The sequence below is a fragment of the Anaerofustis stercorihominis genome, assembly GCF_005844425.1.
Lineage (GTDB): Bacteria > Bacillota > Clostridia > Eubacteriales > Anaerofustaceae > Anaerofustis > Anaerofustis butyriciformans.
Genome location: NZ_SPHL01000006.1, coordinates 21,340 through 76,649 on the forward strand (window position 1 = coordinate 21,340; position 55,310 = coordinate 76,649).

The window sequence follows — 55,310 nt, forward strand, 5'->3', positions numbered from 1 at the left end:
TAAAATAGGTGCTTTATTTGATTTCAATTAAATCCCTCCTAAATTTATTATAATGAATTATAGTTAGTTTATTTTTATAATATCATAAATTTTTTATAAAAATACATTTTTCTACATCATATATAATAATTTTATTTTATGTTTATTAAAATTTAAAAAAAATTATTAAATTTCCAAACAAGTTTTTATATTTTTTGTCAAATTTAAGGTATAAAATATTAAAATTAAAGGTAAAAAAATACATTTGATTAGGCTAAAACCCTTTATTTAAAAGGGTTTTGGTTGTTTGAAAGGTTTTAGATAAATAAATATTATAAAATTATTAATTTGTAATTAAAATTATATAATTCTATTGACAAATTATATAATCAGGTATATAATTTAGCCAAAATAAAGGAAAGGTGCAGGTAAAATGGGAAAAAGTGTATATAGTTTAGTATTAATGGATGAAGTCGTAGAAAAAGTTGATGAAGCGGCTTATAAAATGGGTACAAGCAGGTCTAATTTAATAAATCAAATTTTGGCTGATTATGTATCATATACAACACCTCAAAAACAGGTTGAAGGAATATTTACATCCCTTGAAAATATGTTTAAGGAAATGAATACTTTTCAAGTTTTAGCTAATCCATCTCCTTATTTTATGAATATAACCAGCTCTCTTAGATATAAATACAGACCAACCATAAAATACGGAGTAGAGTTATATGACAATTCAAAGTATTCATTTGGAGAGCTTAAAGTTACTTTAAGAACGACAAATCAGACTTTAATAAGAGATATGAACAGATTTTTGAATTTTTATTCAAAGCTTGAAGAAAAATATATTAGAGGAATACTGGAGGATAATTTATGTTACAAGATAGAAGAAAAGAAATATACAAGACAATTTGTTTTACCAAAGGAACAAGGTATTGACAAAGTTGACCTTGGAGTTTTAATCGGAGAATATATAAAGGTATTTGACAGCGTGTTAAAAGTATTTTTAAATGATCTTCCATATATTGATGACGCATGCTCCGATGCTGAAAAAGAGTATGTTACTTTAATGCAAAAGGTTCATGCAATTATATAATGATTATTTAACATAAAGGAGGGTTTTAAAATGAATGCAAATGACTATACTGAAAAATCACTTCTTGCACTTCAAAATGCACAGAATTTAGCTATAGATAACAATAACTCGGTTATGGAAGCCGAACATTTATTATACGCATTACTTGATGACAGAGGAGGGCTTATTCCTGAACTTCTTGAAAAAATGCAGGTTAATGTATCTGGATTAAAATCGGAAGTAGAAAATAAAATAAAATCTTTTCCTAAAGTTTCATCAAGCAGCGTAGATAACTTATACGCAAGCAACAACTTAAATAGAGTTATTCGTCTTGCAGAAAATATAGCAAAGAATATGAAAGACGAATATGTTTCCGTTGAACATTTATTCCTTGCAATGTTTAATGAAGGCGGAAGCTTTATAAAAGATGAATTTAGAAAATATAATGTTACAAAAGATAACTTCACAAAGAACTTGTCTTTGGTGAGAGGAGGGAGAACAGTGAACAATCAAAATCCTGAAAACACATATAATGTACTTGAAAAATATGGTTCCGACTTGGTGGAACTTGCAAAACAAAATAAACTTGACCCTGTAATCGGCAGGGACGATGAAATAAGAAATGTAATAAGAATACTATCAAGAAAGACAAAGAATAACCCTGTTTTAATAGGTGAACCTGGTGTTGGTAAAACAGCAATCGCAGAAGGTCTTGCTCTTAGAATTGTAAGAGGAGATGTTCCAAACAACCTAAAAGACAGAAGTATTTTCTCTCTTGATATGGGTGCTCTTGTTGCAGGTGCAAAATTCAGAGGTGAATTTGAAGAAAGAATCAAAGCCGTACTTGATGAAATCAAGAAAAGCGAAGGTAAAATTATTCTATTCATTGATGAACTTCATACGATAGTAGGCGCAGGTAAGACTGACGGTGCAATGGATGCCGGCAACCTATTAAAACCACTTCTTGCAAGAGGGGAATTACACTGTATAGGTGCAACTACTTTAAATGAATATAGAGAATACATCGAAAAAGATGCTGCACTAGAAAGAAGATTTCAACCTGTTATGGTAGGAGAACCAAGTGTTGAAGATACAGTTGCAATCCTTAGAGGTCTTAAGGAAAGATATGAAATATATCACGGCGTAAAAATCACAGACCAAGCTCTTGTTTCTGCAGCAATTTTATCAAACAGATATATTACAGACAGATTCTTACCTGATAAAGCAATTGACTTAATCGATGAAGCCTGCGCTTTAATCAAGACTGAAATGGATTCAATGCCAACAGAGCTTGATGAAGTAAACAGAAAGATTATGCAATATCAAATTGAAGCAACAGCTCTTAAAAAAGAAAAAGACGAACTTGCAAAGAAACGTCTTGAAGAAATCAACAAGGAAATCGCTGAACTTTCTGATAAGTTTAATGCCATGAAAGCAAAATGGATGAAAGAAAAAGACACAATCGGAAAAGCTCAAAGATTAAGAGAAGAAATAGACAGGGTAAACAGCGAAATAGAACAAGCTCAAAGAGTAAACAATCTTAATAAAGCAGCCGAACTTAAATATGGTAAATTGCCAGAACTTCAAAAGGAATTAAAAGCCGAAGAAGAAAAATCAAAAGAAAAACATTCTACTCTTTTAAGAGATAAAGTTACGGAAGAAGAAATTGCAAAGATTGTTTCAAAATGGACTCATATCCCCGTATCCAAACTTGTTGAAAGCGAAAAAGAAAAACTTCTTCACTTAGAAGATACACTTCACAAGAGAGTGATCGGTCAAGACGAAGCGGTAAGACTTGTAAGCGATGCGATAATCAGGTCAAGAGCAGGTATTCAAGACCCATCAAAACCAATAGGTTCATTCTTATTCCTTGGTCCAACAGGGGTAGGTAAAACAGAGCTTGCAAAAACTCTTGCTTATACCTTGTTTGACAATGAACAAAACATTATACGTATCGATATGAGTGAATACATGGAAAAATTCAGTGTGTCTAGACTTATAGGTGCACCTCCGGGATATGTAGGATATGATGAAGGGGGACAACTTACGGAAGCAGTAAGAAGAAGTCCTTACAGTGTAGTACTTTTCGATGAAATTGAAAAAGCTCATCCCGATGTATTTAACATCTTACTTCAAATCCTTGATGACGGAAGAGTTACGGATTCTCAGGGAAGAACTATCGACTTTAAAAATACAATCATTATCTTAACATCTAACCTTGGAAGTGAATACTTGCTTGAAAGTACAGAAAAATACGGCGATATTACAGAAGAAACAAAAGATAATATAGATAAACTTCTTAAATCACATTTTAGACCTGAATTTTTAAACAGACTAGATGAAATAGTTATTTATAAACCACTTAAGAAAGAAGAAATATCTAAGATTGTTGATCTTATGCTTGAAAAACTTAAAAACAGACTTGAAGATAAATTCTTGCATTTGGTTATAAGCGATAAAGCAAAGGCATTTATAATCGACAATGGTTATGACCCAATATTTGGTGCAAGACCTCTTAAGAGATTTATTCAAAGTCATGTTGAAACACTAATAGCTAAAGCAATTTTAGCAAATAACTTTGAAAGCGGAACAACATTAAAGGTAGATGTGGAAGATGATAAATTGGTTGTAAGATATTAATAAAAGGACCTTAATTGGTCCTTTTATTTTTTTTGTTTATAAAGTAAAATATGATTAGAAGCATACGATAAGTTTTATTTTAAGTTATAAAGAGGTAGGGGAAATGAAAATATTAAAAAAACTTATTATATTTATTATTCCTATTTTACTTATTGCCGGATATTTTACATTTAAAAATATAAATTCAGATTGGACTAAAAAGTTTAGTAATGAGTTTGATATTTTCTTTGGTAAAGGTAATTGGGAAAGCGTATCAGAAGAAACAAAGGAAAGTATAATATATGATGAATATATTATCGTTCATTCTGCTCCGTACTTGTCGGAAAATGTTCCCGGTAAATTCCAAGAATGGAATATAACCTATATGAATGCTGATAATAAAAGAGAAATGGCAATAATCTCAGACCATACCTATAGAATAAATAACGATAAATATTCTTTTCTCAGTAAAAAACGATATTCAAAAAAACAAGCTCTTACATTAGAATTTATGAATATTTCCTTTTCTATTTGCGGGGATAAAGTTATGAAAGAGAGCATATCGCCTTATTTAAGCGAAAAAGAAATGGAGGCTTTAACCGTAGAGATATCTTATCACGGAGGAAATCCAAAGCCCGAATTTTATGATGATTTGATAAAGCAGGCTTGGTTTAACGTAAAAGATATAAGTGCTAAAGATTATCTAAATTATGATAAACATGAGTTTTATATTTATATACGTTCTTACGATTATAAATTGGATAAATTGACTGACGAAGAAAAACGACACATTTTTGACAGCATGGAAAAAATAGAGAAAGATTTACTTGAAAAATATGGGAAAAATGCTTCATTTGAAATATATATAGACGAAAATCACAAAGTAGAATATAAAGATGGGGTAAAAACTGTAAATTAACATGAATTCTCACCCTCTGTACTTTATAAAAAGCATAAAAAATATCATAATGAGATTAAAGTATGGGATAGAAAAGGAGAATTAACATGAATCAATCTCAGATTGGTAAATTTATAAAAAGTTTAAGAGAAGAAAAGAATTTAACTCAAGAGCAGCTTGCCGAGAAATTAAATGTCAGCAATAAATCTGTTTCAAGATGGGAAAACGGAAAAACAATGCCGGATTTATCTTTACTTGTTATGATTTGTGAAGAATTCGATATAACAATAAGTGAGCTTTTAAACGGAAGAAGAATGAGCATAGAAGAACTAAAAGAATTAAAGGATACTGTGGAAAGGCTTATTAATTATTCTATGGAAGAACAGTCATTTAAAGCAAAAAAAGTAAACAGATTTTTAATTTTAGGAATTTTGTTTACTATTCTTGCAATTTTAAATAATTATATTCCTTATTTAGATTTTATTTTTAGGGAAAACATAGCCCAATTTGTAAGCGGACTGTTTTATGGGCTTGGAACTTCTTTTGAACTTGTGGGTTTGTATAACAGTTCAAATAGAATATCTTTAAAAGAAAGAAAAAAAGCATTAAAAAAAGATAAGTAAAACTTATCTTTTTTTGTATTCTTTTCTTGCTTTGTTAAAGATTATTATAGAGCTTATTACGTCTAAAATAAAAATTAAATGCATTATGATATGTATTGTCGCTTCTTTGTTTGATAAAATATTTTCTTTTTTCATTTTTAGAACAGCTTTTATTCCGTATGAAGAGGATACCATAATGAGTATATAATTCATACATGCGAGAATAAGACAAATAATCGGAGAGGCCAAAAGCAAAGCCGGAACGACCATTGCCATTATAAATATCATTCCCACAATAAACATAGTGACAAAAAAAGGAATATGTATAAGTTTTATTGTCATATTCCAAAATGCAAGAGTGTAAAAGTCGTTTTCCTCCTTAAGCATATAAGCATTTATTATGTTTGCCGCATATACGATAACCGTGAATATGAGATATTGAAAAAGAATGAAAAGTCTGGTGTCTTCATCCGGTAAAGCAAACATTAAAAGAAGCATATAAGGCCAACAAATTAACAATAACGGTAAAATAATTCTTTTTTTCATTTTATTAATTCCCTCTAGTTTCTTTTATATATTATAAAGGATTTTTATTCAAGAGTATATAAAAAACACAAAGATAAATTTTATCTTTGTGTTTAACCTATACCAAAGAATTTATCAAAAAATTCTTTTAGATTTTCAATAACCTTTTGTTTTTTCTCTTTTCGTTTGTTTCCCTCTTTAGAAAATCTTGATACAGGAGGCATTATTTTGTCAATGTCCGTTCCTGTTGTTTTTATATATCCGTCTCTAAACGCATTTTGAATAAACTTTTTAGTGTCTTCTTCTTTTAAGTTTTCTTCTTTAATTATTTTATCAAGTTCTTTTTCTTTTTCTTTCTTTATAAAATTTCTCCACTCTTCGTCTATATTGTCTGTTTCATTGACTCTTTCAATAAAGTTTTCAATTAGAACTTTTTTACTTCTTAATTCATAACTTGCATCAACTGCGTTTTGTATATTGATTAGTACTTCTTTGTCTTTGCAGTGACTTTCATGATATTTTTTCACAAGCATTAATATATAATCAATATTTATATCTACTTGCTTTATAAGTTCTATTTCAAATATAACATCATTGGTTATATCTTCTTTTTCCATATCTTTTTTATTTATCCATTCATCTCTAATATCTTGATATCTTCCGGTGTAGTTTTGTATGTCTCTTATGGATATTATGTCATTTTCTTCAAATTCATCAAAGGAGTTTAAAAGATTTCTCATTCTAAGTATAGAGCCAAAAAGCATTATAAATTCTTTTTGTCTTTCTTCCCCTGTTATTCTTTCTTCACTTAACGGGAATTTCTCTTTTAATTTATTTATTAGGTCGATATAACCGGGTTTGTTTTCTCCCTTTTCGTTTGTATAGCCATAAAAATAGTCTTTGAATTTTCTTATTAATACAATTCCTCCTGCGTCTTTATCGCCAAATAATGCAAGAGCATCATCTACTTCTTTTTGAAGATTTCTAAAACAAACTATATTCCCAAATGTTTTAATTGAATTTAAAATTCTGTTGGTTCTGCTGAATGCTTGAATCAAGCCATGCATTTTTAAATTTTTATCTACCCATAATGTATTAAGAGTAGTTGCGTCAAACCCTGTTAAAAACATATTTACTACAATAAGCAAATCAATTTCCTTATTTTTCATTCTAAGGGATACATCTTTATAATAATTTTGGAATTTATCGCTTGTTGTATCATAGGAAGTGTTAAACATTTTGTTATAGTCTCTTATTGCATCTTCCAAAAATTCTCTGCTGTTTGTATCTAAAGCGGAAGTATCTTCGCTGTTTTCTTCTCCTAAAATTCCATCTGCTTCTTCTTCATTTTGGCTATAACTGTAAATAAGAGCGATTTTTAATTGCTTATTTCTATTTTCATTCATTTGTTTTTTAAACTCGCTGTAATAAGCCTTTGCCATTTCAACGCTTGCTACTGCAAAAATGGAATTAAAACCGCTTAATCTTTGTTTTTGTTTTATTTCTTCAATCTTCTTATCTTTATTTGTGGCAACTTGTTCAATATTTTTTAGGGAATTAAAAACATAGGTTTTGTTTCCCCTATATGTCTTTTGGTCAAAGTGGTCTAAGATATATTTTGTAATAAGTGAGATTCTTTCTTTTGCCATATATACATTTTCTCTGTCTATGTCGTATACCTGCTTATCTTTGATATTATCTTCATAGTCCATTGTCTTGTTGTATTCTACTCTAAAAGGCAGAACATTTCTGTCGTTTATGGCATCTACTATTGTGTATGTATGAAGTAAATCCCCGAATGTTTGAGCTGTCGTTAAATTGCTGCCACTATTTATTCCTTTCGCATTTACGGCAAAAATAGGAGTTCCCGTAAAACCGAATAAATAATATTTCTTAAAGTTTTTTACTATTGCTTTGTGCATTTCGCCGAATTGACTTCTATGGCACTCATCAAAAATTAATACAATTTGTTTATCATATATATCATGTTTCTCGTTTTTCTTTACGAAAGTTGAAAGCTTTTGTATTGTCGTTATTATAATTCTTGCATTATCGTCTTCAAGCTGTTTTGTCAATACGGCAGTTGAAGTGTTGCTGTTTGCACATCCTTTTTCAAACCTGTCGTATTCTTTCATTGTCTGATAATCCAAATCTTTACGGTCTACGACAAATATAACTTTATCTATAAAATCTAAATTAGAGGCTATTCTCGCAGTTTTAAAGGAAGTAAGGGTTTTTCCGCTTCCTGTTGTATGCCAAATATATCCACCTGATGCAATACTTCCGTATTTTTTATAGTTGTTTGCAATTTGTATTCTGTTTATTATTCTTTCCGTTGCCGTGATTTGATAAGGTCTCATTACCATAAGCATATTTTCTGATGTAAATATGCAGTATTTTGCAATTATGTTAAGAATTGTATGTTTTGCAAAGAATGTTTTTGCAAAGTCTATTAAATCGGGAATTATTTTATTGTTTGCATCTGCCCAAAAGCTGGTAAATTCAAAACTATTGCTGGTTTTATTTTTGTTTGAATTTTTTGTTGTGGCTTCTTTTATGGCATTATATCTGGTGGAGTTGGAATAATATTTTGTATTTACTCCGTTTGAAATAACAAATATTTGAACATATTCAAAAAGACCGTCTCCCGCAAAGAAAGAATCTCTTTGATAGCGGTTAATTTGATTAAAGGCTTCTTTTATGTTTATTCCCCTTCTTTTTAGTTCAATATGAATAAGAGGAAGTCCGTTTACGAGAATTGTAACATCGTATCTGTTATCGTAGTTTGCCCCTTCTTCTTTTGTCACTTCGTATTGATTTAAAACCTGCAAATGATTGTTATGAATATTGTTTTTATCTAAAAGAGAGATGTTTTTTGATGTGTTGTCGTCTCTTTTTAATACTTGGATATAGTCTTCTTGTATCTTCCTTGTCTTTTCAACTATATGTTCATTTTTATTTGCTATGGAATCTTTATAAAATCTTTCCCATTCCATATTGCTGAATTCATAGTTGTTTAATTTTTCAAGCTGTTTTCTTAAATTAAGTTTAAGTTCATCTTGTGTATGTATATCTACATATTCATAACCTTGAGATATTAGCAGATTTATAAATTCTTTTTCAAGTTCTGCTTCGCTTTGATATGCTTTTGCAGTTTGTATTCCCGGTTTATATTCTGTTATTACGGTGTTTTCGGTTGTTGATGCAACTATGTTAAAGTAGCTCATGTTTTCACCTCTTTTTTATTTTGAAAGTTCCTTAAAATCAAGCAGTTTATCTCTATAATATTCATATTGTTTCTGTCTTTTTTCTATTTCAGCAGGAAGACCATTTGTTATATCATTACAAAGGGTATCAAAACGGTCAATTATGTCTACTATTCTTTGTTGTTTTTCTTTTTCAGGTATAGGTATATTTAATGTTACAAGACCTTTTTGTGTTAAATGTGGTACGGTTGAACCAGTTTTAACTCTTTCAATAAAATCTTTAAAATATTTTGAAGTAAAAAAATAATATATATATTTAGGTATTATATTTTTTTCTAGAATTTTAATTCTAAATACACCACTATTTAATGTTGTTAACTTCTTAGGTTCTTTGCTTAAAAATGCTACTTTTCCAAGAGTACCATCCTTTGTAATTAGTATGTCATTTTTATGAACTTGGATATTAGAATCCATGTCATATCTATTTTTAGTAACATACATACAAGTATCAAAATTTATTGTACCATCTGATTGAAAGTCTGTTCCTGTAATTAAATAATAATCTCCTTCTAGTAAATATTCTGCTTTTGTCAATCTTTGCCAACCAACTCTAGCTTTTACAAGGGCTATATCAGTAATATGCTTTATTTCACAATTTTGTAAGTTATTGAAAATTTGTTGCTTATAATACTCATACTGTTTTTTTCTTGCTGTAAGCTCTGCTGTAAGCTCTGCTGTAAGCTCTGCTGTAAGCTCTGTAAAGGTATCCAAAATACGCACGATCTCTTCTTGTACGGGAAGAGGGGGGATTGGGATTTTGAAGTTTTGTATACTAGATGTATATACATGAGGAACGCCACTTCCTTTTTTTGTATTAAAAATTTTATTTTGCATATTTTTTAATACATAAAAAATAAATTTTGTTAAAATAATATTTTTATTTTTTGAAACTACTGTGAATGCATCAGAGACAAAAATAGGAGTTTCCCAAAAAGCTACATATCCTGCATTAACACCACTTCCTGCTATAGTAATATTTTCACCTGTTCTATTATGTTTATTACAATAATATGCGGGTTTTAAACCTCCTGCAATGACAGGGATATTACCTAAGATAAGATTCTTTTTTGTTATCGAATTACCTCTTTTCATTTCAGCAATGTTCTTTAACTCCACATACTCAACCCCATCGGGACAGAGTTCATTTATCAGTTGTTCTAATTTGCTCATATGTTTTCACCGTTTTCTTTAAGCATTTTGTTTATTTGTTTATCAAAATCAGATTCTATTTTTTGTGTCTTGTTGAATTGGTCGTATTCCAAATAGGCTTTTTCCTTTGCATCCTTACTTGATATTTTGCCTTTATCTTTTAATATTTCATATCTTCTGAATTCCAAAAATGCATTTATGCTTTTTGCAAATTCTTCCATTGTAAATGTGTTTTCTCTCTCGATTAGGTCTTCAATATAATCAAAATATCCGCTTACTGCTCTTTCGAGACTTTTAATTTGTTTCTCATCCAAATAATTTTTTGCAACTGTTACGTCTGATTTTAATATTCTTCCAGCAGGAGCATTTTTCCATGTTGTAAGCCCCATATGTTCTTTGTTATGATCTGATTTTGTATATACTATTTCTGCTGCTGTTTGACCTGTTATTGCAAAATGAAATTTATTTTGCACCATAGCATAAAATCTTTTTGTAATATCTGAATTTTTGTCATAATCAATACTGCATTCTGCAAAAATATCTGTTATTTGCTGCCATATTCTTCTTTCGCTCGCTCTTATAGAACGAACTCTTTCCAGCAATTCTTTAAAATAATCTTTGCCAAATAAGGTTTTGCCTTGTTTTAGTCTTTCATCATCCATTGCAAAACCTTTAATCATATATTCTTTTAATATTTTTGTCGCCCAAATTCTAAAATTTGTTGCACGAAGAGAATTTACACGGTAGCCTACTGAAATGATTGCATCAAGATTATAAAAGTTTGTTATATGAGTTTGTGTTTTATCTTCAATGGCACCATGCTTAGTGGTTGTTGCAAATTCTGCAACAACCATGGATTGTTTTAATTCTCCTTCTTCAAAAATATTTTTTAAATGTCGGCTTATTGTTGATTTATCTACGTCAAACAGTTCAGCCATTGCTTTTTGTGTAAGCCAAATTGTTTCATCTTTTATAAAAGCATTTACTTTTATATTTTCTTCTTCTATTTTATACATTAAAAATTCAAATTGATTTTTCATGTTATCCCTCAATCTCCTTGATTATTTTGTCGATTTCGGCTCTTAAAATTTCTTCTTTTTCTACTATCTCTTTTATTTCTTTGTTTAATACATCAATATCTATTACTTCCCTTGTATCTTGTGGTTCAACATATGTATTTACAGATAAGTTGTAATCTTCTTCTTTTATCTTTTCATATTCCACAAGAGAAGAAAAATGTTCTTCTTCTTTTCTTTCTTTAAATACTGATAGTATTTTATCCATGTTTTCTTTTGTGAGTTTATTGTTGTTTGTTACCTTTATGCATTCTTTGCTCGCATCAATAAACAAAGTCTTGTTATCGGTTTTGTTCTTTTTCATTACCATAATGCACGTTGCTATTGATGTTCCAAAGAATAGGTTTTCCGGAAGCTGGATAATAGTATCTATAAAGTTATTATCAATAAGATATTTTCTTATTTTTTTCTCTGCTCCCCCTCTGTACATTATCCCCGGGAAGCATACTATGGCAGCTGTTCCGTTTGTGGCAAGCCAGCTTAATGAATGCATAATAAAAGCAAGGTCTGCTTTTCCTTTAGGTGCCAAAACTCCGGCAGGGGAAAATCTTGGGTCGTTTATTAAGGTTGCGTTGCTGTCTCCTTCCCATTTTATTGAATAAGGAGGATTTGATACAATAAGCTCAAAAGGTTCATCATCCCAGTGCTTTGGTTTTGTTAAAGTATCTTCACAGGCTATATCGAATTTGTCATAGTCTATATCGTGAAGAAACATATTTATACGGCATAAGTTATAGGTTGTTATATTTATTTCCTGACCGTAAAAACCGTTTCTTACATTTTCTTTTCCAAGTACTTTAACGGATTTTAAAAGAAGCGAACCTGAACCGCAGGCAGGGTCGTATACTTTGTTTACTTCTTTTTTCCCTACTGTTCCAAGAAGCGTAAGAAGAGTCGAAACATCTGCCGGTGTGAAGAACTCGCCTCCCGATTTTCCTGCATTTGATGCATACATTGTCATAAGATATTCATAAGCATCACCAAAGGTATCTATATCGTGATTTTGAACATTATCAAGTTTCATGTTGTTTATGCCGTCTAAAAGTTTAACGAGTCTTTCGTTTCTCTTTTTAACCGTTGAACCAAGCTTGTTGCTGTTTACGTCAAAATCATCAAACAGTCCCGCAAAAGAATTTTCTGAATCGGTTCCTTTTGCCGAATTTTCAATATTTCTAAACACTTTTTCTAATGTTTCGTTTAAATTTTCATCGCTTTTTGCCTTATTTTGCACATTGCAGAAAAGTTCGCTTGGAAGAATAAAAAAGCCTTTTGAATTTACTATATCTTCTCTTATTGTTTCTGCTTGTTCATCTTCTAATTTGGCATAGTCAAATTCAAGGTCACCGGCGTCTCTTTCTCCTTTGTTTATATATTCTGATATATTTTCTGATATATATCTATAAAACATTGTGCCAAGGACATAATTTTTAAAGTCCCAGCCGTCAACTGCTCCTCTTAATTCATCGGCTATAGCCCATATAGCTCTATGAAGCTCATCTCTTTCCATTTCTTTCTTATTGTCTGCCATAATTTTTATCCTTTGTTATATATTTAATTTTATTTTACATAATTTTTAAACCCATTTCAATTTTATTGGATATTTTGTAGAAATAAGAATTTTGTTAGGGAAATTTTTCCTTATAAAACTTATAATAAATAAATCAAATCTTTTAATGTATATTATAATAAATAAAAAAACAGGAGATAAAAATGAACGAATGGGAAAAAGCACAAAGAGGAATGCTTTACGATGCAAATTATAATAAAGAAATTTTAAAGCTTAGAGAAAAATGTGCAGATTTGTGTTTTGAATTTAATAATCTAAAACCATCGGATAAAGAAAATCAAAATAAACTTTTAAAGGATATTTTAGGTCATATAAAAGGGATAGTAACAGTAACACAGCCTTTTTACTGTGATTACGGTTTTAATATATCTATTGGAGAAAATTTCTATTCAAATCATAACTTAACTGTTCTTGATGCGGCAAAAGTTACAATAGGAGATAATGTGTTTATTGGACCAAACTGTGTCATAACAACGGCTTCTCATCCCAAAAATAAGGAAGAAAGAAGAAGAGGGCTTGAATTTGCAAAGCCTATAAAAATCGGAAATGATGTTTGGATAGGTTCTAACGTCGTTATTCTACCGGGAATTACTATAGAAGACGGGGCGATAATTGGAGCGGGAAGCGTTGTAACAAAAGATGTTTTAAAAGACAGCGTGGTTTATGGAATTAAAGGAGAGATTAAAAGATAAGGGTTTATTTAGGGGGATTTATTATAAGTTATTAAATTCTTAAGAAAAAGTTAATTGTAATATAAAATAAAAAAATTATAATAAAAATAAAATATTACAATAAATTAAGGGAAATAGATGAAAACAAAATATAAGTATAATCCTCCTTTTTCTTATAGCTTACATGATATGTATGTTAATAATATTAAAATTATTGATAGTAACATAAAACTTGAATTTGAAAATGGATATGTAAAACTTGTTGAACCGTACAACGTAATACCGGGCAGTATTATTATTGAAAATGTAGATTTTGATTTTTCAAGTGTGGTTATTCAAAACAGTCTTGGTGAATATGGAATGTTCAAAAGTGAAAAATTAGAAATTGGAGAGTTTATCAAAAAATATGATGATTTTAGTTTTGAAATTGTAGATGAACTTTACGGGTATAATAAATTATTCTATTCAGGTTATTTAAGGCGTAAACATAAAGATGAAATTTATGCCATGGATTTATATGTTTATTTTATCGGTGATATTATTTATGAAACAGAAGAATAAAATAACCCCTTTGAATATATTATTCAAAGGAGTTTTTTGTGTTTTTATAAGCATGATGATTATAGATAACTTTATTAGTCTTATATTATTGCAACATGATTTGATTTTTTAGAATATGAAAATATAACTTTTTAATTATTTAAATATCTTCATCAATCCTCTTTACACAAAACCAAGAACCTTTCGTATCAATGAGTCCTGATTTTTTTAATTTGCCAATTTCTGCCGACATAGCACTTCTTTCTACCCCCAAATAATCTGCGAGAGCCTGCCTGTCAAAAGGTATTGTAAATTCACAGCTGTTGTTTTGTTTTGCTTGATCTAAAAGATACAGCATTAGCTTGTTCTTTGTTGTCTTTTCTGACATATATCTTATTTTTTTATTTAATGATAGTGTTTTTTGTGCCATCTCTTTTAATAAATTTTTGATTACTAAATTATGATAATGACAGGAAGCGGAACACATTGTCATTACTTTATTTGAATTAAGTAACATTATCTTACTGTCTTTATCGGCTACCACGCTTACGGGAAAAGAATTAAGTCCCGCAAAAGAAAATACTTCCGCAAACATCTCTGACTCTTTTAATATTGTTAAAACGCTTCTATTTCCATAATAGTCATCTCTTATAATTTTAACTTTTCCCATAAGTACGATTCCAAAATTTTGAGCCAGGTCTCCTTCAAAAAATATATTTTCATTCTTTTTTACATTTATAATTTTCCCATTAAGACATTTTATCATTGATTTTAATTGATTTTCTTGAACACCTTTAAATAAAGGACATTTTAATAATATATCAAAATATTTTTCCATAAACTTCTCCTTTTGTTGGAAATACAACATTTTCTTAGGCTTGATTATAGTATTATACATTTACAAAATCAAATAAAAAATAAATATTCTAAGTGAATAAGTAAAAATATTTAAGAAAAGCTAATATGGAGGAAAGTTATGAATACAAAAATAAAAAATATAAACCAAGCACAAGTAGTTTTATTAAAAGATGAAATATCTTATCAAAAAGGTCAGGTTGTAAGTAAAACCCTTGCTCAAAATAGTGCATTAAGCATTACATTATTTTCATTCGATAAAGGGGAAGAAATAAGTACACATAAATCTGGCGGTGATGCTTTTGTTACTTGTCTTGACGGAGTAGGTAAGATCACTATTGATGATAAAGAATATATTCTAAAAGAAGGTGAATCTATTGTAATGCCTGCTAATCACCCTCATGCGGTATATGGTGAAGAAGCATTTAAAATGCTGCTTGTTGTTGTATTTTAAGAAAGGAGTTTTTAATATGAAAGCATTTGTTGATGAAGAACTTTGTATTGGATGTGGACTATGTTGCACATACTGTGATGAAGTTTTTCGTTTAAATGAGGATGGGAAGTCAGAAGCTTATAAAGATGTAAATGAAAATAATTTAATTAAGGTACAAGAGGCGATTGATAATTGTCCTGTATCTGCAATTAGTATGGAGGAATAAAAAAATATGGAAAATAAAATGTTTTGTTATCAATGTCAGGAAACTGCAGGATGCAAAGGCTGTACTGCCGTAGGTGTTTGCGGTAAAAAACCAAATGTTGCAAATATGCAGGATTTATTAATATATGTAACTAAAGGATTATCTTTTGTTACAACACGTCTTAGACAAGAAGGTAAAAAAGTATCTGACGATATAAATTATCTTGTATCTATAAATTTATTTACAACAATTACAAACGCAAATTTTGATATAGAAAGTATTAAAGACAGAATTACTTTAACATTAAAGACAAAAGAAGATTTAATAAATAAATTAGATAATAAAGAAAATCTACCAAAAGCTGCACTATGGAATGGAGAAGGAGACTGGGAAGAACTTGCAAAGACTGTAGGTGTGTTATCTACAAAAGACGAAGATATCCGTTCGTTAAGAGAGCTTATAACTTATGGATTAAAAGGGCTTTGTGCATATTCTAAACATGCAAATGCACTATTAAAGACAGATGAAGAGGTAGATAGATTTATTCAAGAAGCGTTATCCCTAACTTTAGATGATAGCTTAAGTGTTGATGATTTAGTAAAATTAACTTTAAAAACCGGAGAATACGGAGTAAAAGGTATGGCTCTTTTAGATGAAGCAAATACCACTGCTTACGGAAATCCTGAAATTACAAAGGTAAATATAGGAGTAGGAAAAAATCCGGGGATTTTAGTTTCAGGTCACGATTTAAGAGATATGGAAATGTTACTACAGCAGACTCAAGGAAGCGGTGTTGATGTATATACTCATTCTGAAATGTTGCCGGCAAACTATTATCCAAAATTAAAGAAATATCCTAACTTTGTAGGAAACTATGGTAATGCATGGTGGAAACAAAAAGAAGAATTTGAGTCATTCAACGGACCTATTTTAATGACAACAAACTGTATTGTTCCTCCAAAGGATAGTTATAAAGATAGAGTTTATACTACAGGTGCAGCAGGTTACCCAGGGTGTAAACATATTAAAGGAGAAATAGGACAGACAAAAGATTTTTCACAGATTATTGAACATGCAAAAAAATGCAGTGCTCCGACACAAATAGAAACAGGAGAAATTGTAGGCGGTTTTGCTCATAATCAAGTATTTAAGTTAGCCGATAAGATAGTTGAGGCTGTAAAAAGCGGAGCTATTAAAAAATTTGTCGTAATGGCAGGGTGTGACGGTAGAATGAAAAGCCGTGAATATTATACGGAATTTGCAAAAGCTCTTCCAAAAGATACGGTTATTCTTACTGCCGGATGTGCAAAATATAGATATAATAAATTGAATTTAGGCGATATAAACGGTATACCCAGAGTGTTAGATGCAGGTCAGTGTAACGATTCATATTCTCTTGCAGTAATTGCAATGAAACTTAAGGAAATCTTTGGCTTAGATGATATTAATGACCTTCCTATTGTTTATAATATTGCATGGTATGAACAAAAAGCTGTTATAGTTTTACTTGCTTTATTATCTTTAGGCGTTAAAAATATTCATCTTGGACCTACACTTCCTGCATTCCTTAGCCCTAATGTTACTAAAGTTTTAGTCGATGAATTTAAAATAGCAGGAATTGGAAGCGTAGAAGATGATATTAAATTATTTTTTAATTAAATAAAACAGCCTAATAAGGCTGTTTTTTATTTTGATAAATGTTTGTTAATACAATGATTATTTTCTCTTTTTTAAATTCTCAATTATCAAAACTTAACAATATATTAACAATTTATGATATTGATAAAAACGAATTATTATTTTGTTATAATACCTTAAATATTATTAGTGATTGTACTTAAAAAAGGAGAAAGTACTTATGGATTTTATAATTGAAATTATATGTGAATTATTTTTATGTGTAATATCAGTTATTTTTGAAGATAAAAAAGTAAGTAAATGGGTTAGGTATCCTTTTATTGGTATAATTTTCATATTATATACTTTTATTATTGGAGTACTTATTTGGGCAGGGATAATTGGTTTACAAAAGGATATAATAAAGCCTGTTGTATTCTTTGGATTATCTGCAATTTTACTGCTTAGCGGAATAATGAGCATAAGACGAATTTGTGAGAAAAAAGATGATTTTTAATCCATAAAGATATTAATAAAAAACCTCTTAGTATTTAATACTAAGAGGTTAATTTTCTTTATTATGGCACCCCCTGCGAGAATCGAACTCACAACTAACCCTTAGGAGGGGTTTGTTATATCCATTTAACTAAGGGGGCGCTTTAGGTAAAAAACCATTATATATAATAGCATATTATAAGTTACTTATCAAATAAAACAATCCTTATTTTTAAAGGCTTTTTAAAATACAAATAAATTAAATGTAAACAGTTTTATAAAAAACACTATGATTTTATTTTATTTTATAATATAATATATTTATCTATAACAAAGAAAAGAGGTTTTTATCATGAAAGGAATTAATGCATCGCCTGGAGTTGCGATTGGTAATGTATTCTTATATGTAAAGGAAGATTTAGTTGTAACACCGGGTAAAATCGAAGCATCAGCAGTTGATGCAGAACTTAAAAAATTAGATGACGCTATTGAAAAATCAAGAGCCGAATTACAAGCTTTAAAAGAAAAAACAGTTAAAGAAATCGGGGAAGAAGAAGCTGAAGTATTTACTGCTCATATGATGTTCTTAGATGACCCTGGATACATTGGTGAAGCCCAAAATAAAATTAAAAATGAATTGATCGTTGCTGAACAAGCATTAAACGAAGTTACAGAAGGTTTCGTTGCAATATTCGGGGCTATGGACGATGAATATATGAAAGCAAGAGCAACAGACTGTCAAGACGTTGCAGACAGAATTTTAAGACACTTATTAGGTCTTGAAAGTGCTGATTTATCACAAGTTGGTGAAAACGGAATTATCGTAGCCGTTGACTTAACACCATCAGATACAGCTCAAATGAATAAAGATAAAGTTATCGGTTTTGCTATTGATGAAGGAAGTAGAACTTCTCACTCAGCTATTATGGCAAGATCACTTGAAGTTCCTGCTGTTGTAGGTCTTGGTAATATTACAAGTGAAGTTAAAGGTGGAGAAAAAATTATCGTTGACGGTACAGACGGTAACATCATCATTAACCCAACAGATGAAGAAATTAAAGAATATGAAGCTAAACAAGAAGCTTACAAACAAGAACAAGCTGAACTTGCTAAACTTAAAGATATGCCAAGTGAAACAAGTGATGGACACAAAGTTGAACTTTGTGCAAACATCGGTAGCCCTAATGACCTTGAAGGTGCAAACAAATACGGTGCTGACGGTGTAGGTCTATTCAGATCAGAATTCTTATACATGGATTCAAAAGAAATGCCATCAGAAGACGTTCAATTTGAAGCTTATAAACAAGTTTTAGAAGGAATGAACGGCAAACCGGTAATCATCAGAACACTTGATATCGGTGGTGACAAACAACTTCCATATCTTCCAATGGAAGAAGAAATGAACCCATTCTTAGGTGTTAGAGCTGTAAGACTTTGCTTCCAAAACGTTGATATGTTCAAAACTCAACTTAGAGCTTTACTTAGAGCAAGTGTATACGGAAACGCTCATATCATGTTCCCTATGATTTCTAACGTACAAGAAGTTAGAAAAGCTAAAGGTATCTTAGAAGAATGTAAAGCTGAACTTAAAGAAAAAGGAATCGAATATGATGAAAACATCAAAGTTGGTATCATGATCGAAATCCCTTCTGCTGCTGTTACAGCTGATATTATCGCTAAAGAAGTTGACTTCTTCTCAATTGGTACAAATGACTTATGTCAATACTCATTAGCTGTTGACCGTCAAAACCAAAACTTATCAGAACTTAACCAACCACTTTCACCAGCAATCATCAGACTTGTTAAAAACGTTATTGATGCTTCTCATAAAGAAGGTATCTTCACAGGTATGTGTGGTGAAATGGCAGGGGATCCAACAGCTGCATTATTACTATTAGGTCTTGGACTTGATGAATTCTCTATGTCAGCTCCTTCTATCTTAAGAGCTAAAAAAGTTGTAAGAAGCTTTACATATGAACAAGCTAAAGAAATTGCTAACGAAGTTTTAGAAAATGCTGAAACTCAAGACGAAGTAAAAGCTATCTTAGCTAAATACTTAGACTAATTAAAAAAATTAAAATGATAGTGTAACCTCATAATATGGGGTTACACTTTTTTTGTATCAATTCATTTTTTATCATTTAGTAACTATTTTTATTTTTTTATATAAATAGTCAGTGTTAATAACATAGATATAAATATATTTAATTAAACTTAAAATGTATTGTATATTAATATATTTTGTGAGTTTTTATGTTTATATTTTTACTAATCATTATATATAATTTGTATTTTTTATTCATTGTAGGCTGTTAGATTTATGTAGTATAGATTATTAAATAGTTAATAGAAAATTTATATTTATTCTTTTATTTATGATAAAGTGTATCTTTAATTAATATTTATGCAACATATAGAATTAAAATATATTGAACAAAAAAAATAAACATGTTAGAATTATTCCATATCTATAATTAAAATAGGTCGTAAAAAATAAAGACAATATTCTAGGAGGAAATTCCATGATACAATTAAAAGTACCTCATAAATTTTTTGTGCTATTTATGTCATTGGCATTGGTAATAGGGTTATTTATTTGTCCTATGCCGGTAATGGCTTTAAGTGAAGGAAATGTAATTGATATGTCAGATACAAATCCTGCTGCATCAGGAGATGGTTGGACATATGCAGATGGAGTTTATACAATATCCAATGGCGCAAATGTAACAGTTGTTGGTGATAATGGAGGAAGTGGTCGTAGGATTTTAATCGAAGCCGGTGCTACTGCAACAGTTACATTGTCTGGAACCAGTATTACTCAAACAAATTCAAATGCTGCACCTATAGGATTAGATAATAATACTAATCTTACATTGATACTTGCAGAAGGTACAGAAAATACTTTATCAGGAGCGAGTACACAAGCTTCAGGTATTCAAATGGGGCTTGCTGGTCAAGCAACGGTTACATCGACTTTAACAATTGAAGGTACAGGTACATTATATGCTACAGGTGGTAATCGTTGGCCTGGAATTGGAGGTCGTGCCGGAGGAAAAAGAACTATCAATATAATGAGTGGAACAATTATTGCTCAAGGTGCTAATCAAGGTGCTGGAATTGGAAATGGTAGAAGTACACCTGCAAATTCAAACTTCGTTAATATATATGGTGGAGATATTACTGCTATAGGAGGTAATAATGCTGCCGGAATTGGTGGAGGAGATAACGTTGGAAAAGATGACAATGCAGGCGTAATTACTGTATATGGCGGTTTGATTAAAGCCCAAGGTGGAAATAATGGAGCCGGCATTGGAAGTGGGTATTATAATTATTCTGGTGGAACTCTAAAACTTGATGGAAATGGTATTATATTTGCTTCTAGCGTAAGTGATGGTGGATCATATAATAAAACATCTGGGGTTTTATTTCAAGGAAATTCCGGAACTGTTTATGGCAATGTTATTTTAGAAAATGACTTTGAAGTTGAGAGTGGAAAACAGCTTACTGTTCCTGCAAATACTTCGTTGACAATTGCTAAGGGAATTACAATGACCGGTAATGGTAATATTCAAAATAACGGAAGCATAAAGGTTAATCTTGGCGGTACTTATAACGGAGAAAAACCTGCCGGACAGGCTCTTTTATATCAAATTGTATCAAATATAGATACGGATATATGTAGTTTAAGTCCTCAAGTACCTGATTATATACAACAAGATAATAATCTTGCTTTTTCTCTTAATATTAATGATGGATTCTCAAAAACAGATAATTTTGCAGTAAAAGCAAATGGAGAAGCTCTTATTGAGCAAGATAATCAATATACTGTTTCTGTAACGAAACCTATAGAAATTACTGTTGAAGGTGTGGAAGATATTACATATCCTGTTATTAATGGGGTAACTAATGGAGAAACTTATTACACTACACAAAGTGTTAGTGTTTTTGATGCAAATCTAAAATCTGTTACATTAAATAATGCCTCTGTTCAAGAAAGTTTTGTCTTAGATGGAAATACAGATACAACATATAATATTGTTGCTACAGATAAAGCCGGTAACATCACAACATGTACGGTTACTATGAAGTCAATTGCAAGCATTGCTGATCCAATTAAAGATATTACAGTTGATAATGTAACTTCTGATGATAAAACAACTATTGAAGAAATAAAAACAATTATAGAAAATATAAATACTGACAATGCTACTGAAGAAGAAAAAGCAGAATTAAATGATATATTAAATAAATGTGAAACTTTGATTGAGAAAATTGAAACTGTTACAGATTATAATATTATATCAGGAAATAACAGTCAGTGGACTAAAGGTGATAGTAGTTCAATCAGTATTACAGTTAATGGTGATGTTGAAAAATTTGTAGGAATTGAAATTGATGGAAAAGCTGTTGATGAAAAAAATTATACAGTAAAATCTGGAAGTACTATCATTACATTAAAACCGGAATATCTAAATACACTATCAGTTGGAAAGCATACTTTAACTGTAATTTATACAGATGGTGAAGTAACTGGTGAATTTGAAATATTAGATAAAAATAAAATAATTACACCAGAAACGGGAGATGATAACAATATTGGATTATGGACTATACTATCTATTATTGCCGGTTGTGGATTAGTTGGAGCTGTGAGTTTCAAAAGTAAAAAGAAATATATAAAATAAATAAAAAAAAGCACCTTTTAAATATGATAAAAGGTGCTTTTTATTTAACAAGTTTACATCCCTTTTAAATTAAAGGAATGATATATTAATATTTCTTTAAAAGTAAATTTGATTGATATATATATTTTAGTATAAATGATATTATGATAATTTATTATATGTATTTAACCATATAAAAAAATTTATATCTGTTATTTTTATGTGTTAAAATATAATCAAATAAAGTATGAATAAGAGGATAAAACATTGAACGATACAATGGCGAAAAATATAAAAACCAGACTTTCAAACAAAAAAGGAAGCGAACAAATAAAATTTGTATTAGAAGGGGTTCTTATTGGGTTAGTTGCAGGGATAAGCGCTATAATTTATAGATTTCTTTTAACAAAAGCCGAAGCTTTTTTGTTTGGTACCATAAAAACAATAAATGGTAATTTTTTGTATATGTTCTTTTGGGGAGTATTTATAATACTACTTTCTTTAATTATTGGTAAGTTAATTAAGTTTGAACCAATGGCGAACGGCAGCGGTATTCCTCAAGTAAGTGGAGAAATGAAAGGATATTTATCCCAAAATCCAATTAAGGTATTAATTGCAAAAATAATAGGAGGAACTCTTTGTATTGTATCGGGATTTTCTCTTGGAAGAGAAGGTCCTTCCATACAGCTTGGAGCCATGTCTGCAAAACTTCTTGCAAGAATTCAAAAAAAAGGGAAAACTAAAGAAAAAGTTTATCTTTCATGTGGTGCAGGCGCAGGTCTTGCTGCTGCATTTAATGCTCCTTTGGCAGGGGCTATGTTTACAATGGAAGAAATACATAAAAATTTTGACGGAAGAATTATTGTAAGTGTAATGACAGCATCTATTACGGCAGATTTTCTTGCAAAAAGTATCTTCGGGCTTTCTCCTGTATTTCACTACACAAATCTTCAAACAATCCCATTAAAATATTTTGGTCTTATAATTATTCTAGGGGTTATACTTGGAGTATGCGGTAGTATATATAATAAGGTTATGGTCTATTCTCAGCATATATATGCTAAGCTAAATAAAATAAAAACCGAATATAAAATACTAATTCCTACTGTGTTTGCATTTATTCTTGCATTTACTCTTCCAGATGTACTTGCAGGGGGAAATCAAATGGTAAAAATACTTGAAAATAATCAGTATATTTTATCAACACTTATTACTTTGCTTATTGTAAAATTTATTTTTTCTGCCATTTGTTTTGGCTCTGGAGCTCCCGGAGGGATTTTCTTTCCTTTGCTTGTTTTAGGTTCTTTTATAGGTGCTATTTTTGCTGTAGTTTGCACAAATCTAATTGGTATTTCTGCGGATTTTACGCAAAAGTTTATAATTCTTGCAATGGCGGGATTTTTCTGTGCAACCGTAAGAGCACCTTTTACTGGTATAATATTAATAGCGGAAATGACAGGCTCTCTTTCTCATATGATATCAATAAGCCTTGTCTGCATAATATCTTATGTGGTTGCTTATATATTTAAAAGTGAGCCTATATATGAAAGCTTACTTGATAATATATTAAAAAAACAAAAAATAGAACTTAAAGAGCCAAGCAATGAAACAATGTTAGTAACATATAATATAGCTTTTGAAAGCGAAGTTGATGGGAGAAGACTTGATGAAATTGAGTGGCCTAAAAATTGTCTTCTTGTTGCAATAGAAAGAGGAAATAAAGAGTTTATTCCAAGAGGGTATAATACTATTAAGGCAGGGGATTTTATAACAGTGCTTATAAATGAAAACGAAATGAATTATATGAATGAAATGTTAACGCAGATGTGTTGTGAAAAAGAGAAAAAGTATATTGATTAATGTTAAGAGGTAATATATGGAAACTCACTGTCTTTTATCCAGAATGAATATAGGAACATTAAAAAAATTAAGAGGAAAATTGCTTTTTGTTAATGTTTATGTAAGTGACAATGAATATAAATGGACGAATGGAGAAATAGAAGAAAAAAGCCAAAAATTATTTGATATATTTGATTATTTAAAGAAATGTATAAATGAAGAAAATGTATTTTTTGAATATTACGTTTCATCTTATTATTTAAATATATCATATCCTTTTGAAAGAACAAGCTGTGAAAAGTGGTTAAAAGATTTTGCAAATGGATTTGATTGCCTTAATTTGAAAAATGTGCATGATAAGATGTATTTAAAATACGACGTGGACCAGGTGGCATTTTTATTTATTACTAAGAGACCATCTCTATGTTATGCCATAAGTGCAAAAGAGTCTTTTTATGATTTTTGTGAGTTTGCAGTATTATATGGTGAAAATTATAATTCTGTAATTCATGAAATTCTACATTTGTTTGGAGCTGCTGATTTATATTTTCCTAAAGAAATTTCAGATGTTGCAAAAGAAATGTTTCCCAAAAGTATAATGTTTAATTCAACTTATAATAAAATAGATGATTTTACAAAGTATGTAGTGGGTATTCATGAAAAACCTTCTTCTTTGGCAAAAACCTTTATAGATAGAACAAAGGATATAAACTGTGAATATATTGAAAATTCTATAAAAGGGCAGTGGCAAGACGGGTTTAGAAGAGTTACATATGCAGGAGGCATGGTATACGAAGGTAATTTTAAAAATGGTATGCGTGAAGGAGAGGGGAAAGTATTTTATACAAATGGAGCAGTATATGAAGGAGAATTTAAGAATAATAATATAGAAGGTTTTGGTAAAATGCATTTTGCGAACGGTGCATTGTATGAGGGGGAATTTAAAAATAATAAAAGAAGCGGAATTGGCAAACTTATATATCCAAATAAGGTAATATATGAAGGAGAGTTTAAGGATAATGAATATAATGGTCAGGGTAAACTCACTTATCCAAGCGGTAAAACATACGAAGGGGAATTTAAAAACGGTAAAATAGTAAAAAATAAAAGATAAGGTTTTGCCTTATCTTTTTTGTAATAATAAAAAATTCTTGATTTATAAATGTAATGTTTAATATTTATAATATTTTAACATAGTTTCGTAAGAAATTTTTAATAATTAAATATTTGCCTTTAGGGTATTATTATAATAAAATACTTTTAGTATAGAAAACAGAAGAGAGGTAACGGAATGTCACAAGTAATTATCCTTGATCACCCTATTATTAAAGATTATGTATCAACTTTAAGAGATGAAAAAACAAACATAAAAGATTTTAGGGAAACAGTAAAAAAGTTATCTTTATTTATCGGTTATGAAGCAGTAAGAAATGTTGAAACAAAGAAAGAAAAAATAAAAACTCCCCTTTGTGAAACAACGGGTGAAAAGATTATAAATGATAATATAACGGTTATACCAATACTTAGAGCAGGACTTGGAATGATGGATGGAATGCTTGAACTTCTTCCAAATGCTAAAGTAGGTCATATAGGACTTGAAAGAAACGAGAGAACTCTAAAAGCAGAAGAATATTATTTTAAAATGCCAAATAATTACGAAACTATGGACGCTTATGTTGTTGACCCAATGCTTGCAACCGGCGGTTCTGCAGTTGATGCCATTGATAAATTAAAAGAAAGAGGAATTAAACATATTAAATTTTTATGTATAATATCTTCTCCTGAAGGAATAGAAAAACTTCAAAAAGAACATCCTGATGTTGATATATATACTGCTGTAATAGATGAATGTTTAAATGAACATGGTTATATTCTTCCTGGACTTGGAGATGCGGGAGATAGAATTTTTGGTACGATATAAAAAAACGCACTTTTGTGCGTTTTTTAATTTTCACCGTATTTAAGTTCTTTTCCCTCTTTAGAATATTTTTTTCTTTTTCCTGTTATTTCATCTATATTTATTTTTATTACATTTGTTCTTTCTAAACTTCTGTTTATTGCATCATCAAACATTTCCATATTGCTTTTTGCATATCTAAGGCATATTAATTTTAATGCATGTATCTTTTCTTCTTTTTCCTTTACTTCCTCTGCTTTTCCATATAAAACTGCACTTTCAAATTCCATTGTAAACTCTTCAGGTTTTGGTCTGCACCTTGATACAGCGCATATGCAGATTTGATTGTTGTTTTTAAGTAAGTCTATCTTTTTTCCTTCCATTGCACAGTGAAAGTATAAATGATTTTCTTCAAGTACAATGCTTATTGGTATACAGTATGGATTGTTGTTTTCATCGGTTAATGATAAAACTACATATGGTGACTTTTTCAAAACGTCAAGGGCAAAATTTTTATCCATTTCTCTGTCTTTTCTTCTCATATTAAACCTCTTTTATTTTAAAAATTGAAGATTATCTTCTATATTCATTCCCATTCTTTTGTCTACAACGATTTTCTCATCTTTTTCCATAGCTTTTCTTACAAAATCCGAAGCAGCTTTGCATGATTCTTTTAGTGTAAGTCCTTTTAGGAATTTTGTGATTAAAACCGCTGAGAATACATCTCCAGTTCCCGGGAAGCGTACGTTTATATAATCATAAGGAATAGAAAAATATTCGTCTTCAAAGTGTGAGTATCCTTCTATATAATAATTATTGTCATCTTTATGTTGTACACTTGTGATAACAACAGATTTTGAACCTATTTTTCTAAATTCGTCTATATACTCTTTTATTTCTTCTTTGGTTAAAGCTGTATTTTTCATTTCATCATATAATATAAAAGATGCTTCCGTTAAATTTGGTGTTACTATATCTGCCATAGAGCACATTTTTCTCATGTTTTTTACGACATTTTCGCTAAGTCCCAAATATAACTTGCCGTCATCACCCATAATAGGGTCAACCATTACTATTGGAGATTTTTCTTTGTTGTCTTTTATTATTTTTTCTATTAATTCAACCTGAGGATCTGAGTTAATAAATCCTGTGCAAATACAATCGAATTTAAAATTTAATTTATTCCATATATCAATTGTCTTTTCCATGTAGTCTGTCATATCCATTATTTCAAACAAACCATAATCAAGAGTGTTTGATACTATTGCTGTTGGTAAGTTATGCACTCTAAATCCAAGGGAAGAAACTATCGGCATCATTGCGGATAATGCAACTTTGCCAACTCCCGGCAGGTCGTTTATAAGTAAGATATCTTTGTCTTTGTCCATTTTCTTTCTCCTGATAAATAATATATTGCTAACATTATAATACTCAAAAGGAGAAATTTAAAGGATAAATTATATTGATTATTTTATTTTAATAAAAAAAGAGCATATGCTCTTTTATTTGTTTACTTTATTTAATGCTTTTTGTTTGCTTGGAGTTATATATACATTTAATTTTTTTAACTTGTTGTGAAATTCTCTTAAGTTATCAAAAATATAATTTATTGTTACTTTCTTTCCGTTCTTTTTATATATTACAAACTTGTTGTTATAAGGTCTGTAAATGGCTGCAATTTCATCTTTTTTTACTGTTTTTGTAGGGAGCACACCGCTTGAAAATGTTATTGTATCTTCACTTATGGATACTTTTGAAAGGAAGGCTTTTAAAATATTTATTGTTCCAATTACAAATACTAATGCAATAAAAAATATTTCAAGCCCTTCAACTGTTCTTCCTGCTTTTTTTGCTATGCTGAAAGTATTAAATATAGATAAAATTCCAAGAACGTATATTATAAGTCCAAAAGTTACATAAACTTTTTTGTTTTTCTTTTCCATTTTAAAAGTATTCATTTTCTCACCTCTGTCAGGTAATTATCATATCATAAATTTTTAAATTCTTAAAGAGAATTATTAGATTTATGATTGTTGTAATATTAAATATTTTAATAGATTTTTGGGTATCATAATACTTTCCTATGCGAAATAAATATCCCTAAAAAAACTTACGAACGAAATAAAACGAAAGTAAATAGCATAAAAAACAAGCTAAATAAACGCTTTCAATTTACTTTTTATTTTGTTTTGGTTATAATTTATTTAAAGATAACATAAAGAAGGTTAAAAAAGTTATGTATAAGAATAAAAGGCAATATGCGATTTTGGAATATATATACGAAAAAAAAGAAGCTACGGTTAATGAACTTTCAAAAAAGTTTAATGTTTCCAAGGTGACTATAAGAAAAGATTTGATAGAACTTGAGTCAAAAGGAAAAATAAAGAAAAATCATGGCGGAGCAATACCGGCGGAAAATATAATGCTAAATGAAATGCCTTACTACAAAAAGAATATGACGGCAATAAACGAAAAGAGAAAAATCGGGCAACTTGCGTCAAAATTAATTCAAGACAAACAAATTGTGATTATAGACAATGGTTCAACAACAAATGAAATTGCATCTTTCTTAAATGATAAAGAAATAGTTGTTGTTACCAATGATATAAGAATTGCCAATAAATTATGCGGATATCCGAGTATGAATATTGTAATATGCGGAGGTTATATAAAAACGCCGGGATATGCTGTTTTTGGAGCTATGGCAGAAGATTTGTTTAAACATACTTTGGCAGATATATGTTTCTTATCCGTTGATAGTTTAGATATAAATACAGGACTTTCGTATAACTTTTTGGATTCAATCGCAATAAAAAAACAAATGATTAGAAATTCAAATAAAGTAATTGTTCTTTGTGACAGTTCTAAAATTGGAAAGCAGTCTTTTGCAAAACTTTGTGATGTAGATAAAATAGACGTTTTAATTACCGACAGTATGGATATAAAACTTAAAAGACGCTTTGAAGAAAAAGGTGTAAGAGTTTTAATAGCAAAATAAAAGGAAAGGAGGGGAAAGAAACATGAGCGTAAAAATAGTTGTTGCCTGTGGAAGCGGTATTGCTACTTCAACTGTTGTTGAACAAAAACTTAAAGATATTGTAAGCGATAATAATCTAGATGTTAATTTTACAAAAACATCAATAAGTTCTTTAGAAGGAATTATAGATGATTTTGACCTTGCAGTAGTAACCAGTAAATTTAATATAGAAAATTCAAAAACTGAAGTGCTTTCTGCAACATCGCTTCTTACAGGAATAGGCGAAGATGAATTTGTGGAAAAATTTGTTAATAAAGTAAAAAATTTATAGTAACGTTTTTATTAATTAAAGGAGGAAAAAAATGGATACATTATTGGTAGTAGTAAAATATGTAACTGATTCTCTTGGAACAATGGTTGTTATGCCTTTATTCCTTATACTTTTAGGGCTTGCCTTTAGAATGAAATTATCTAAGGCTTTACGTTCAGGTTTACTTGTTGGTATCGGATTTCAAGGTATTAATCTTATAATAACTCTTCTTTCAAATGCCGTATCTCCCGCTGCAACGGCTTTGGCAGAAAAGGTAGGACTTAATTTTAATATTATTGACGTAGGTTTCCCAACAATTGGTACAGCAGCATGGGCAACTCCGATAGCTGCTCTTGTTATTCCAATTGCAATTTTAATTAATGTCATTATGCTTAGTTTAAAATTTACAAAAACTCTAAATATCGATATATGGAATATGTTCCACTTTATTCTTGCAGGAGGAATCGCATATTTAGTTTCAGGCAGTGTTGTTGTTGGTCTTATAGTTTCTGCGATATTCTCTATAATAACTCTTTTGCTTGCAGATTGGGATTCCAAAACATGGCAGGAGTATTTTGGACTTGAAGGAACCAGTTGTACTACTCTTGCAATAATGACAAGTGCAATTTGTTCTTTTATTGTGAATAAAGTTATAGACTTAATACCAAAAGTAAGAGATTTTGATATTAATCCCGCAAAAATAAATAAATTAAAGGGAATAAGCGATCCTATGTTTTTAGGTTTTGTAATTGGTATCGTAATAAGTTTAATAGGAGGACTTCCTGTTGCTCAAATTCTTAATACAGGTGTTGGAATTGCAGCTGCAATGGTTCTTCTTCCAAGAATGGTATCTCTTCTTATGGAAGGACTAGCTCCAATATCTTCTGCAGCATCAGCATTTACAAAGAAAAGATTTAAAGGAAGATCTCTATTAATTGGTATGGATTGTGCTCTTGGTATAGGAGATCCTACAGTTATTGCAGCATCAACAATTATGATTCCTTTTGCAATTTTACTTGCAGTTCTTCTTCCTGGAAACGGATTTTTACCTATAGTTTCTTTAACAGGTCTTACATATTTTTGTGTTCCCGCTGCGGCTTATTCTAAAGGAAATTTATTCAGAACAATAATTACAATGCTAATATTCTATACTTTGCATATATATGTTATAAATGCAATAAGTCCGCTAATTACCGAACTTGTACACTGGGCAGGTGTTGCACTTCCTGAAGGAGCTTCTCTTGTTGCAGGCGGAAATCCAGAACATGCATTATTATTAATCATTAAACCTATTCTTTCTCTATTTGGGCTTGCTAATTAAGGAGGTATATTATGGTAGAGGTACTTCTTGTTTCTAATAAGAATAAAGATGATGTTGATAAAATAATTGATATTATCTATAATTTAGGAAATGAGTTTTTTATTGAAAGCAACGTAACAGTGGTTGAAAGTGAAAATGCTGATAATATCAATTTTGATTATGATTTTGCAGTAACCTTAAATGATAAAATTCATTTAAGTAAAAAGACAATTGATGCTACTTCAATTATTCGTGATATATCAGCGGAAAAAACGAAAAAGGATATACAAAACCAACTTTTAAAAGCAAAAGCAACTCATAAAAGGTTAAGAGAAAGCGGGAATGAAATATGAAATATGATATTATCATAGAAAATGGTACGATAATTGATCCTTTGAGAAATATAGAGAAAAAGGAAGATATTTATATAATAAAGGATAAGATCGTAAATAAGCCAAGTAAAGATGAAAGTGTTTCATATAAGCAGAAGATAGATGCAAGTGGATGTTATGTAATGCCGGGACTTGTAGAAAATCATACTCATATTTTTTACGGCGGAGGAGATGTAAACTTAAATCCCGATGTAATAATGCTTCCAAGCGGTGTAACTTCAGCGATAGATCAAGGTTCTTCCGGATGGTCTACGTTTGAATCTTTTTATAGAAATGTCATATTAACTTCCATGATGAACATAAAGTGTTATCTTAATGTTTCAAATACAGGGCTTATAACCGAGGATTATTTTGAAAATATAGATCCAAAGTATTTTAATGAAGAGATGATAAAATATTATACCGATAAATATAAAGATACTATAATCGGTCTTAAAATAAGAATGGATAATGGTTCTGTAAGGGGGCTTGGTCTTAAGCCTTTGGAAAAAGCAGTTGAAATTGCAGATAAATTGAAATTACCTTTGTCTGTGCATGTTAAAAATTTACCTAACATAACTGAAATTGCAAATATCTTAAGAAAAGATGATATATGGATTCACATATATCAGCAAAAAGGGCAGACTCTTTTTAATGAAAAAGGTGAAATTCATAAAGAAATTCTTGAGGCAAAAGAAAGAGGCGTTTTATTCGATGTTGCAAGCGGAAGAGGAAGTTTTTCATTTGATATGATTAACAAAAGCTTAAAACAAGGATTTAAACCGGACTTATTAGGTACCGATCTTGTGACGTATAACGTATATGAACGTCCTATATTCTCTCTTCCTTATACAATGTCAATGTATTTAAATCTTGGTTTTTCTCTTATGGAGCTTGCTAAAATGTGTATACAAAGACCTGCTGAAATGATGCATTTAGAGGATATATCTACGTTAAAAGAAAATACTGTAGCAGATATATGCATTATAAAAATAAAAGAAAAAGATTTTATATTCAGTGATAAATACGGCGGTAAGCTTAACGCAGACAGATTAATCATTCCATTGCTTACTTTAAAAGACGGTAAAGTTTTATATAGAAATATTGAATTTTAAAACGGCAGTATCTGCCGTTTTTTTAAATTAATCAATCATTAATAAAATTTTAAGCATGGATTAAAATTTCTTGTGCTAAAATATAAAAAGACAAGGAGAAAAGATATGCCTAAAATATTAATAGTTGAAGATGATAATAAATTAAGGAATGAACTTGGTTTATATTTAAGTAATAACGGCTATGACGTTGATGAGATAACTGATTATAAAAACAGTGTAGATGTAATAATTAACAGTGACTCTGATTTGGTTTTACTGGATATAAATTTACCTATGATTGACGGAGAGTATATCTGTAAGGAAGTAAGGAAAACATCGGATATTCCAATAATAATGCTTACGAGCAGAACATCGGAAATGGACGAGCTTATATGTATAAATTATGGGGCAGATGATTATATTACAAAACCCTATAATCCAAGAATACTAATTGCTAGAATAGAAGCACTGTTAAAAAGAGCAAATAAAAATGTAAGTGATACTATTTCTTATATGGGAGTTAGGGTAAATCTATCAAAAAGCACATTTACTTATAATGACAAAGAGTTTGATTTAAGTAAAAATGAACTTAAAATTCTACATTTTTTGATAAAAAATAAGTCTAAAATTGTATCCAGGGATTCTCTTATGGATTACCTTTGGGATAATAATGCTTTTGTAGATGATAATACATTAACAGTGAATATAAATAGACTCAGAAGAAAACTTGAAAGCGCAGGGCTTGGACATTTTATAGAAACTAAAAGGGGGCAGGGTTATATAATATCATGAAGTTAAAAGATTATTTAAAAGATAGATCATTTAGCATAGGTTTATTTGTGTTTTTATTTTTCTTAACGGCTTTCTTTCTTTTTATATTTAAAGTAAGTGTAATACTAAAAATTAATATATTAATATTTTTGATAATTATACCTTCTATTTCTTTTATGATAGATTATCAAAAAAAGAAAAGATTTTATAATAGTTTATATAGAAACTTAAAGAAGCTTGATAAGAAGTATCTTATAAACGAACTTATTGGCAGTGCGGATTTTCTTGAAGGAGAGATATTAAATGATGTTTTGTATACCGTAGATAAATCCATGTCAGAAAATGTTAATGAGTTTAAAAGAAAAAACGAAGATTTAGAAGATTATATAGAGCTTTGGTGTCATGAAATAAAAACTCCAATCGCAACATCTTCTATGATAATCGAAAATAACAGAAATGATGTAACGGAAAGTATAGAAGAGGAAATTGGTAAGATAGATAACCTTGTGGAACAAGTGCTTTATTATGCGAGAAGTAAGCATGTTGAAAAGGATTATGTAATAAAGAAAGTTAATCTTGAAGATATTGTAAAAAAAGCTGTAATAAGAAATAAAAAAGACTTCATTCAAAAGAGAATAAGCCTTAAAATAAAAGATCTTAATGTTTATGTGAATTCTGACAGTAAGTGGTTAGAATTTATAATCAATCAAATTATACTAAACAGTATAAAATATTCTAAAAAAGAAAAGGCAAAAATATGGATATATACCATAAAGAAAAAAGATAGTATACAATTATACATAGAGGATAACGGAATAGGTATAAAAAGAAGCGATCTTCCAAAAGTATTCGATAAAGGATTTACAGGTGAAAACGGCAGAAAGGTATATAAATCAACCGGCATGGGACTTTATATATGCAAAACCTTATGCGACAGCTTATATCATAAAATAGAAATTCTTTCACAGGAAAATGCAAAGACTGCCGTTATTATTACTTTTCCTCTAAGTTCTTATGTAAATATGAATGATTAAAAGTAGTATATTACTCCTTTTTTATATGTATTAATCATATGGAATATTACATAAAAATTTTACAAACAATAATTGTAAATTAATTATTTTCTTGTTGATTTTTTCCGTATTTTAATGTATATTATTTACTAATAAAAGGGAGTAGCTGGCACGTATAGTGTGTATGATGTCGCCAATCTCGATAGATACTAAATCTATCCGTATCATAATGAAACAGCGAGACTTTTATTGTATATTAAAGTACAATAAAAGTCTCTTTTTTATTGTACGGTATGATTATGAAAGGAAAGAAAAGTATGGGTAATTATTACAATCAGGATTTTAATGATGTAAGAAAAGAAATTAATGGTACAACCGAAGGCTTAAGCAGTGAACAAGCTAAAAAAAATCAAGAAAAATACGGCTACAACGAATTAAGCGAAGGTAAAAAGAAAACTGTTTTACAAATTTTCCTTGAACAATACAAGGATTTCCTTGTTATTATTCTTATTGCTTCTGCAATAATATCGATGTTTCTAGGAGAAGTTGAGAGTGCGGCAGTAATTTTGGTTGTTATTACAATCAATGCAATTTTAGGAACTGTTCAAACAATAAAGGCAGAGCAGTCTTTAAACAGTTTGAAACAGCTTTCATCGCCAAACGCAAAGGTAATGAGAGATGGTATTGTAATTGAAATACCAAGCAGAGAAGTTACCATAGGAGATGAAGTTCATCTTGAAGCAGGGGATTTTATACCGGCTGACGGTAGAATAATCGAATGTTCAAGTTTGAAAGTTGATGAAAGTGCTCTAACAGGTGAAAGCTTGGCAGTTGAAAAAACAGAGGAAACTTTAGAAGGTGAACTTCCTTTGGGAGATAGAAGAAATATGGTTTATTCCGGAAGTTTTGTAACTTACGGAAGAGCGAGCTTTGTTGTAACGGGTATTGCAATGGATACCGAAGTAGGTAAAATTGCAAGTATGCTTAAAAATACTCAGGAAAAGAAAACACCTCTTCAAGTAAACCTTGATAAATTTGGACAAAAACTTTCAATTGCAATTCTTGTATTATGTGCTCTTTTATTTGGGCTTCAAGTAGTACAAGGAGGAAATGTTACAGATGCATTCTTATTTGCGGTAGCTCTTGCCGTTGCTGCAATTCCTGAGGCATTAAGCTCTATTGTAACTATAGTTCTTGCTTTTGGTACACAAAAAATGGCAAAAGAAGGTGCTATTATTCGTAAACTTCAAGCCGTTGAAGGTTTAGGTAGTGTATCTATAATTTGTTCTGATAAAACAGGTACTTTAACACAAAATAAAATGACTGTTGAAAACTATTATGTAAATGAAAAAGATATAACTTCAGATAAGATAGATATACATGATAATTCACAGTCAAGTCTTCTTTTATACAGCATTCTTTGTAATGACTCTACAAATATTGACGGAAATGAAATTGGAGACCCAACAGAAACAGCTCTTATTAACTTAGGTGAAAAGTATGGTTATAGTGCTCTTAATTTAAGAAATAAATATCAAAGATTAAGTGAAATTCCTTTTGATAGTGATCGTAAACTTATGTCTACTCTAAATAATATTAAAGATACTTACGTTATGATAACAAAAGGTGCCATTGATGTTATTTTAGACAGAGCTACACACATAGTAAAAGATGGTAATACCGTAGAAATTACTGATGAAGATAAAGAAAAAATAGAAAAACAAAATATGGAATACTCAAGAAACGGTTTAAGGGTTCTTGCGGTATGTTATAAAAATTTTGATGAAGAAAAAGCATTGGAACTTGAAGATGAAAACGGGCTTACTTTCCTTGGTCTTATTTCAATGATGGACCCACCAAGGGAAGAAAGTAAAGCAGCAGTTGAAGAATGTATCAAAGCAGGTATCAAACCTATTATGATTACAGGAGACCATAAGGTAACAGCTTCTGCAATCGCTAAGAGAATTGGTATTTTAAAAGATGAAAGTGAAGCTTGTGAAGGCAGTGTAATAGAAAACATGAGCGATGAAGAACTTAAAGACTTCGTAGAAAACATAAGCGTGTATGCCAGAGTTTCTCCTGAACATAAAATAAGAATCGTTAGAGCTTGGCAGGAAAAAGGCAATATAGTTTCTATGACTGGGGATGGCGTAAATGATGCACCAGCATTAAAACAAGCTGATGTAGGGGTTGCAATGGGTATAACAGGTACAGAAGTATCAAAAGATGCATCATCTATGGTTTTAACAGATGATAACTTTGCAACAATCGTAAAAGCAGTTGAAAACGGAAGAAACGTTTATAATAATATAAAAAGAGCAATACAATTCCTTATTTCAGGAAACTTTGCGGCAATCCTTGTTGTTCTTTTTGCTTCTTTGGCAGCTCTTCCTGTTCCATTTGCTCCGGTACACCTACTATTCATAAATCTATTAACAGATTCTCTACCTGCAATTGCACTTGGTCTTGAACCTCATAATCCTGATGTTATGAACATGCCTCCAAGACCAAAAGATGAATCTATTATGAATAAGAAATTCTTAACAAGTGTAGGAACAGAAGGTTTTGTTATAGGAGTTATGACTGTTATAGCATTCTATATCGGATATCAAGACGGAAATGCACTTCTTGCAAGTACAATGGCGTTTGCAACACTTTGTTTATCTAGACTTGTTCATGGATATAACTGTAAAGCAATGAAGCCGGTACTTTTTACAAAGAGATTTTTTAACAATAAATATATGCAAGGAGCTTTCCTTATAGGTTTTGTTCTTTTAAATGCAGTATTATTAATACCTGCTATGCAAGGGTTATTCTCAGTTCAAACTCTTAATATGAGCCAATTATTTACAGTATATGGTCTTGCATTATTAAACTTACCTATAATTCAGTTATTAAAGAGAATAAGAAATTGTAAATAATAAAAAATCCTATGGTTATCCATAGGATTTTTTTTTATTCAAAATAAAATAATTCTTCAAATTTTTTATCAAGGGCAATTGCTAAAATCAAAGCGAGTTTTGCAGTAGGATTAAATTGTCCGGTTTCGATTGAACTTATTGTCTGTCTTGATACTCCTACCATTTTTGCAAGGTCGCTTTGAGATAATCCTTTTTCTGCTCTTGCGATTTTTAATCTGTTTTTTAATACTAATTCTTCGTTCATATTAATTTTACCAATAAAGTTTTTCTTAATTATAACATATTTTATCATTCATAATAATTTGCTTTTTATTTTTTATAATGAATAATATATTTAATTTGTTTATATAATCATTGTAAAATGCTCAACAAGATTTTTTATAAGAAAGATAACACATATTATCATAATTATAATAGAAGATTTTTCTTTAGTTTTTATATATTTATAAATATATTCTCCAAGGCAACCTGCCCAAAACATAGACATGATACCGCTTATATCTATATCATGAATAGTATCAAATATAATTATAATAACACCTACAATCATTAACATTAATAAATTTGCATTTTGTGCATATGAGCTTATTTGTTTTTCTCTTTCATCTCTAACATTATTTTCTTTTCTGCTTTTTTCTAGTATTTCATTTTTATCCATTTTATTTCCCTCAAATATATTTATTATGGCTTTAATATATCACTTTATGTATATAATGTCAAGTATACTTGTCAAAATATCTATAAAACTTGTCATAAGCTTTTAATAAAAAACAGAGGCTTAACCTCTGTTTATAATAATCTTTGTATGATTTTTGCTTCTTTTAATATTTCGTCATAATCGTATTTTTCTTTTACATCATCAATAGACTTTTCTTTTAACTTATTATCTTCATAGTATTTATATATTACATCATAAATAGTTACTACATTATCTTCATAAGAAGCATTTATTTCTTTTTGCCAACCATTTATATCAAGGTTATTTAGCATTATGCAAAGTTGTGCACCTATAGAGTATAAAGATTGTTCACTTACGTAAGTAGCCGGTATTTCATCTTTGCTCATTTTTGTAAAGGTATTATAAAATGCAGTTTCTTTTTCTTCGTTGTCTTCTCCAAAGAAGATAAGGTTGTAAGGAGTTTCAGTTAACCTTGCTGCTCTTATGGCAACGTAAAAAGCACTTCCTTCGTAAGTTATTTTTTCTCTTTCGTCTTTAATATATGTTTCGTTTAATTTTTCTCTTTCTTTTTCCACCGTAACATATTCACTTATTAAAGTATTGAGTTTATTTATGCTTACATTGTCTTTGTTGCATTCTTTTCTTATATTGTCCATTATTTTGTATTCAACACCTATATAAGAAAGTTCTTTTGCCGTAAGACCTACACTTGCCGGATTATCATATTTAGGCCAGTCTTTTTGAATGTAGTAGTTAAAGGCTTGTTTAGTAAACATTGCTGAAAAAGCTTCATTTGGGTATTCTTCGTTATTAAAACTTTTTGAATTGTATTTAAAATAAAATACATTTTGGCTTTTGGCAATATTTAATTCATCATTTTTTGATGAATAATTACTGTTTAGAGCTGATAAATAATCTTCTACATCATTGAATCTATAAACACTATCAAAATAGAAACCTTCTGGCATGCTTACTTTTTTTACGTTTTCATCTTCAATTCCATTTATGTTAATGGCAAAATAGGAAACATCTTTGTTTGATTTGTTTCCTTTGTCGTCATTTTCGTCTTTTCTGACAAGAAGTAAAGGTCTTTGTTTTAAATCAAGATCCTGCCATATAACAGCTTTTGATTTATATAAAACTTTATTTAGTTCGCTTAACATTTTTTTATCGGTATTGTCAAGTTCACTATATTTGATCGTTTTGCTGAATGATTGATAGTTTTTGTTTTTGCACCCTGTAATACTTAAGCAAAGTAAAATACAAGTTAGCAAAACAAATATTCTAATTATACCTTTTTTCAATTCCATCCCTCCAATATATATATTTATACCACATAAAAAGCAAAAAGTCATTTTTTTTGTAATTTCAAAGAGTAAAAAGTCGTATTTTGTACGTTTATAATGTAATGATTACATAAAAAATGTTCATATAATTTTATTTTTGTTAAGTTTTAAGTGTAGTTATATATGTCATATTTTTGACAAAAATATAAATAAGCTCTCAAACGTAAAATTTATGTAAAGTGAATGTAAAAAAAGAGAATACTCTATATACATTTAATTTACAAAAATTTACAATAAATATGCTTAATTTATACGAAAATTTTACAATAAAATTAAAGGGAGAAAAAGTATGACAATAGCAAATATTATAAGTTTACTCGGCGGGCTTGCTTTGTTCCTGTATGGTATGCAAATGATGAGCGGAGGACTTGAAACGGCAGCCGGCGATAAAATGAAGAGTATACTGGAAAAACTTACATCAAACAGAATTATAGGCGTAATAGTGGGTATGCTGATTACCGCAGTCATTCAATCATCCAGTGCGACTACCGTTATGGTTGTGGGATTTGTAAATGCGGGAATGATGTCTCTTAGACAAGCTGTATGGATTATTATGGGGGCAAATATCGGTACAACAATAACCGGACAATTAATTGCTCTTGATATAGGTGCTATAGCTCCTGTTATTGCTTTCCTTGGGGTTGTAATGATAGTTTTCATTAAAAATCCAAAATCACACTGTATTGGTGAAATAATTGCCGGACTTGGTGTTTTATTCATCGGTATGGAAATGATGAGTAGTGCAATGATGCCTTTAAGAGAATCTGAAGCTTTCATTAGCTTAATGACAAAATTCTCTAATCCTATATTTGGTATAATGGCAGGTGCTGTATTTACTGCTGTTATTCAGTCATCAAGTGCATCAGTTGGTATCCTTCAAGCTCTTGCTTTAAACGGACTTATAGGTTTAGACGGGGCTGTTTATGTACTATTTGGACAAAATATAGGTACTTGTATAACCGCTGTTCTTGCTTCAATCGGAACAAACAGAGAAGCAAAACAAACAACCGTTATTCATTTGACGTTCAATATTATCGGTACTATAATTTTTACCGTGATTTGTATGTTTACTCCGTTAACATCTTTTATAAGTTCTCTCACACCGACAAATCCTGCAGCACAAATAGCAAATATGCATACATTGTTTAATATTGTAACAACGTTGCTGTTATTACCGTTTGGTACATACCTTGCATCGTTTGCGGAAAAAGTATTGCCTGTCAAAGATAAAGAAGAAACGGAAGATGTTTTTGAAAGTCCTCTTCCAACTCTTTCATATCAAATAGGTACATCTGCAATACTCGTTGAACAGATAGAAAACGAAATAAAAAACATTCAAAATATGGCTTTTAAGAATGTAAATGAAAGTCTTTCACAATTGGTAAATTTTGACAAACAAAAAGAAAAAGATTTATTAAGAAGCGAAGATAAAGTAAATACAATCAACTTAAAACTTTCGGAATATATTACCGAAGCTCTCGGTATTGAGCAAAACAGTGAAAACAGCTTTAAAATGAGTGTTTATTATCATCTTTTGATAGATATAGAGAGAATTTCAAATTACGCTGTAAGAATACAGAAATATCAGGAAAAAGTAACTTTAAACAGCGAAGAAAAAGACAGAATAGGACAACTTCAAAATCTTATATTTATGGCATCAAAAGATTTGGAAAATCTTGAAAAAGAAGAAGAGCAGTATGAAAGAATCAAAGCTTTTTGTAAAGAAACAAAGAGACGTCAAACAGTCAGAATGAAAGAGAAAAGTATTTCTTTCGAACTTACTTTGTTTTTCTCTCAACTTATAAACGATGTTGAAAGAATAAGCGAACATATGCTTGCCATTGCGAGAGATTATAATATGATCGAATTGCATAAAGCATAAGTTTTACTTTGAAAAATAAAAAACCTGTGATTATCACAGGTTTTTTAGTACAATTTAATAAAATGTGGGTTTATCAATTTCATTTAATATTTTTTTTAGGTTTACCGCAAACAATATGCATGTTGTCGTTATTGCTATTATATCTGCTATAGGTTCTGCCAAGAATACTGCTTTAAGATTATTTTCCATTAATGCCGGCATTATATAAATTAAGGGGATAAGTAATATTATTTTTCTGAATATTGCAAGGAAAGTTGATATTTTTGCCTTTCCAAAGGCGATAAAAGTCTGCTGACATGCAACCTGTGCGCCCATGAACAAAAGAGCCGCCATGTATATTTTAATAGCCCATAATGAGAGTTGTTCAAGATTTGGGTCTGAAGTAAAAATATTTATAAGTATTTTAGGGCAAAATTGTGAAACTGCCCAAAGTAAAGTCGAATAACAAAGACAACTTAAAAGAATTAACTTAAATCCTTTCTTTATTCTTTCTTTGTTTCTTGCTCCGTAGTTATAGCTTATTATAGGTTGTCCTCCCTGGGTAATACCTTGAAGAGGTAACATTGCAAATTGCATTATGCTTGATAAAATTGTCATTGCACCTACAGCCAAGTCCCCTCCGTATTTAAGAAGTGAAGAATTAAAACAAAGAACAAGTACGCTTTCTGTGCTTTGCATTATGAAAGGAGCTACTCCCAGTGCAACAGATGGTAAAATAATATTTTTATTTAATTTAAAGTTTTCCTTTTTTAATTTTAATATTGTATTATTTCCCGTTATAAACTTAAATGCAAATAATGCACTTAATGCTTGAGATATTACAGTTGCGGTTGCAGCACCTTCTACACCCATATTCAAACCAAAAATAAAAATAGGGTCAAGAATAATATTTGTTACTGCGCCGATTAAAACCGTAAGCATGCTTATTTTTGAGAAACCCTGTGCTGATATAAAAGCGTTAAGCCCAAGAGTAAGTTGAACAAATATTGTTCCTATGGCATATATTGTTATATAGTTTGATGCGTATGTTATGGTATTTTTGCTTGCTCCAAAAAGGTAAAGAAGCGGGGTTTTGAATATAAGCATAATTAGGGTTAAAATAACTGATACTATTACTAGTGAACTAAAACAGTTACCTAATATTTTTTCAGCTGTTTCATTGTCTTTTCTTCCCATAAATATGCTTGCTCTTGGAGAGCCTCCAACTCCAAATAAATAAGCAAAAGCGGAAACGATCATTATAAGAGGGAAACATACCCCAACTCCCGTTAAAGCCGTTGCTCCAACCTCTGGGATATGCCCTATGTACATTCTGTCTACCATGTTATATAAAGCATTTACTATTTGAGATATAATAGCAGGTAAAGCCAAAATCATAAGCAATCTGCCAACTGGTTCTTTCCCAAGATCAACTTCTTTAGACATTTTTATCTTCATAGTTTTTTGCCCTTTCTTCAAAGATGTTTAATATTTTTTTTATTGTTTTTTCCATTTGGTTTATTTCTTCAATGGAAATTTCTTTTAAAATAATCTTGTCCATTTCGTCTTTTGCGTTTAAAATTTGTTTTATTATTTCATCTGATTTTTTTGAAAGAATTATTCGCTGAATTCTTTTATCCTCATCGTCTGGTTTGATTTTTATTAAATCCTTTTTTAAAAGTGAATCTATGCTTCTGCAAACAAGCCCTTTTGATACATTAAGATATTTACATAATTCTTTTGATGTGTTTTTAGTAGGATTATTGTTTAAAAAAATCAAGACGTTTATTTCATTTGGAGAAAAAGAGTCATCCTCTAACATGTTAGTGAATGATTTTGCGTAAACTTTTCTTATATTTGCAAAATGCTTTAATACTTTTTCTATATTCGTTAAATACATAAATATTCCCCCTTATTAGTTTACTTGTAAACTAATTGATTATTATTTTATCACTATTGTTTTTTTTGTCAATATAAAAGACATTTTTATTATGTAAATATATGCTTGTAAAAAGGTTTTTAATTGTTGTAAAATATTCATGAAAAAAATAGTAGAATTTATATTTTATAATAGTTTGATAGTAATCGGGTAGAGGGTTTTATATGTTAAATAAAATTTTATTGAAAATTAAAAGTGAATTTATACTTTTTGTATCTTTTATAGTTGCTTTAATATCGGTTTTTTTTGTTCCAATTTCAAAAGATTATGTTTCTTATATTGATTTTAAAGTGCTTGCGGTTTTATTTTCACTAATGATTGTAATAGACGGACTTCAAAAGCATGGATTTTTTACTTCTTTTGCTCAAAGGATATTATACGGAAAAAAACGTCTTAGATTATTATATTTAATTCTTGTTTTGCTTCCATTTATAAGCTCTATGTTTATAACAAACGATGTAGCTCTTATAACGTTTGTTCCTTTTTGTGTTTTAATACTTAAAATGATAAATAAACAAGAGTATTTAATATGGACCATAGTAAATCAAACTATTGCAGCTAATCTTGGAAGTATGGCAACTCCTATAGGAAATCCTCAAAATCTATATTTATACGGTAAATTTTCCTTGAGTTTTGGAGGGCTTGTTTCTATTATTTATCCTTATGTGCTACTTAGTTTAATATATTTTTTACTAAGCTGTCTATATATAAAAGATGAAGTAATAAGTGTAAAATTTGATAAATACTTTACTTTTGACATAAAGCAGACTGCTATTTTTATAATGTTGTTTTTAATATGTCTTTTATCAGTTTTTAATATATTGGATTATAAGATACTTTTGGTTATTATTGTTTTAGCCATACTGATATTTGATAAAAAGCTTTTAAGATATGCAGACTATTCACTGATTTTAACATTTGTATGTTTTTTTGTATTTGCAGGGAATATAAGCAGAATTCCTCAAATTAATGATTTTATATCTTTACTTATGGAAAAAAATGCTCTTATTACTTCGATAATTACAAGTCAGATAATAAGTAATGTACCATCAGCACTTTTGCTTTCTGTATTTACAAATAATTACCATGCTTTAATTTTAGGGTGTAATATTGGAGGTCTTGGAACGTTAATTGCTTCTCTTGCAAGTTTGATTTCCTTTAAGATATATTTAAAATCAGAAAAAGTGGAAGCAAAGAAATATATTATAACATTTACTATTCTTAATGTTATTTTACTTGTTTTATTTACAATAATTGCACTTGTTTTATGATATAATTATTAATCTTATATAAAAAAAGAATAAATAATGTTATATTTATTCTTTTTATTTATTAAAAAGTGGAACTTTTTAGTAAATTAGTTTATAATAATTTAAAAATTTACATAGGAGTCATGTATGGATAATATAATTGATTCAATAATAATGTTTATAGATAATTTGGCGCTTCCAATATCCTTAAATACGATATTATCAAATCATATTATACCTATTATAAGTAATGTTTTGGTTATGGGATTTATATGGATTGTAGCAAGTATATTCTTATATTTTTATACAAGAGATAAAAGAGTTTCTATTTTAATCATTATCGGGCTTTTCCTTTGCTCTATAGTGGGCAATGAAGTTATGAAACCTGTTTTATTTCATTTTAGAGAATTTTTAAGTACAAACGGTGTTGGAATATATCTGCCTGAAATTGGAAGATATACTTTTCCTTCTGGATATATAATGATGTGCGCAAGCAGTACCGTTTTGATTTATTATACTAATAAACAGTTTGGTTTATATGCACTTTGTATTACCGGCTTGGTTGCATTTTTAAGACTTTATATAATCACAACTTATCCAGTTGATTTCTTTATAGGTCTTGGGCTTGGAATAATGATAGGAGCATTCCTTGTTTTATTCTTAATGAAAAAGAAAAAAGAGTATGAAGAAATTGAAGATTTAAGTGATAAATTTCACTTTTAAATTATGTAAAAAAAAAATTAAAAAAATATAAAAATAGTATTGACAAGATATATATGGTTATACTATAATATATCGTGCTGACGCGGGGTGGAGCAGTTGGCAGCTCGTCGGGCTCATAACCCGGAGGTCGCAGGTTCAAGTCCTGTCCCCGCAACCAAAAAGTAAATATGGCGGGATAGCTCAGTTGGCTAGAGCACACGGTTCATACCCGTGGTGTCGTAGGTTCAAATCCTATTCCCGCTACCATATATATGGCCCCTTGGTCAAGCGGTTAAGACGTCGCCCTTTCACGGCGAAAACAGGAGTTCGATTCTCCTAGGGGTCACCAATTTGAGATATAACTACCGTAACGGTAGTTTTTTTATTTATATAGTTTAATAATAGGGTGTATGTAAATAGTAAGTTTAGAAGTTTTTATTTTATACAAAATTTTTTATTTTTTCTAATCTCCATTCTATATAAGTATGACTATTAAAATAAAAAGTATAGTATAGACTTTAATCATAAATTTGAGAAAAAAATAAGAATAGTAAAGATATATGAAAGTTTTAAATAAAATACTTTGGTATTAAAAAGCATCCTTAAAGGATGCTTTTAATTTTTATTATTTTTCGTTTTTAACTTGTCTTCTGATTCTAATACCGTTTGCGATTGCACATGCTAAGCTGACAACTGAGAAAATTGCGATTGCGCCAAATCCTCTGAACCATTCTGAAATTTTAACAAGTATAAAGTTAAGAGGTGTTGAAGCATTTGAAATACAACTAACCAAGCTGAAGCCTTCCGGAAGTTGATAAGATGCACTTATTGCAGCTTGTGTAAATACCGGTGCAATTGCGGTTGAAAGAAGTACACCGATTGCCATCATTGATATTGCAATAAGTAAACTTCTAAATGCATTTTCGTTACACATTGGAACAATTAATGCCATTATGTAAGGTGCAGAGCTTAGGTCTGTAAAAGGCAAGAATTGATTTCCAGGTACGATTAATGCAAGTAAAATAATTACAGGAGTTAAGATTAGTGCTGTTGCTATGGTTGTAGGATTACCAAGGGCCACTGCGGCATCCATACCGATATATATTTTACTTCTATTTTTGAATTTTTTGTTTATTATAACTTGTGCTCTTTCTGAAATTGGTGTTAATGCTTCACCAAAGTATTTTGCCATTGCAGGAATTAAAACAAGTGTAGCTCCAAGAGTTATGGCAATTAATAAATATTTATCGTATGCTTTTATTCCATAAGCAAGGATACCTATGATAAGTCCGATTACAAATCCTACAATTAAAGGATCTCCAAGTACCCCAAGTTTTTCTTCCATCTTCTTTGCATTGATGTCTATTTTGTTAAGTCCAGGAATTTTATCGATAATTTTATCAACTACAAAAGAAATACTTGCAAGGACTACCGTCATTGTATGAGGGAAACTTATTCCTTCCATTTTAGTAACTCTTGCTATTCTCTCTGCCGTTAAGTCCGCAAGAACTAAGGCAATTACAAACTCACATACTGCGGCAAGAAGTCCTAGAGGAACTGATGATGTCACAATTGCAACCAGCGAACCTGTAAAAGCAAGCTGCCAGAAATTCCAAATATCAATGTCCGCTGTTTGTGTTAAGTTAAGTACAAGCATAACAACATTTACAAGCAAGCATACAGGTATTATTATCGCTCCTACCTGTGTTGAAAATGCAATTTGAGCAGCAGTCGGCCAGCCAACATCAAGTATATTTAGATTTAAATTTAGATTTTCAACCATTTGTTGTGCTGCCGGACCGATAGTGTTACCAAGTAGATTGATTACAAGGTTTATTCCTATAAATGCAACCCCTATGGTAAGTCCTGATTTTAAGGCTTTGCCAAAGCCTGTGCCGATACAAAGGGCAATAACGAAAATGATAATAGGCATCATAACGCTTGCGCCCAAGTTTGATAAGATATCAAAAAAACCTACAATATAATCCATGATGTATCCTCCCTAAAACGTAATAACTTAAATAAATTATATAACTTTTTTTATATACAGTCAAAGAAAACATAATTATTTTTATTTATAGTTATTTGATAATTGTCATTACTTTTTTAGTGATGATTTTTATATGGATAAATAATCTTTTATATATTGTAGTAAAAGGATAAAATTTATTTGTAAAATATTAAATATATATTAAAAAAATGCTCTTTGCTTGTGATTTATCTGTCAAAAGATTATAATGAATTTAAATAAATATTTTGTCTGAGGGGGCAATTATATGGAATTTAGAAAATTTAAAGATAAGTATATTATAAGACTTAACAAAGGAGATGAAGTAATATCTTCAATTACCGATTTATGCAGAAAAGAAAATATCAAACTTGGTAACTTTGTTGGTCTTGGGGCGGCAAATAAAGTAAGTATAGGACTTTATGATACTGAGCAGAAAGTTTATCATAGGACTTCATATGAAGAAGCTATGGAAATTACTTCACTTATAGGGAATATTTCAACTTTTGATGATGAAGTATATCTTCATGTTCATATAACACTTTGCAATAAAGATATGCAGGTGTTTGGCGGACACTTAAATGAATGTTATATTTCTGCAACCAGTGAAATTACTTTAAATATAATTGAAGGAAAAGTTGAAAGAGAATATGATGAAGATACGGGACTTAATTTATATAAATTTTTATAATCATAAAGGAGTACATTGTACTCCTTTATGATTTTTGGTCATCGTAAATTTCTGCAAAATATCCATTATATCCACATTTACTGCATGTAAGTTTTCTGGTTTTGGGTGTATGTTTTGAAAATATAAATGTTTTTAATGCAGGTTTAAATATATGTTGACATTTTGAACATATATATGCTGAATTTTTATAATATATATTGGTTATGAAAATGCCGAGAAGCAATACTATAAACATTCCAAGAATAAAAGGAACCCAAATTCCTTTTGTAATTCCCAAAATTAAAGTGAACAATTCGATTATATCCATTACAATTCCGACAACCAGCATTTTTTTGTGAGTGTTTTTTATATTTTTTGTATTATTCATGATTTTTTCTATGTCATTTATAGAATTGACGGGTATTGTATTTTTATTTTTTATACTGTCTTTTATTAAGTTTATTGTTTCTATCTTATTTTTTAGTTCTTTTTCTTCGTTTTTCAGATATTTAAGTTGTTCGTTCATAATCATAATAATTAAAGCTTCTTTTTCTTTGTCCTCTAGTATTTCTTTTATTTTTGAAAGAGACAGTCCGATACTTTTAAAAAGACATATAAGGTTTAATGTTTTTATATCTTGTTCATTATATAATCTTCTTCCTCCTTCGCTAAAAGAAGAAGGTTTCAAAATGTTTTTCGTGTCATAATATTGAACAGTTCTGATAGAAACACCGCATATTTTTGCGATTTCCCCGGTAGTGTATGTTGACATAGATATCACCTCCTTATTGTCATATTACAATATTACCTTGCGTTACAAGCAAGCATTTTTAATAAATATTTTAATTAATTCAAAAAAGAATGATAAGGATGCATCCTTTACCATTCTTTTTATGGTCATAATTGTTTAAAATAATCGTTTCCTTAATAATACATATATCTAGTCCGATATATATTTTCTGTTTGCTTTTGGGTTATTTAATCAGCCCGTTTTTTATAAGGAAATCATGAGCGACATCGCTCGATTTTTTTCCTTCTACATCGACTTGGTAATTTAATTCTATCATTACATCTTCATTTAAATATTTTCCCAGTTCTTTTAATATATTTTCGATTTGAGGATATTTTTCTTTAAGTTCTTTGCTTATTACGGGAACTGCATCATATCTTAAAAACGCACCTTTATCATCTTCAAGTACCACGAGATCGTATTTTTTTAATAAGCCATCGGTGGAGTATGCATCTATTACATCACAATCTTTGTTTTGGAGTGCAGTATATCTCGGAGAACCGTCTATTGGTGTTACTTCTTTAAAGTTCATATTATAAGTGTTGTTCAATGCTTTATAGCAGTCTTTTCTTTCCATGAAAGAAAGAGTCGGTGATAATACAAGGTTACTTGATACTTTCTCCAAGTCGCTGTATGTTTTTAAATTGTATTTTTCTGCGGTATCTCTTCTTACAGCTAAAGTATACGTATTGTTAAAGTTAAGTTCATCCAATACTTCCAATCCGTAATTTGATTTCATTTCTTTTTTGCATACATTCAATATTTCTTTGGTGTCTTTTGTATCATTGTGACCGAGCACGCTGCCGTAAATGGTTCCGGTATAATCGATATACATGTCTATGTCTCCGTTTTTTATTGCATCCAAAACTATACCGCTGGCTCCCAAGGAAAGAGATTGCTCTACTTGTATGTCCGTTCTGTCTTCAATAAGGTCTTTTATCATATAGGATAGTATTTCCTGTTCCGTAAAATCCATTGAACCTATTTTAATGGTTTCCGCAGTACTGTTTTTTATTGTAAAAAAACTTCCCGTAATCAATGCTAAACATGTAATGATTATTATAAAATTATCAAAATATTTCTTTATTTTACTTTGTGGATTTGAAAGTTTTAAGTTTTTAGGTATTAATTTCCTTTCCAGTATGGAGAATAAATAATCTATGAATAATGCAAGCAGACATGCCGGTATGGCACCTGATAATATTTGTGCGTTGTTTACGGTTCTTATTCCCGCATATACGAAATATCCCAGTCCTCCCGCTCCGATAAATGCGGCAAGGGTCATAAGTCCTACGGCGCTTACGGCACTTATTCTAACACCTGCCAATATAACCGGAAGAGCCAAAGGCAATTCAACCTTATAAAGAACTTGGAACTTTGTAAGACCTATTCCTTTTGCTGCTTCCAAAGTATCCGGATTTACATTTTCGATTCCGGCATATGTATTTTTTACTATCGGAAGTAAAGAATATAATATTACCATTATAATTGCGGGTTTTGTTCCTATTCCTACAAAAGGGATTAAAAAGCCCAAAAGAGCCATTGATGGAATTGCCTGTATAATATTTGTAATTCCCATTATCGGTTTTTTTGCCGGTTTTACATAGGATATGAGGATGCCTAAAGGTACGCCTATGATAATTGATGCAATTATAGCCAAAAACGTAAGTTCTATATGTTCGGTAAATAAATCAAATATGGTCGAAGCGTTTGAAGAAAAATAATCTATAAAAGCTTTCATTTATTCGTCATCCTCGCTTTCGTCATATTTTTGTTTTAGTGTTGTAAAAAGAATACTTTTGGTAATGAGTCCCACAAGTTTGTTGTCTTCGTTTACAACGGGGATGGTATAAGTGTTGGTTTCGTCTGTTTTCTCTAGTACATCTAAAATAGATTCTTCCGGAGACACATATGTAAAATTTAGATGATATTTTTCTTTGTGTCTTTTTAATACTTGCCCTACCGTTAAATTTTTGTTTCTTTCTTTTAATGCTCTTCTGGCATCCAACAGTCCGAGAAATTCTCTTTTTTTGTTTATTACTATTATGCTGTCTATCTTTTTATCTGCCATTATTGCTCCGGCTTTAAAGCATTGTAAATTATCATAACATGTAACCGGATTATCCATCATAATATCTTTTGCCCTTATAAGTTCCGGAGATTCCCATATTCGTTTTTTTCCTATAAAATTATGTACAAAATCATTTGCCGGATGTTTTAATATTTCTTCCGGCGTATCATATTGTTGTATGCTTCCTTCGTTTATAATACATATTCTGTCAGCAAGTTTTATTGCTTCGGAAATATCATGAGTTACAAAAACGATGGTATTTTTTACTTTTTCTTGTATTTCCAAAAGTTCATCTTGCAGATTTGTTCTCGTTATGGGGTCCAATGCGCTAAAAGGTTCGTCCATTAAAATAATATCGGGGTCATTTGCGAATGCTCTTGCTATTCCTATTCTTTGTTGTTGACCTCCGCTCATTTGGGAAGGATATAAATCAAGATAATCATCTGCTTTGAGTCCTATCATTTCAAGAAGTTCATATGTTTTCTTCTTTATTTTTTCTTTATCCTTTTTTTGAAGTTTTGGTATAAGTTCTATGTTTTCTTTTACCGTCATATGAGGGAAAAGTCCCGTTTGTTGGATTACATAACCGATTTTTCTTCTAAGTTCTATATCGTTTATGTTTCTTATGTCTTCTCCGTTAATGAGTATTTTTCCGTTGCTCGGAGTTATAAGTTTATTTATCATTTTCAGTATTGTTGTTTTACCGCATCCGCTTAATCCTATGAGGCAAACAAATTCTCCGTCTTTTATCTCCAAAGAAATATTTTTTAGTATTTCTTTTTTCTTATAGTGTTTGGAGACATTTTCAAATTGTATCATTTATTTTCTTCCTTTCTGTTACGTTTGTGATAAATGTAACTTATATAAAATATTGTCGCACTAAAATATTAAAATAAGCTTTAAATCCTTGTTTTTTTATATATTTTTAAAAATAAATTAAAAGAATGCGTCATATCTTTTTATAAATAAATATCCCCTTTCATACATGAAAGGGGATAGAGTTATTGAAACATTCCAAAACTTATGGAAAGACCTTCGTTTACTTTATTCATTGTGTCCATATCCACATGACCTATTTTTTCTCTTAATCTTTGTTTGTCTATAGTTCTTATTTGCTCAAGTAATATTACGCTGTCTTTATTAAGTAAATCATTTTTAGCCGAAAGAGAGATATGAGTGGGAAGTTTTGCTTTGCTCATTGACGATGTAATTGCAGAAACAATAACGGTAGGGCTGTGTTTGTTTCCCATATCATTTTGTATAACAAGAACAGGTCTTAAACCTCCTTGTTCGCTTCCCACTATAGGGCTTAAATCTGCGTAATATATATCTCCTCTTTTTATGTTCATTTGTTTTACTCCAGTTTATTTATATATTCTTTTGTTTTAATTCTTTATCCTCATATTTATAATATTTAAAAGAATCAAACTATGTTACTAATAAAATCTTTGCCGTTAATGAGATTTTTTATACCTAAAAATAAAATTTAAAGTCATATTTTTTATATAAAAAAATATATTTTAAAAGGAGTATATTTAGGAGGAATAAAATGGAATTTGAACAAATGGTAAAAAAAATTAATTTAACCGGTAAGGAAGATAATATTGATATAGTTACAGAAGTTTTTGAAAGCGTAAAAATTCTTGATAATATGTCAAATATAGAAAGAATTTTGCTTACAAACAGCGATGCAATGATAAAAAACATATCCTTAAAGAATGGTAAGTTCGTTTTAAAGGGAATTTTAAGAGTTAATATTTTGTATCTTGGGGAAAATGAGAGTCTGTGCGGTATAGATAAAAATATAGAATTCTTTGTTACCCTTGCAGAAGGAGAAAAATGGGATAAGCTTTATAATCTAAAAACTCAGATTCAAAATATTGAATTTAGAGTGGTGAAGAAAAGAAGAATTGAAGTTAGCGCTAATGTAAGAGTATTTGGTATTTGTATGGCAGGAGAATATATAAACACAATAAGCGAAGAGGGAATGAAAGCACTTGAAGTTAAAACTTGTCATGATACGTTGAGTATTTTTGATACCAACTCTACAAAAGAAACATTTACTTTTAAAAAGGATATACCTTTAAGTGACAGTATAAATATTATTTTTGTCAGTGCAGCTTTAAGAGATATTAACACTAATGCGTCGGGGGTGGGCGTATTATACAGTGCAAAAGTTGAAATACTTCTTATATATAAAGACGGTTTTGAAGAAGACAGTGAGGTAACGATAGAAAAACTGGTTTATCCTATAAATCATTTCATTGAAAAAGACCCTAAATTGAAATGCGACTATTATAATATAATCCCTAGCATTGAAAACGTGAATGCAAGGTATGTAATGGAAGATGAAGATTCTTTCATAGAAATTAGTATGGATATGATTTCAAATACTTTGTTTAGTGAAAATAAAGAAATAGACGTTGTTCTTGACGCCTATAGTACGAATAAATCCATAAAGCCGGTTTTAAAAGAACAAAATGTAATATCCCTAAAAAGTGAAACGGAAAAAAATATAAAAGTAAGTAATTCAAAAACCTTAATGGATATGGATATGATAGGTTCTGTTATAGGGGACAGTGAAAATATTAGGTACGAGTATTCCATAGATGAAAACATATTAAGCATAAAAGGCGAAATAGAAGTAAATATGGTTACATATATAGATAACGACAGTAAATATTATGTTGATACCATAAATCTTCCTTTTGAAATGAAAGAAGAAGTAGATTTTTCAGGTGGAGATGACTTATTTATAAATATTGATATAAATAATTTAGTCATAAACAGCTTAAACCAAACAATAAGCATTGATGGTGATATAAATATATGTGTTTATGTACTTGGAAGTATGAATGTTATGAATTTATATGGAGTTGAACAGATAGAAAATGTAGAAGAAAAACAAAAAGATATAAAAGTAAAGATATATTACAAAGAAAGAAACGAGAGTTTATGGGATATAGGAAAGAAAAACTTTATAAAATCAGATGATATCTTAGATATGAATGATATTGAAAATGAAAGCGATATAGAAGACGGTTATCCTCTTATTATAAGGTAGTTTTATTTACATTCCCTTATTATGTTGTTATAATATGTTTTATTACATATAAGGGAGAAGACATTTGGAATACATGACAATATACGATTATTTAAGTTTTTTTATAATATATTCTTTTTTAGGCTGGTGCGTTGAGGTTATATATCAAACCTTTAAAGAAGGTCGTTTTATAAACAGAGGATTTTTGCATGGACCTGTTTGTCCGATTTACGGTTTTGGTGTTTTATTGGTAATATATTTTTTAGAGCCTTTAAAATCAAATTTTGTTATTTTGTTTTTTGGTTCTTTGGTTTTTACTACACTGCTGGAACTATGTACAGGTTTTGTGCTTGAAAAATTATTTGCAATAAGATGGTGGGACTATTCAAATAACAAGTTTAATTTAAACGGATATATATGTTTATCTTTTTCGTTAATTTGGGCGTTTGCTTGTGTGTTCGTTGTGAATATTATCCACCCTCTTATAAACTTGTTCGTTGATGTTATTCCATATAATGCAGGCATTATTTTAATTATTTTTATTTTATTAATAATGCTTGTTGATTGTATTTTAACCGTTAATACAATATTAAAATTCAAGGCAAAATTAGAAAGACTAAGTCAAATTGGAGAAAAGCTTACACAGTTATCTGATAATATTGGTAAGAAACTTTCCGACGAAACCCTTGAATTTATGGATAAAGGTGAAAAATTAAAAGAAGATATGTATCTTGAGAAGCTTGCTATAAAAGAGCTTAAAGATGAGAAAAAGGATATTATCGAAAATCATTTGATGAAATTCAGATATTATGAATATTTCAAATTCCATCCAAAAGTTAAATTTCAAAAATACAATGATGTTTTTGAAGAGCTACTTGAAAGAAGAAAAAAGAGAAAGCATTAATGCTTTCTTTTTTTATATTGAACATAAAAAATTTATTTTATATAATTATATTAATATAATTTGCTAAATGGAAATTAGGAGAAAAATATGTCCGAAATAAAATTATTTAAAATAAACAATGAAGTTGAACGATTGGTTCCTACACAAGTTTTACTTGAAAAAGAACTTCAGAATTTAATTGAAAATAATATGGAACAGTTTTTTGGTGTTCGTTTTTTGTATAGCGAATATAGTATACCAAGTGGGAGAATGGATAGTATTGGGATTGATGAAAATAACTGTCCGGTAATTTTTGAATATAAAAGAAGCAGTAACGAAAATGTTATTAATCAAGGATTGTTTTATTTAGATTGGCTGCTTGACCATAAAGCGAATTTTAAACTTCTTGTTATGGAGAAATTAGGAAGTGATGCTGCAGAATTAATAGACTGGTCTGCTCCTTGTGTAATTTGTGTTGCAAATGATTTTACAAAATATGATGTACATGCAGTTAATCAAATGCAAAGAAATATAAAGTTAGTAAAATATAAAAAATATAATGATGAACTTATTTTATTTGAACACTTAAATGCTCCGATTATAAAAAATAGTGTAGATAGTACAGTAAACGAAGAAAAGAGAAATTCATCACAAAAAACTCATTTAGAAAAATTAAATAATTTATCAAAAGAATTACATATTTTATATGATTCAATTTGTGATTATATTGAATCTTTAGGGGACGATATTGTTTCTAATCAATTAAAACTTTATTTAGCATATAAAAAAGTTCAAAATATGGCATGTATTGAGGTTTATAATAAACAAATTATAATATATTTAAAACTTAGCCCCGATACAGTTATATTAGAAAATGGATTTACAAGAGATATGAGAAACGTTGGACATTATGGAACGGGAGATTTGCAAATTACCATAAAAAACAATAATGATTTTGAGAAAGCAAAACCTTTAATCGAAAGAGCATATAATGAAATGTAGAAAAATAGCCTTGAATAAAGGTTATTTTTTTATTAATAAAAGAACATCATTTTGAATACATTTAAGTAAAGACTTTTTTAAGGAGAATGATGTGAAGTTACAGTGTCTGCATTTTAATAACAGAAAAACTTATAGATACATTACTCATTTTGAAAATGAGTATTATTTATTTTGTGAAGATCCCCTATCTTGTATATATTCTCTTGTTAAATATGATAAAGAAAAAAGTACTGCAAGGGATATTCTTCTTTTTGAAAATTATTTTGATTATAAGATTGATGATTATTGCTGAACTTAAAATTAGAGGTGTAGTATCTGATGAAGAAAATCCTACTAC

The 55,310-nt window shown here is 29.7% G+C and carries 50 protein-coding genes and 4 tRNA genes; 34 read left to right on the forward strand and 20 right to left on the reverse strand.

Annotated elements, in window-relative coordinates; all coding sequences use genetic code 11:
- The first annotated feature begins 412 nt into the window (after positions 1 to 412).
- The 4 genes from FGQ49_RS02855 (at position 413) to FGQ49_RS02870 (ending at position 5,194) form a co-directional block, all read left to right on the forward strand.
- Positions 413 to 1,075, forward strand: a complete 663-nt coding sequence (locus tag FGQ49_RS02855) for a CopG family transcriptional regulator (protein ID WP_138268407.1) — start codon at positions 413 to 415, stop codon at positions 1,073 to 1,075.
- 30 nt (positions 1,076 to 1,105) lie between these two features.
- The gene (gene clpB / locus FGQ49_RS02860; RefSeq protein ID WP_138268408.1) at positions 1,106 to 3,694 is read left to right on the forward strand and encodes an ATP-dependent chaperone ClpB; all 2,589 of its coding nucleotides are present in this window, start codon (positions 1,106 to 1,108) and stop codon (positions 3,692 to 3,694) included.
- Between the two features lie 103 nt (positions 3,695 to 3,797).
- Complete coding sequence (locus FGQ49_RS02865; RefSeq protein ID WP_138268409.1) at positions 3,798 to 4,592, forward strand: hypothetical protein; 795 nt, start codon at positions 3,798 to 3,800, stop codon at positions 4,590 to 4,592.
- Positions 4,593 to 4,678: 86 nt separating this feature from the next.
- Positions 4,679 to 5,194, forward strand: coding sequence for a helix-turn-helix domain-containing protein (locus FGQ49_RS02870; protein ID WP_138268410.1), 516 nt, complete (start codon positions 4,679 to 4,681; stop codon positions 5,192 to 5,194).
- Positions 5,195 to 5,197: 3 nt separating this feature from the next.
- Here FGQ49_RS02870 and FGQ49_RS02875 read toward each other — a convergent pair whose 3' ends face one another.
- The 5 genes from FGQ49_RS02875 to FGQ49_RS02895 form a co-directional block, all read right to left on the reverse strand.
- Positions 5,198 to 5,719 (reverse strand): DUF6652 family protein, encoded by a 522-nt coding sequence (locus FGQ49_RS02875; RefSeq protein ID WP_138268411.1) that lies wholly within the window; start codon positions 5,717 to 5,719, stop codon positions 5,198 to 5,200.
- Between the two features lie 92 nt (positions 5,720 to 5,811).
- Positions 5,812 to 8,925, reverse strand: coding sequence for a type I restriction endonuclease subunit R (locus FGQ49_RS02880; protein ID WP_138268412.1), 3,114 nt, complete (start codon positions 8,923 to 8,925; stop codon positions 5,812 to 5,814).
- A 15-nt stretch (positions 8,926 to 8,940) separates the two neighbouring features.
- The gene (locus tag FGQ49_RS02885) at positions 8,941 to 10,134 is read right to left on the reverse strand and encodes a restriction endonuclease subunit S (protein ID WP_138268413.1); all 1,194 of its coding nucleotides are present in this window, start codon (positions 10,132 to 10,134) and stop codon (positions 8,941 to 8,943) included.
- Positions 10,131 to 11,153 carry a virulence RhuM family protein gene (locus FGQ49_RS02890; protein ID WP_138268414.1) on the reverse strand — a complete coding sequence of 341 codons (1,023 nt, stop codon included), beginning with the start codon at positions 11,151 to 11,153 and terminating at the stop codon, positions 10,131 to 10,133. Before FGQ49_RS02890 ends, FGQ49_RS02885 begins: the two co-directional genes overlap by 4 nt.
- A gap of 1 nt (position 11,154) precedes the next feature.
- Positions 11,155 to 12,717, reverse strand: coding sequence for a type I restriction-modification system subunit M (locus FGQ49_RS02895; RefSeq protein WP_171020569.1), 1,563 nt, complete (start codon positions 12,715 to 12,717; stop codon positions 11,155 to 11,157).
- 182 nt (positions 12,718 to 12,899) lie between these two features.
- On the opposite strand from FGQ49_RS02895, the gene FGQ49_RS10680 reads away from it, so the two are divergent.
- On the forward strand, positions 12,900 to 13,448 hold the full coding sequence (locus FGQ49_RS10680) for a sugar O-acetyltransferase (protein WP_138268416.1): 549 nt from the start codon (positions 12,900 to 12,902) through the stop codon (positions 13,446 to 13,448).
- Between the two features lie 117 nt (positions 13,449 to 13,565).
- The gene (locus FGQ49_RS02905; RefSeq protein WP_138268417.1) at positions 13,566 to 13,988 is read left to right on the forward strand and encodes a hypothetical protein; all 423 of its coding nucleotides are present in this window, start codon (positions 13,566 to 13,568) and stop codon (positions 13,986 to 13,988) included.
- 139 nt (positions 13,989 to 14,127) lie between these two features.
- On the opposite strand, the gene FGQ49_RS02910 is transcribed toward FGQ49_RS02905, so the two are convergent.
- Positions 14,128 to 14,805, reverse strand: coding sequence for a Crp/Fnr family transcriptional regulator (locus FGQ49_RS02910; protein ID WP_138268418.1), 678 nt, complete (start codon positions 14,803 to 14,805; stop codon positions 14,128 to 14,130).
- A gap of 138 nt (positions 14,806 to 14,943) precedes the next feature.
- Between FGQ49_RS02910 and FGQ49_RS02915 the strand changes: the two genes are divergently transcribed.
- The 4 genes from FGQ49_RS02915 to FGQ49_RS02930 all read left to right on the forward strand — a co-directional run bounded on the left by FGQ49_RS02915 (position 14,944) and on the right by FGQ49_RS02930 (position 17,594).
- The gene (locus tag FGQ49_RS02915; RefSeq protein ID WP_138268419.1) at positions 14,944 to 15,276 is read left to right on the forward strand and encodes a cupin domain-containing protein; all 333 of its coding nucleotides are present in this window, start codon (positions 14,944 to 14,946) and stop codon (positions 15,274 to 15,276) included.
- Positions 15,277 to 15,292: 16 nt separating this feature from the next.
- Positions 15,293 to 15,481: a ferredoxin gene (locus tag FGQ49_RS02920; protein ID WP_138268420.1), complete on the forward strand. Its 189-nt coding sequence runs from the start codon at positions 15,293 to 15,295 to the stop codon at positions 15,479 to 15,481.
- Positions 15,482 to 15,487: 6 nt separating this feature from the next.
- Positions 15,488 to 17,119 (forward strand): hydroxylamine reductase, encoded by a 1,632-nt coding sequence (gene hcp / locus FGQ49_RS02925; protein ID WP_138268421.1) that lies wholly within the window; start codon positions 15,488 to 15,490, stop codon positions 17,117 to 17,119.
- 199 nt (positions 17,120 to 17,318) lie between these two features.
- Complete coding sequence (locus tag FGQ49_RS02930; RefSeq protein ID WP_138268422.1) at positions 17,319 to 17,594, forward strand: hypothetical protein; 276 nt, start codon at positions 17,319 to 17,321, stop codon at positions 17,592 to 17,594.
- 64 nt (positions 17,595 to 17,658) lie between these two features.
- Here the strand turns inward: FGQ49_RS02930 and FGQ49_RS02935 are convergent.
- Positions 17,659 to 17,733, reverse strand: a tRNA-Arg gene (locus FGQ49_RS02935).
- Positions 17,734 to 17,921: 188 nt separating this feature from the next.
- Between FGQ49_RS02935 and ptsP the strand changes: the two genes are divergently transcribed.
- The 5 genes from ptsP (at position 17,922) to upp (ending at position 25,996) form a co-directional block, all read left to right on the forward strand.
- Complete coding sequence (gene ptsP, locus FGQ49_RS02940; protein ID WP_138268423.1) at positions 17,922 to 19,637, forward strand: phosphoenolpyruvate--protein phosphotransferase; 1,716 nt, start codon at positions 17,922 to 17,924, stop codon at positions 19,635 to 19,637.
- A 457-nt stretch (positions 19,638 to 20,094) separates the two neighbouring features.
- Positions 20,095 to 22,257 (forward strand): X2-like carbohydrate binding domain-containing protein, encoded by a 2,163-nt coding sequence (locus FGQ49_RS02945; protein WP_138268424.1) that lies wholly within the window; start codon positions 20,095 to 20,097, stop codon positions 22,255 to 22,257.
- A 246-nt stretch (positions 22,258 to 22,503) separates the two neighbouring features.
- Positions 22,504 to 24,096, forward strand: a complete 1,593-nt coding sequence (locus FGQ49_RS02950) for a ClC family H(+)/Cl(-) exchange transporter (RefSeq protein ID WP_243112210.1) — start codon at positions 22,504 to 22,506, stop codon at positions 24,094 to 24,096.
- A 16-nt stretch (positions 24,097 to 24,112) separates the two neighbouring features.
- Positions 24,113 to 25,189 (forward strand): MORN repeat-containing protein, encoded by a 1,077-nt coding sequence (locus tag FGQ49_RS02955; protein WP_138268425.1) that lies wholly within the window; start codon positions 24,113 to 24,115, stop codon positions 25,187 to 25,189.
- 177 nt (positions 25,190 to 25,366) lie between these two features.
- A complete protein-coding gene (gene upp / locus FGQ49_RS02960; protein ID WP_138268426.1) occupies positions 25,367 to 25,996 on the forward strand; it encodes a uracil phosphoribosyltransferase in 630 nt (209 codons plus the stop codon).
- 23 nt (positions 25,997 to 26,019) lie between these two features.
- Here the strand turns inward: upp and FGQ49_RS02965 are convergent, their stop codons facing one another.
- The 3 genes from FGQ49_RS02965 to FGQ49_RS02975 all read right to left on the reverse strand — a co-directional run bounded on the left by FGQ49_RS02965 (position 26,020) and on the right by FGQ49_RS02975 (position 27,930).
- On the reverse strand, positions 26,020 to 26,514 hold the full coding sequence (locus tag FGQ49_RS02965; protein WP_138268427.1) for a pyridoxamine 5'-phosphate oxidase family protein: 495 nt from the start codon (positions 26,512 to 26,514) through the stop codon (positions 26,020 to 26,022).
- A gap of 12 nt (positions 26,515 to 26,526) precedes the next feature.
- Positions 26,527 to 27,360, reverse strand: coding sequence for a pyridoxamine kinase (locus FGQ49_RS02970; protein ID WP_138268428.1), 834 nt, complete (start codon positions 27,358 to 27,360; stop codon positions 26,527 to 26,529).
- Positions 27,361 to 27,474: 114 nt separating this feature from the next.
- A complete protein-coding gene (locus FGQ49_RS02975) occupies positions 27,475 to 27,930 on the reverse strand; it encodes a hypothetical protein (protein WP_138268429.1) in 456 nt (151 codons plus the stop codon).
- Between the two features lie 278 nt (positions 27,931 to 28,208).
- Between FGQ49_RS02975 and FGQ49_RS02980 the strand changes: the two genes are divergently transcribed.
- The 8 genes from FGQ49_RS02980 (at position 28,209) to FGQ49_RS03015 (ending at position 36,729) form a co-directional block, all read left to right on the forward strand.
- Entirely contained in the window at positions 28,209 to 28,970 is a 762-nt protein-coding gene (locus FGQ49_RS02980; RefSeq protein WP_138268430.1) for a DeoR/GlpR family DNA-binding transcription regulator, read from the forward strand.
- Positions 28,971 to 28,992: 22 nt separating this feature from the next.
- A complete protein-coding gene (locus tag FGQ49_RS02985; protein ID WP_138268431.1) occupies positions 28,993 to 29,280 on the forward strand; it encodes a PTS galactitol transporter subunit IIB in 288 nt (95 codons plus the stop codon).
- 31 nt (positions 29,281 to 29,311) lie between these two features.
- Positions 29,312 to 30,580, forward strand: a complete 1,269-nt coding sequence (locus FGQ49_RS02990; protein ID WP_138268432.1) for a PTS galactitol transporter subunit IIC — start codon at positions 29,312 to 29,314, stop codon at positions 30,578 to 30,580.
- A gap of 11 nt (positions 30,581 to 30,591) precedes the next feature.
- Entirely contained in the window at positions 30,592 to 30,912 is a 321-nt protein-coding gene (locus FGQ49_RS02995) for a hypothetical protein (RefSeq protein WP_138268433.1), read from the forward strand.
- Positions 30,909 to 32,045, forward strand: coding sequence for a hydrolase (locus FGQ49_RS03000; RefSeq protein WP_138268434.1), 1,137 nt, complete (start codon positions 30,909 to 30,911; stop codon positions 32,043 to 32,045). Before FGQ49_RS02995 ends, FGQ49_RS03000 begins: the two co-directional genes overlap by 4 nt.
- A 105-nt stretch (positions 32,046 to 32,150) precedes the next feature.
- Complete coding sequence (locus tag FGQ49_RS03005; protein WP_138268435.1) at positions 32,151 to 32,816, forward strand: response regulator transcription factor; 666 nt, start codon at positions 32,151 to 32,153, stop codon at positions 32,814 to 32,816.
- Positions 32,813 to 33,829 carry a sensor histidine kinase gene (locus tag FGQ49_RS03010; RefSeq protein ID WP_138268436.1) on the forward strand — a complete coding sequence of 339 codons (1,017 nt, stop codon included), beginning with the start codon at positions 32,813 to 32,815 and terminating at the stop codon, positions 33,827 to 33,829. Before FGQ49_RS03005 ends, FGQ49_RS03010 begins: the two co-directional genes overlap by 4 nt.
- A gap of 296 nt (positions 33,830 to 34,125) precedes the next feature.
- Entirely contained in the window at positions 34,126 to 36,729 is a 2,604-nt protein-coding gene (locus FGQ49_RS03015; RefSeq protein ID WP_138268456.1) for a calcium-translocating P-type ATPase, PMCA-type, read from the forward strand.
- A gap of 34 nt (positions 36,730 to 36,763) precedes the next feature.
- Here FGQ49_RS03015 and FGQ49_RS03020 read toward each other — a convergent pair whose 3' ends face one another.
- The 3 genes from FGQ49_RS03020 to FGQ49_RS03030 form a co-directional block, all read right to left on the reverse strand.
- Positions 36,764 to 36,973: a helix-turn-helix transcriptional regulator gene (locus FGQ49_RS03020; protein ID WP_138268457.1), complete on the reverse strand. Its 210-nt coding sequence runs from the start codon at positions 36,971 to 36,973 to the stop codon at positions 36,764 to 36,766.
- A 99-nt stretch (positions 36,974 to 37,072) separates the two neighbouring features.
- The gene (locus tag FGQ49_RS03025; RefSeq protein ID WP_138268437.1) at positions 37,073 to 37,387 is read right to left on the reverse strand and encodes a DUF6442 family protein; all 315 of its coding nucleotides are present in this window, start codon (positions 37,385 to 37,387) and stop codon (positions 37,073 to 37,075) included.
- A 131-nt stretch (positions 37,388 to 37,518) separates the two neighbouring features.
- A complete protein-coding gene (locus FGQ49_RS03030) occupies positions 37,519 to 38,712 on the reverse strand; it encodes a hypothetical protein (RefSeq protein ID WP_138268438.1) in 1,194 nt (397 codons plus the stop codon).
- 331 nt (positions 38,713 to 39,043) lie between these two features.
- On the opposite strand from FGQ49_RS03030, the gene FGQ49_RS03035 reads away from it, so the two are divergent.
- Positions 39,044 to 40,636: a Na/Pi cotransporter family protein gene (locus FGQ49_RS03035; protein ID WP_138268439.1), complete on the forward strand. Its 1,593-nt coding sequence runs from the start codon at positions 39,044 to 39,046 to the stop codon at positions 40,634 to 40,636.
- A gap of 54 nt (positions 40,637 to 40,690) precedes the next feature.
- Here the strand turns inward: FGQ49_RS03035 and FGQ49_RS03040 are convergent, their stop codons facing one another.
- Together FGQ49_RS03040 and FGQ49_RS03045 are read right to left on the reverse strand one after the other, a co-directional pair.
- Positions 40,691 to 42,067: an MATE family efflux transporter gene (locus FGQ49_RS03040; protein ID WP_431731924.1), complete on the reverse strand. Its 1,377-nt coding sequence runs from the start codon at positions 42,065 to 42,067 to the stop codon at positions 40,691 to 40,693.
- On the reverse strand, positions 42,054 to 42,515 hold the full coding sequence (locus FGQ49_RS03045; RefSeq protein WP_138268441.1) for a MarR family winged helix-turn-helix transcriptional regulator: 462 nt from the start codon (positions 42,513 to 42,515) through the stop codon (positions 42,054 to 42,056). Before FGQ49_RS03045 ends, FGQ49_RS03040 begins: the two co-directional genes overlap by 14 nt.
- 203 nt (positions 42,516 to 42,718) lie before the next feature.
- Between FGQ49_RS03045 and FGQ49_RS03050 the strand changes: the two genes are divergently transcribed.
- The 5 genes from FGQ49_RS03050 to FGQ49_RS03070 all read left to right on the forward strand — a co-directional run bounded on the left by FGQ49_RS03050 (position 42,719) and on the right by FGQ49_RS03070 (position 44,855).
- On the forward strand, positions 42,719 to 43,825 hold the full coding sequence (locus tag FGQ49_RS03050; protein WP_138268442.1) for an SLC13 family permease: 1,107 nt from the start codon (positions 42,719 to 42,721) through the stop codon (positions 43,823 to 43,825).
- Positions 43,826 to 43,951: 126 nt separating this feature from the next.
- Entirely contained in the window at positions 43,952 to 44,527 is a 576-nt protein-coding gene (locus tag FGQ49_RS03055) for a hypothetical protein (protein ID WP_138268443.1), read from the forward strand.
- Between the two features lie 81 nt (positions 44,528 to 44,608).
- Positions 44,609 to 44,684: transfer RNA gene (locus FGQ49_RS03060), tRNA-Met, on the forward strand.
- 12 nt (positions 44,685 to 44,696) lie between these two features.
- Positions 44,697 to 44,773 (forward strand) — tRNA-Met (locus FGQ49_RS03065).
- Positions 44,774 to 44,780: 7 nt separating this feature from the next.
- A tRNA-Glu gene (locus FGQ49_RS03070) sits at positions 44,781 to 44,855 on the forward strand.
- Positions 44,856 to 45,131: 276 nt separating this feature from the next.
- Here FGQ49_RS03070 and FGQ49_RS03075 read toward each other — a convergent pair.
- Complete coding sequence (locus tag FGQ49_RS03075; protein ID WP_138268444.1) at positions 45,132 to 46,496, reverse strand: PTS galactitol transporter subunit IIC; 1,365 nt, start codon at positions 46,494 to 46,496, stop codon at positions 45,132 to 45,134.
- Between the two features lie 286 nt (positions 46,497 to 46,782).
- On the opposite strand from FGQ49_RS03075, the gene FGQ49_RS03080 reads away from it, so the two are divergent.
- The gene (locus FGQ49_RS03080) at positions 46,783 to 47,205 is read left to right on the forward strand and encodes a PPC domain-containing DNA-binding protein (RefSeq protein ID WP_138268445.1); all 423 of its coding nucleotides are present in this window, start codon (positions 46,783 to 46,785) and stop codon (positions 47,203 to 47,205) included.
- Between the two features lie 25 nt (positions 47,206 to 47,230).
- Here the strand turns inward: FGQ49_RS03080 and FGQ49_RS03085 are convergent, their stop codons facing one another.
- From FGQ49_RS03085 to FGQ49_RS03100, 4 genes are all read right to left on the reverse strand, one after another.
- The gene (locus FGQ49_RS03085; protein ID WP_138268446.1) at positions 47,231 to 47,956 is read right to left on the reverse strand and encodes a MerR family transcriptional regulator; all 726 of its coding nucleotides are present in this window, start codon (positions 47,954 to 47,956) and stop codon (positions 47,231 to 47,233) included.
- A gap of 202 nt (positions 47,957 to 48,158) precedes the next feature.
- Positions 48,159 to 49,715 carry a glycine betaine ABC transporter substrate-binding protein gene (locus tag FGQ49_RS03090; RefSeq protein ID WP_138268447.1) on the reverse strand — a complete coding sequence of 519 codons (1,557 nt, stop codon included), beginning with the start codon at positions 49,713 to 49,715 and terminating at the stop codon, positions 48,159 to 48,161.
- Positions 49,716 to 50,864: an ABC transporter ATP-binding protein gene (locus tag FGQ49_RS03095; protein WP_138268448.1), complete on the reverse strand. Its 1,149-nt coding sequence runs from the start codon at positions 50,862 to 50,864 to the stop codon at positions 49,716 to 49,718. It abuts the gene before it with no gap.
- Positions 50,865 to 51,046: 182 nt separating this feature from the next.
- Entirely contained in the window at positions 51,047 to 51,394 is a 348-nt protein-coding gene (locus FGQ49_RS03100; protein ID WP_138268449.1) for a type II toxin-antitoxin system PemK/MazF family toxin, read from the reverse strand.
- A 200-nt stretch (positions 51,395 to 51,594) separates the two neighbouring features.
- Between FGQ49_RS03100 and FGQ49_RS03105 the strand changes: the two genes are divergently transcribed.
- The 4 genes from FGQ49_RS03105 (at position 51,595) to FGQ49_RS03120 (ending at position 55,265) form a co-directional block, all read left to right on the forward strand.
- Positions 51,595 to 53,109: a DUF3794 domain-containing protein gene (locus FGQ49_RS03105; protein WP_138268450.1), complete on the forward strand. Its 1,515-nt coding sequence runs from the start codon at positions 51,595 to 51,597 to the stop codon at positions 53,107 to 53,109.
- A 73-nt stretch (positions 53,110 to 53,182) separates the two neighbouring features.
- Positions 53,183 to 53,992, forward strand: a complete 810-nt coding sequence (locus tag FGQ49_RS03110) for a putative ABC transporter permease (RefSeq protein WP_243112211.1) — start codon at positions 53,183 to 53,185, stop codon at positions 53,990 to 53,992.
- Positions 53,993 to 54,079: 87 nt separating this feature from the next.
- Entirely contained in the window at positions 54,080 to 54,973 is an 894-nt protein-coding gene (locus FGQ49_RS03115; RefSeq protein ID WP_138268452.1) for a DUF5655 domain-containing protein, read from the forward strand.
- 91 nt (positions 54,974 to 55,064) lie between these two features.
- Complete coding sequence (locus FGQ49_RS03120) at positions 55,065 to 55,265, forward strand: hypothetical protein (protein WP_138268453.1); 201 nt, start codon at positions 55,065 to 55,067, stop codon at positions 55,263 to 55,265.
- The last annotated feature ends 45 nt before the right edge of the window (positions 55,266 to 55,310 follow it).

Excerpts from the sequence above, each read along its gene's own strand:
- FGQ49_RS03000 (WP_138268434.1), top strand. The coding sequence starts at position 30,909 with ATGAAATATGATATTATCATAGAAAATGGTACGATAATTGATCCTTTG.
- FGQ49_RS02890 (WP_138268414.1), bottom strand. The coding sequence starts at position 11,153 with ATGAAAAATCAATTTGAATTTTTAATGTATAAAATAGAAGAAGAAAAT.
- FGQ49_RS02855 (WP_138268407.1), top strand. The coding sequence starts at position 413 with ATGGGAAAAAGTGTATATAGTTTAGTATTAATGGATGAAGTCGTAGAA.
- FGQ49_RS02870 (WP_138268410.1), top strand. The coding sequence starts at position 4,679 with ATGAATCAATCTCAGATTGGTAAATTTATAAAAAGTTTAAGAGAAGAA.
- FGQ49_RS02990 (WP_138268432.1), top strand. The coding sequence starts at position 29,312 with ATGGATACATTATTGGTAGTAGTAAAATATGTAACTGATTCTCTTGGA.
- FGQ49_RS02875 (WP_138268411.1), bottom strand. The coding sequence starts at position 5,719 with ATGAAAAAAAGAATTATTTTACCGTTATTGTTAATTTGTTGGCCTTAT.
- FGQ49_RS03080 (WP_138268445.1), top strand. The coding sequence starts at position 46,783 with ATGGAATTTAGAAAATTTAAAGATAAGTATATTATAAGACTTAACAAA.
- FGQ49_RS02885 (WP_138268413.1), bottom strand. The coding sequence starts at position 10,134 with ATGAGCAAATTAGAACAACTGATAAATGAACTCTGTCCCGATGGGGTT.
- upp (WP_138268426.1), top strand. The coding sequence starts at position 25,367 with ATGTCACAAGTAATTATCCTTGATCACCCTATTATTAAAGATTATGTA.
- FGQ49_RS03015 (WP_138268456.1), top strand. The coding sequence starts at position 34,126 with ATGGGTAATTATTACAATCAGGATTTTAATGATGTAAGAAAAGAAATT.
- FGQ49_RS03105 (WP_138268450.1), top strand. The coding sequence starts at position 51,595 with ATGGAATTTGAACAAATGGTAAAAAAAATTAATTTAACCGGTAAGGAA.
- FGQ49_RS03090 (WP_138268447.1), bottom strand. The coding sequence starts at position 49,715 with ATGAAAGCTTTTATAGATTATTTTTCTTCAAACGCTTCGACCATATTT.
- FGQ49_RS02895 (WP_171020569.1), bottom strand. The coding sequence starts at position 12,717 with ATGGCAGACAATAAGAAAGAAATGGAAAGAGATGAGCTTCATAGAGCT.
- FGQ49_RS03110 (WP_243112211.1), top strand. The coding sequence starts at position 53,183 with ATGACAATATACGATTATTTAAGTTTTTTTATAATATATTCTTTTTTA.
- FGQ49_RS02930 (WP_138268422.1), top strand. The coding sequence starts at position 17,319 with ATGGATTTTATAATTGAAATTATATGTGAATTATTTTTATGTGTAATA.
- FGQ49_RS02955 (WP_138268425.1), top strand. The coding sequence starts at position 24,113 with ATGGAAACTCACTGTCTTTTATCCAGAATGAATATAGGAACATTAAAA.
- clpB (WP_138268408.1), top strand. The coding sequence starts at position 1,106 with ATGAATGCAAATGACTATACTGAAAAATCACTTCTTGCACTTCAAAAT.
- FGQ49_RS03050 (WP_138268442.1), top strand. The coding sequence starts at position 42,719 with ATGTTAAATAAAATTTTATTGAAAATTAAAAGTGAATTTATACTTTTT.
- FGQ49_RS02945 (WP_138268424.1), top strand. The coding sequence starts at position 20,095 with ATGATACAATTAAAAGTACCTCATAAATTTTTTGTGCTATTTATGTCA.
- FGQ49_RS03100 (WP_138268449.1), bottom strand. The coding sequence starts at position 51,394 with ATGAACATAAAAAGAGGAGATATATATTACGCAGATTTAAGCCCTATA.
- FGQ49_RS03115 (WP_138268452.1), top strand. The coding sequence starts at position 54,080 with ATGTCCGAAATAAAATTATTTAAAATAAACAATGAAGTTGAACGATTG.
- FGQ49_RS02905 (WP_138268417.1), top strand. The coding sequence starts at position 13,566 with ATGAAAACAAAATATAAGTATAATCCTCCTTTTTCTTATAGCTTACAT.
- FGQ49_RS02920 (WP_138268420.1), top strand. The coding sequence starts at position 15,293 with ATGAAAGCATTTGTTGATGAAGAACTTTGTATTGGATGTGGACTATGT.
- FGQ49_RS02975 (WP_138268429.1), bottom strand. The coding sequence starts at position 27,930 with ATGAATACTTTTAAAATGGAAAAGAAAAACAAAAAAGTTTATGTAACT.
- FGQ49_RS03005 (WP_138268435.1), top strand. The coding sequence starts at position 32,151 with ATGCCTAAAATATTAATAGTTGAAGATGATAATAAATTAAGGAATGAA.
- FGQ49_RS02995 (WP_138268433.1), top strand. The coding sequence starts at position 30,592 with ATGGTAGAGGTACTTCTTGTTTCTAATAAGAATAAAGATGATGTTGAT.
- FGQ49_RS03020 (WP_138268457.1), bottom strand. The coding sequence starts at position 36,973 with ATGAACGAAGAATTAGTATTAAAAAACAGATTAAAAATCGCAAGAGCA.
- FGQ49_RS02985 (WP_138268431.1), top strand. The coding sequence starts at position 28,993 with ATGAGCGTAAAAATAGTTGTTGCCTGTGGAAGCGGTATTGCTACTTCA.
- FGQ49_RS03075 (WP_138268444.1), bottom strand. The coding sequence starts at position 46,496 with ATGGATTATATTGTAGGTTTTTTTGATATCTTATCAAACTTGGGCGCA.
- FGQ49_RS03035 (WP_138268439.1), top strand. The coding sequence starts at position 39,044 with ATGACAATAGCAAATATTATAAGTTTACTCGGCGGGCTTGCTTTGTTC.
- FGQ49_RS03085 (WP_138268446.1), bottom strand. The coding sequence starts at position 47,956 with ATGTCAACATACACTACCGGGGAAATCGCAAAAATATGCGGTGTTTCT.
- FGQ49_RS03010 (WP_138268436.1), top strand. The coding sequence starts at position 32,813 with ATGAAGTTAAAAGATTATTTAAAAGATAGATCATTTAGCATAGGTTTA.
- FGQ49_RS03095 (WP_138268448.1), bottom strand. The coding sequence starts at position 50,864 with ATGATACAATTTGAAAATGTCTCCAAACACTATAAGAAAAAAGAAATA.
- FGQ49_RS02865 (WP_138268409.1), top strand. The coding sequence starts at position 3,798 with ATGAAAATATTAAAAAAACTTATTATATTTATTATTCCTATTTTACTT.
- FGQ49_RS02980 (WP_138268430.1), top strand. The coding sequence starts at position 28,209 with ATGTATAAGAATAAAAGGCAATATGCGATTTTGGAATATATATACGAA.
- FGQ49_RS02880 (WP_138268412.1), bottom strand. The coding sequence starts at position 8,925 with ATGAGCTACTTTAACATAGTTGCATCAACAACCGAAAACACCGTAATA.
- FGQ49_RS03025 (WP_138268437.1), bottom strand. The coding sequence starts at position 37,387 with ATGGATAAAAATGAAATACTAGAAAAAAGCAGAAAAGAAAATAATGTT.
- FGQ49_RS02970 (WP_138268428.1), bottom strand. The coding sequence starts at position 27,360 with ATGGACAAAGACAAAGATATCTTACTTATAAACGACCTGCCGGGAGTT.
- FGQ49_RS10680 (WP_138268416.1), top strand. The coding sequence starts at position 12,900 with ATGAACGAATGGGAAAAAGCACAAAGAGGAATGCTTTACGATGCAAAT.
- FGQ49_RS03045 (WP_138268441.1), bottom strand. The coding sequence starts at position 42,515 with ATGTATTTAACGAATATAGAAAAAGTATTAAAGCATTTTGCAAATATA.
- FGQ49_RS03055 (WP_138268443.1), top strand. The coding sequence starts at position 43,952 with ATGGATAATATAATTGATTCAATAATAATGTTTATAGATAATTTGGCG.
- FGQ49_RS02965 (WP_138268427.1), bottom strand. The coding sequence starts at position 26,514 with ATGAGAAGAAAAGACAGAGAAATGGATAAAAATTTTGCCCTTGACGTT.
- FGQ49_RS02915 (WP_138268419.1), top strand. The coding sequence starts at position 14,944 with ATGAATACAAAAATAAAAAATATAAACCAAGCACAAGTAGTTTTATTA.
- FGQ49_RS02910 (WP_138268418.1), bottom strand. The coding sequence starts at position 14,805 with ATGGAAAAATATTTTGATATATTATTAAAATGTCCTTTATTTAAAGGT.
- hcp (WP_138268421.1), top strand. The coding sequence starts at position 15,488 with ATGGAAAATAAAATGTTTTGTTATCAATGTCAGGAAACTGCAGGATGC.